The 57671-nt window shown below is 46.2% G+C and carries 58 protein-coding genes, 1 tRNA gene, 2 pseudogenes and 1 riboswitch (1 of these 62 running past the window's edge); of the genes and pseudogenes, 32 read left to right on the top strand and 29 right to left on the bottom strand.

Features of this window, described 5'->3' with window-relative positions; genetic code table 11:
* Nucleotides 1–345: the 5' portion of a Crp/Fnr family transcriptional regulator gene (locus tag DW947_RS17925; protein ID WP_034522707.1), read on the bottom strand. The gene continues 231 nt to the left of window position 1, outside the view; only the first 345 of its 576 coding nucleotides appear in the window; the start codon lies at nucleotides 343–345; the stop codon falls past the left edge of the window.
* A 53-nt stretch (nucleotides 346–398) separates the two neighbouring features.
* Nucleotides 399–1799, bottom strand: a complete 1401-nt coding sequence (locus DW947_RS17920) for an MATE family efflux transporter (protein WP_119958583.1) — start codon at nucleotides 1797–1799, stop codon at nucleotides 399–401.
* A 445-nt stretch (nucleotides 1800–2244) separates the two neighbouring features.
* On the opposite strand from DW947_RS17920, the gene dnaK reads away from it, so the two are divergent.
* Nucleotides 2245–4164: a molecular chaperone DnaK gene (gene dnaK, locus DW947_RS17915; RefSeq protein ID WP_005831748.1), complete on the top strand. Its 1920-nt coding sequence runs from the start codon at nucleotides 2245–2247 to the stop codon at nucleotides 4162–4164.
* A gap of 160 nt (nucleotides 4165–4324) precedes the next feature.
* Here the strand turns inward: dnaK and DW947_RS17905 are convergent, their stop codons facing one another.
* From DW947_RS17905 to DW947_RS17875, 6 genes are all read right to left on the bottom strand, one after another.
* Nucleotides 4325–4417, bottom strand: a complete 93-nt coding sequence (locus tag DW947_RS17905; RefSeq protein WP_080782291.1) for a DnaB-like helicase C-terminal domain-containing protein — start codon at nucleotides 4415–4417, stop codon at nucleotides 4325–4327.
* A gap of 170 nt (nucleotides 4418–4587) precedes the next feature.
* Nucleotides 4588–5154 (bottom strand): metallophosphoesterase, encoded by a 567-nt coding sequence (locus DW947_RS17900; RefSeq protein WP_016272794.1) that lies wholly within the window; start codon nucleotides 5152–5154, stop codon nucleotides 4588–4590.
* Nucleotides 5151–5942, bottom strand: a complete 792-nt coding sequence (locus tag DW947_RS17895; RefSeq protein ID WP_133303613.1) for a DNA-processing protein DprA — start codon at nucleotides 5940–5942, stop codon at nucleotides 5151–5153. Before DW947_RS17895 ends, DW947_RS17900 begins: the two co-directional genes overlap by 4 nt.
* Before the next feature lie 6 nt (nucleotides 5943–5948).
* Nucleotides 5949–7673 carry a GNAT family N-acetyltransferase gene (locus DW947_RS17890; protein WP_165859475.1) on the bottom strand — a complete coding sequence of 575 codons (1725 nt, stop codon included), beginning with the start codon at nucleotides 7671–7673 and terminating at the stop codon, nucleotides 5949–5951.
* 136 nt (nucleotides 7674–7809) lie between these two features.
* Nucleotides 7810–9540, bottom strand: a complete 1731-nt coding sequence (locus tag DW947_RS17885; RefSeq protein ID WP_119958578.1) for a YqiA/YcfP family alpha/beta fold hydrolase — start codon at nucleotides 9538–9540, stop codon at nucleotides 7810–7812.
* A gap of 844 nt (nucleotides 9541–10384) precedes the next feature.
* Nucleotides 10385–11617, bottom strand: coding sequence for a Cof-type HAD-IIB family hydrolase (locus DW947_RS17875; protein ID WP_016272790.1), 1233 nt, complete (start codon nucleotides 11615–11617; stop codon nucleotides 10385–10387).
* A 100-nt stretch (nucleotides 11618–11717) separates the two neighbouring features.
* Nucleotides 11718–11917: riboswitch (cobalamin riboswitch) on the top strand.
* A gap of 59 nt (nucleotides 11918–11976) precedes the next feature.
* Here DW947_RS17875 and DW947_RS17870 point away from each other — a divergent pair.
* The 10 genes from DW947_RS17870 (at nucleotide 11977) to DW947_RS17825 (ending at nucleotide 23886) form a co-directional block, all read left to right on the top strand.
* Complete coding sequence (locus DW947_RS17870) at nucleotides 11977–13992, top strand: TonB-dependent receptor plug domain-containing protein (protein WP_044468853.1); 2016 nt, start codon at nucleotides 11977–11979, stop codon at nucleotides 13990–13992.
* Between the two features lie 53 nt (nucleotides 13993–14045).
* Nucleotides 14046–15164: a YncE family protein gene (locus tag DW947_RS17865; protein WP_016272788.1), complete on the top strand. Its 1119-nt coding sequence runs from the start codon at nucleotides 14046–14048 to the stop codon at nucleotides 15162–15164.
* Between the two features lie 5 nt (nucleotides 15165–15169).
* Nucleotides 15170–16303 (top strand): ABC transporter substrate-binding protein, encoded by a 1134-nt coding sequence (locus DW947_RS17860; protein ID WP_117963593.1) that lies wholly within the window; start codon nucleotides 15170–15172, stop codon nucleotides 16301–16303.
* Nucleotides 16304–16384: 81 nt separating this feature from the next.
* Nucleotides 16385–17413, top strand: coding sequence for an iron ABC transporter permease (locus tag DW947_RS17855; protein WP_008665021.1), 1029 nt, complete (start codon nucleotides 16385–16387; stop codon nucleotides 17411–17413).
* A 233-nt stretch (nucleotides 17414–17646) separates the two neighbouring features.
* Nucleotides 17647–18909, top strand: a complete 1263-nt coding sequence (locus DW947_RS17850; protein WP_009038151.1) for a carboxypeptidase-like regulatory domain-containing protein — start codon at nucleotides 17647–17649, stop codon at nucleotides 18907–18909.
* A gap of 51 nt (nucleotides 18910–18960) precedes the next feature.
* Entirely contained in the window at nucleotides 18961–19512 is a 552-nt protein-coding gene (locus DW947_RS17845; protein WP_005831734.1) for an RNA polymerase sigma-70 factor, read from the top strand.
* On the top strand, nucleotides 19509–20369 hold the full coding sequence (locus DW947_RS17840; RefSeq protein ID WP_009038153.1) for a FecR family protein: 861 nt from the start codon (nucleotides 19509–19511) through the stop codon (nucleotides 20367–20369). Before DW947_RS17845 ends, DW947_RS17840 begins: the two co-directional genes overlap by 4 nt.
* Nucleotides 20366–21919 (top strand): carboxypeptidase-like regulatory domain-containing protein, encoded by a 1554-nt coding sequence (locus tag DW947_RS17835; RefSeq protein ID WP_005831730.1) that lies wholly within the window; start codon nucleotides 20366–20368, stop codon nucleotides 21917–21919. Before DW947_RS17840 ends, DW947_RS17835 begins: the two co-directional genes overlap by 4 nt.
* Before the next feature lie 119 nt (nucleotides 21920–22038).
* On the top strand, nucleotides 22039–22215 hold the full coding sequence (locus DW947_RS17830; protein ID WP_005832662.1) for a DUF4250 domain-containing protein: 177 nt from the start codon (nucleotides 22039–22041) through the stop codon (nucleotides 22213–22215).
* Between the two features lie 72 nt (nucleotides 22216–22287).
* On the top strand, nucleotides 22288–23886 hold the full coding sequence (locus DW947_RS17825; RefSeq protein WP_005831727.1) for a ClC family H(+)/Cl(-) exchange transporter: 1599 nt from the start codon (nucleotides 22288–22290) through the stop codon (nucleotides 23884–23886).
* On the opposite strand, the gene DW947_RS17820 is transcribed toward DW947_RS17825, so the two are convergent.
* Complete coding sequence (locus DW947_RS17820) at nucleotides 23883–25250, bottom strand: TrpB-like pyridoxal phosphate-dependent enzyme (RefSeq protein WP_005831725.1); 1368 nt, start codon at nucleotides 25248–25250, stop codon at nucleotides 23883–23885. The genes DW947_RS17825 and DW947_RS17820 overlap by 4 nt on opposite strands.
* Nucleotides 25251–25383: 133 nt before the next feature.
* On the opposite strand from DW947_RS17820, the gene DW947_RS17815 reads away from it, so the two are divergent.
* Nucleotides 25384–27213 carry a TrkH family potassium uptake protein gene (locus DW947_RS17815; RefSeq protein ID WP_005831722.1) on the top strand — a complete coding sequence of 610 codons (1830 nt, stop codon included), beginning with the start codon at nucleotides 25384–25386 and terminating at the stop codon, nucleotides 27211–27213.
* Nucleotides 27214–27218: 5 nt separating this feature from the next.
* A complete protein-coding gene (locus DW947_RS17810) occupies nucleotides 27219–27905 on the top strand; it encodes a potassium channel family protein (RefSeq protein WP_005831720.1) in 687 nt (228 codons plus the stop codon).
* A 51-nt stretch (nucleotides 27906–27956) separates the two neighbouring features.
* On the opposite strand, the gene DW947_RS17805 is transcribed toward DW947_RS17810, so the two are convergent.
* On the bottom strand, nucleotides 27957–29465 hold the full coding sequence (locus DW947_RS17805) for a DUF3843 family protein (protein WP_229095576.1): 1509 nt from the start codon (nucleotides 29463–29465) through the stop codon (nucleotides 27957–27959).
* 293 nt (nucleotides 29466–29758) lie between these two features.
* Between DW947_RS17805 and DW947_RS17800 the strand changes: the two genes are divergently transcribed.
* The 12 genes and pseudogenes from DW947_RS17800 (at nucleotide 29759) to DW947_RS17745 (ending at nucleotide 36436) form a co-directional block, all read left to right on the top strand.
* The gene (locus tag DW947_RS17800; RefSeq protein ID WP_057255663.1) at nucleotides 29759–30379 is read left to right on the top strand and encodes a DsbA family protein; all 621 of its coding nucleotides are present in this window, start codon (nucleotides 29759–29761) and stop codon (nucleotides 30377–30379) included.
* A gap of 304 nt (nucleotides 30380–30683) precedes the next feature.
* Complete coding sequence (locus tag DW947_RS21650) at nucleotides 30684–30839, top strand: hypothetical protein (RefSeq protein WP_165853744.1); 156 nt, start codon at nucleotides 30684–30686, stop codon at nucleotides 30837–30839.
* Between the two features lie 26 nt (nucleotides 30840–30865).
* Nucleotides 30866–30946 (top strand): annotated as a pseudogene (locus tag DW947_RS22125) (hypothetical protein); the annotation flags it as partial.
* Entirely contained in the window at nucleotides 30921–31106 is a 186-nt protein-coding gene (locus tag DW947_RS17785) for a hypothetical protein (protein ID WP_005831708.1), read from the top strand. The pseudogene DW947_RS22125 and the gene DW947_RS17785, both read left to right, overlap by 26 nt.
* A gap of 215 nt (nucleotides 31107–31321) precedes the next feature.
* Nucleotides 31322–31801, top strand: coding sequence for an HU family DNA-binding protein (locus tag DW947_RS17780; RefSeq protein ID WP_005831707.1), 480 nt, complete (start codon nucleotides 31322–31324; stop codon nucleotides 31799–31801).
* A gap of 126 nt (nucleotides 31802–31927) precedes the next feature.
* Nucleotides 31928–32155 carry a DUF4248 domain-containing protein gene (locus tag DW947_RS17775; RefSeq protein WP_005831704.1) on the top strand — a complete coding sequence of 76 codons (228 nt, stop codon included), beginning with the start codon at nucleotides 31928–31930 and terminating at the stop codon, nucleotides 32153–32155.
* Nucleotides 32156–32291: 136 nt separating this feature from the next.
* Entirely contained in the window at nucleotides 32292–32741 is a 450-nt protein-coding gene (locus DW947_RS17770) for a DUF4890 domain-containing protein (RefSeq protein ID WP_165859476.1), read from the top strand.
* A gap of 60 nt (nucleotides 32742–32801) precedes the next feature.
* The gene (locus tag DW947_RS17765) at nucleotides 32802–33350 is read left to right on the top strand and encodes a DUF4738 domain-containing protein (RefSeq protein ID WP_005831701.1); all 549 of its coding nucleotides are present in this window, start codon (nucleotides 32802–32804) and stop codon (nucleotides 33348–33350) included.
* A gap of 49 nt (nucleotides 33351–33399) precedes the next feature.
* A complete protein-coding gene (locus tag DW947_RS17760; protein ID WP_005831699.1) occupies nucleotides 33400–34077 on the top strand; it encodes a response regulator transcription factor in 678 nt (225 codons plus the stop codon).
* Nucleotides 34074–35363: a sensor histidine kinase gene (locus tag DW947_RS17755; RefSeq protein ID WP_005831698.1), complete on the top strand. Its 1290-nt coding sequence runs from the start codon at nucleotides 34074–34076 to the stop codon at nucleotides 35361–35363. The genes DW947_RS17760 and DW947_RS17755 overlap by 4 nt, the downstream gene beginning before the upstream one ends.
* Nucleotides 35364–35455: 92 nt before the next feature.
* A complete protein-coding gene (locus DW947_RS17750; RefSeq protein WP_005831697.1) occupies nucleotides 35456–35896 on the top strand; it encodes a PepSY-like domain-containing protein in 441 nt (146 codons plus the stop codon).
* Nucleotides 35897–35932: 36 nt separating this feature from the next.
* Nucleotides 35933–36436, top strand: coding sequence for a PepSY-like domain-containing protein (locus DW947_RS17745; protein ID WP_005831695.1), 504 nt, complete (start codon nucleotides 35933–35935; stop codon nucleotides 36434–36436).
* 103 nt (nucleotides 36437–36539) lie between these two features.
* Here the strand turns inward: DW947_RS17745 and DW947_RS17740 are convergent, their stop codons facing one another.
* Together DW947_RS17740 and DW947_RS17735 are read right to left on the bottom strand one after the other, a co-directional pair.
* Nucleotides 36540–37751, bottom strand: coding sequence for an L-serine ammonia-lyase (locus DW947_RS17740; protein ID WP_005831694.1), 1212 nt, complete (start codon nucleotides 37749–37751; stop codon nucleotides 36540–36542).
* A gap of 56 nt (nucleotides 37752–37807) precedes the next feature.
* Nucleotides 37808–40345, bottom strand: a complete 2538-nt coding sequence (locus tag DW947_RS17735; RefSeq protein ID WP_005831691.1) for an endonuclease MutS2 — start codon at nucleotides 40343–40345, stop codon at nucleotides 37808–37810.
* Between the two features lie 116 nt (nucleotides 40346–40461).
* Here DW947_RS17735 and DW947_RS17730 point away from each other — a divergent pair.
* The 7 genes from DW947_RS17730 to DW947_RS17700 all read left to right on the top strand — a co-directional run bounded on the left by DW947_RS17730 (nucleotide 40462) and on the right by DW947_RS17700 (nucleotide 44655).
* Nucleotides 40462–40546: transfer RNA gene (locus DW947_RS17730), tRNA-Ser, on the top strand.
* 275 nt (nucleotides 40547–40821) lie between these two features.
* Nucleotides 40822–42054 (top strand): site-specific integrase, encoded by a 1233-nt coding sequence (locus DW947_RS17725; protein ID WP_011107088.1) that lies wholly within the window; start codon nucleotides 40822–40824, stop codon nucleotides 42052–42054.
* A gap of 76 nt (nucleotides 42055–42130) precedes the next feature.
* Nucleotides 42131–42637, top strand: a complete 507-nt coding sequence (locus DW947_RS17720) for an ORF6N domain-containing protein (protein ID WP_011107089.1) — start codon at nucleotides 42131–42133, stop codon at nucleotides 42635–42637.
* 258 nt (nucleotides 42638–42895) lie between these two features.
* Nucleotides 42896–43348: a RadC family protein gene (locus tag DW947_RS17715; protein ID WP_011107090.1), complete on the top strand. Its 453-nt coding sequence runs from the start codon at nucleotides 42896–42898 to the stop codon at nucleotides 43346–43348.
* 298 nt (nucleotides 43349–43646) lie between these two features.
* Nucleotides 43647–44180: an antirestriction protein ArdA gene (locus DW947_RS17710; RefSeq protein ID WP_011107091.1), complete on the top strand. Its 534-nt coding sequence runs from the start codon at nucleotides 43647–43649 to the stop codon at nucleotides 44178–44180.
* Between the two features lie 43 nt (nucleotides 44181–44223).
* Nucleotides 44224–44436 (top strand): hypothetical protein, encoded by a 213-nt coding sequence (locus DW947_RS17705; protein WP_011107092.1) that lies wholly within the window; start codon nucleotides 44224–44226, stop codon nucleotides 44434–44436.
* A 24-nt stretch (nucleotides 44437–44460) separates the two neighbouring features.
* Nucleotides 44461–44655 (top strand): DUF3873 domain-containing protein, encoded by a 195-nt coding sequence (locus DW947_RS17700; RefSeq protein WP_011107093.1) that lies wholly within the window; start codon nucleotides 44461–44463, stop codon nucleotides 44653–44655.
* A gap of 97 nt (nucleotides 44656–44752) precedes the next feature.
* On the opposite strand, the gene DW947_RS17695 is transcribed toward DW947_RS17700, so the two are convergent.
* The 17 genes and pseudogenes from DW947_RS17695 to DW947_RS17615 all read right to left on the bottom strand — a co-directional run.
* On the bottom strand, nucleotides 44753–45694 hold the full coding sequence (locus DW947_RS17695; protein WP_243635101.1) for an HNH endonuclease: 942 nt from the start codon (nucleotides 45692–45694) through the stop codon (nucleotides 44753–44755).
* Between the two features lie 52 nt (nucleotides 45695–45746).
* Nucleotides 45747–46613, bottom strand: coding sequence for a hypothetical protein (locus tag DW947_RS17690; protein ID WP_011107095.1), 867 nt, complete (start codon nucleotides 46611–46613; stop codon nucleotides 45747–45749).
* 103 nt (nucleotides 46614–46716) lie between these two features.
* On the bottom strand, nucleotides 46717–47160 hold the full coding sequence (locus tag DW947_RS17685; protein ID WP_011107096.1) for a DUF3872 domain-containing protein: 444 nt from the start codon (nucleotides 47158–47160) through the stop codon (nucleotides 46717–46719).
* 21 nt (nucleotides 47161–47181) lie between these two features.
* A complete protein-coding gene (locus tag DW947_RS17680) occupies nucleotides 47182–47760 on the bottom strand; it encodes a conjugal transfer protein TraO (RefSeq protein WP_010992388.1) in 579 nt (192 codons plus the stop codon).
* Between the two features lie 2 nt (nucleotides 47761–47762).
* A complete protein-coding gene (traN, locus tag DW947_RS17675) occupies nucleotides 47763–48671 on the bottom strand; it encodes a conjugative transposon protein TraN (RefSeq protein WP_011107097.1) in 909 nt (302 codons plus the stop codon).
* Between the two features lie 33 nt (nucleotides 48672–48704).
* Complete coding sequence (gene traM / locus DW947_RS17670; protein WP_011107098.1) at nucleotides 48705–50090, bottom strand: conjugative transposon protein TraM; 1386 nt, start codon at nucleotides 50088–50090, stop codon at nucleotides 48705–48707.
* The gene (locus tag DW947_RS17665) at nucleotides 50065–50370 is read right to left on the bottom strand and encodes a TraL conjugative transposon family protein (protein ID WP_011107099.1); all 306 of its coding nucleotides are present in this window, start codon (nucleotides 50368–50370) and stop codon (nucleotides 50065–50067) included. Before DW947_RS17665 ends, traM begins: the two co-directional genes overlap by 26 nt.
* Nucleotides 50371–50373: 3 nt before the next feature.
* Entirely contained in the window at nucleotides 50374–50997 is a 624-nt protein-coding gene (traK, locus tag DW947_RS17660) for a conjugative transposon protein TraK (RefSeq protein ID WP_015532621.1), read from the bottom strand.
* Nucleotides 50998–51009: 12 nt separating this feature from the next.
* Complete coding sequence (gene traJ, locus DW947_RS17655; protein ID WP_011107101.1) at nucleotides 51010–52035, bottom strand: conjugative transposon protein TraJ; 1026 nt, start codon at nucleotides 52033–52035, stop codon at nucleotides 51010–51012.
* An 18-nt stretch (nucleotides 52036–52053) separates the two neighbouring features.
* Nucleotides 52054–52683, bottom strand: a complete 630-nt coding sequence (locus tag DW947_RS17650; RefSeq protein ID WP_011107102.1) for a DUF4141 domain-containing protein — start codon at nucleotides 52681–52683, stop codon at nucleotides 52054–52056.
* A gap of 4 nt (nucleotides 52684–52687) precedes the next feature.
* Entirely contained in the window at nucleotides 52688–53044 is a 357-nt protein-coding gene (locus tag DW947_RS17645; protein WP_011107103.1) for a DUF3876 domain-containing protein, read from the bottom strand.
* A gap of 28 nt (nucleotides 53045–53072) precedes the next feature.
* Nucleotides 53073–55577, bottom strand: coding sequence for a TraG family conjugative transposon ATPase (locus DW947_RS17640; RefSeq protein ID WP_011107104.1), 2505 nt, complete (start codon nucleotides 55575–55577; stop codon nucleotides 53073–53075).
* Nucleotides 55574–55900 carry a DUF4133 domain-containing protein gene (locus DW947_RS17635; RefSeq protein WP_011107105.1) on the bottom strand — a complete coding sequence of 109 codons (327 nt, stop codon included), beginning with the start codon at nucleotides 55898–55900 and terminating at the stop codon, nucleotides 55574–55576. The genes DW947_RS17640 and DW947_RS17635 overlap by 4 nt, the downstream gene beginning before the upstream one ends.
* A gap of 11 nt (nucleotides 55901–55911) precedes the next feature.
* Nucleotides 55912–56208, bottom strand: coding sequence for a DUF4134 domain-containing protein (locus tag DW947_RS17630; RefSeq protein WP_011107106.1), 297 nt, complete (start codon nucleotides 56206–56208; stop codon nucleotides 55912–55914).
* A 164-nt stretch (nucleotides 56209–56372) separates the two neighbouring features.
* The gene (locus DW947_RS17625) at nucleotides 56373–57053 is read right to left on the bottom strand and encodes a hypothetical protein (protein WP_011107107.1); all 681 of its coding nucleotides are present in this window, start codon (nucleotides 57051–57053) and stop codon (nucleotides 56373–56375) included.
* Between the two features lies 1 nt (nucleotide 57054).
* Nucleotides 57055–57492, bottom strand: coding sequence for a DUF3408 domain-containing protein (locus DW947_RS17620; RefSeq protein ID WP_011107108.1), 438 nt, complete (start codon nucleotides 57490–57492; stop codon nucleotides 57055–57057).
* 4 nt (nucleotides 57493–57496) lie between these two features.
* Nucleotides 57497–57619: pseudogene (locus DW947_RS17615) on the bottom strand (ParA family protein); the annotation flags it as partial.
* Between the last annotated feature and the right edge of the window lie 52 nt (nucleotides 57620–57671).

The following is a 57671-nucleotide window of genomic DNA, read 5'->3' as shown; positions in this document are numbered from 1 at the left end:
ATGCAAAAAAAGGGCTTCCAGCTCAGGCTTGCTGATACAATAGGCGATGCTTTCATTCATCGACTCGATGTTGATGGGGGAAACTTCGCCGTCCACATATCCCCACGATGAGAAAGCTGTATCGCCCGATGCGGCGAACCAAAGGGAGTTTTCCGTACCCTCTGTCAGGTGGTAGGCGCGCCAGATACCTTTCTTCAAAAGATAGAAATTGCTGTTCCTTTCCCCTTCGCTGATAATGAGTTCTCCCTTGCTGAAACGAACTTCTGCCATGTGTGACAGAAGTTCGTGCAAAGTGTTTTCCGGTAGTTTATACTTCTTGCAGAATTTCTTTATCATAGTTTCCATGCTGCAAAGATAGTGTAAACCGAAGACAGGACTTTTATGCTTGCATGAAAAAGTTATGTTGGGGTGCAGCCCATCTTGTCTAAAGATACGGATTTTTCTTTATGCTCCTTTTTCCCGGATATGTAAATCACGAGGATAAAGAGGGTTGTCAGCATTTCTGCAAGAGGAGTGGCAAGCCAGATTCCCCGGTCTCCCAATAGCAGGGGCAGTCCGAAAAAGCAGGCTGTCAGCAGGATAAAACCACGCAGCAGGGTGATAACTGTGGCATACTTGGCACGCTCCACACTCTGGAAATAGCCGATGGATACGATGTTGACGGCAAAGAACACGAAGCCGGTGGCATACAAAGGCAACCCTTTTACCGCTATGTCATAAGCCGGATAACTGCGGTCTATGAACATACCGACAATTTCAGGGCTGCAGAATATTGTGACCAGGGCAAAACATACACCGCAGCCTATGGCCGTTTTCAGTGCCAACAAGTAGGCGCGGCGGACACGTTGGCTCTCGTTCAGGCCGTAGTTATAACTGATAATCGGCTGCGCCGACTGCGCAATGGCATTATATACCATAAATATAATAGGAAAGAAATAGCAGGCAATGCTGAATGCCGCCACTCCGTCTTCCTTCAGATAATGAATGAACACCTGGTTGCCGACAAACATCATGCAGGCAATCGCCACCTCGCACAAGAAGGCGGAGGAACCCAATCGGCACATATAGCCAATGTTGCGGCGCATCAGTTGCATGCTTTTCCGGCTCATCTTAATGGGGTGGAAGCGCAGTGCGCACCGGCGGCGCATCAGATAGAATACTATCATCAATGCACCTACCGTGGTACCTATGGCACTTGCCAGTGCGGCACCGAACATTCCCCAGCCAAAGGGGAAGATGAACAGATAATCCAATAGGATGTTCAGAACGGCAGCCACCACATTGCACATCATGGCGAAGTTGGGCGAACCGTCCAGCCTCAGAAAAAACATACCCGAATTGAGCAATGCCGTGAACAGAGAGAAAGGCACAAACCAAAGCATGTATTCCACAGCCAATGGCGTGAGCCGTTCAGACCCTCCGAGCAGCTTTACCACCTGCGGGGCAAATGAACAGAATAGGGTGGAGGTGCACATCAGCAACAAGGAAGATATGACTACCGACTGCGTGATATTGATGCGTGCCACCTTGACCTTCCCGTGTGACAGATGAATGGAGGCTACCACAGAGGCGCCGACCCCGAACATAAGTCCCACCCCCGTAGAGAACAACCATAGCGGTGCCACAATGTTGACCGCCGCCAAAGCATCACTGCCGATTCCTTTTCCGACAAAGATGCCGTCGGTGATAACGAATAGTGCGGAGAAAATCATCCCCAGTACAGTAGGGAGCAATAGTTTGCGGAACAATGTCTTGATGTCCGTGTTCTTGAAGTCGATACTGTCTCTCATCTTTTCCATACTCATCTTATTTATTTCTTTAATATGTGAAAACTAATCATTTCCGTTGCTACGATTAAGCCCAATGTTAACTAATCCTTAATCGTTCCACCATGGTGGAACGATATTTCCCCCGTGGTGGAATGATATTTTCTCCACGGTGGAACAATATTTCCTCCATGGAGGAACGGTTAAAGGTATGCAAGGGAAATGATTAATGTTGTTCATGTTTTATCATCTCTGATTCGGGCGACAAAAGTAGAGCTTTTGAATGGAATGGAAATTAACAAATGGTAATTTCCGACAGAAAAAATGATTTTAATTCTGCCAAACTGACAGACAAACTGCCACAAGTATAAATCTGCGGCTGCTCTGAACAATTTGGCACAACGTTTGTCTTTTTATTGGCGTCTGCCACTGAGGCGGACGTCGAAACAGAATAATAACAAATAAAAAAATAACGATCATGGGAAAAATTATTGGTATTGACTTAGGAACAACAAACTCTTGCGTTGCAGTATTCGAAGGTAACGAACCTGTAGTAATTGCAAACAGTGAAGGTAAGCGCACCACTCCTTCAGTAGTAGCATTTGTTGATGGTGGCGAACGTAAAATCGGTGATCCTGCCAAGCGTCAGGCTATCACGAACCCCACCCGTACGGTTTTCTCCATCAAACGTTTCATGGGCGAAAACTGGGACCAGGTGCAGAAAGAAATCGGCCGCATGCCTTATAAAGTAGTAAAGGGTGACAACAATACTCCGCGTGTAGACATCGATGGACGTCTCTATACTCCGCAGGAAATCTCTGCAATGATTCTGCAGAAGATGAAAAAGACTGCCGAGGATTATCTGGGACAAGAAGTGACAGAAGCCGTAATTACCGTCCCCGCATACTTCTCAGACTCCCAACGTCAGGCTACAAAGGAAGCCGGACAGATTGCAGGTCTTGAAGTGAAGCGTATTGTGAACGAGCCGACTGCCGCAGCTCTTGCTTACGGTATTGACAAGTCTCACAAGGACATGAAGGTTGCCGTATTCGACCTTGGTGGTGGTACATTCGATATCTCTATCCTCGAATTCGGTGGCGGTGTGTTCGAAGTATTGTCAACCAACGGTGACACTCACCTGGGTGGTGACGACTTCGACCAGGTAATCATCGACTGGCTGGTTCAGGAGTTCAAGAACGACGAAGGTGCCGACCTGACTCAAGACCCGATGGCTATGCAACGTCTGAAGGAAGCTGCCGAGAAGGCTAAGATAGAGCTGTCCTCTTCTACAAGCACTGAAATCAACTTGCCGTACATCATGCCCGTAGGCGGTGTGCCCAAGCACTTGGTGAAGACGTTGACCCGTGCCAAGTTCGAGGCTCTGGCTCACAACTTGATTCAAGCTTGTTTGGAACCTTGTAAGAAGGCTATGAGCGATGCTGGTCTGAACAATGCGGACATTGATGAAGTAATCCTCGTAGGTGGTTCTTCACGTATCCCGGCTGTACAGAAGTTGGTAGAAGACTTCTTCGGTAAAGTTCCTTCCAAGGGTGTGAATCCGGATGAGGTAGTAGCCGTAGGTGCTGCCGTGCAGGGTGCCGTTTTGACGGACGAAATCAAGGGCGTTGTGTTGCTGGATGTTACTCCGCTGTCTATGGGTATCGAGACTATGGGTGGTGTGATGACGAAGCTGATTGATGCCAACACTACCATCCCCTGCAAGAAGAGCGAGACATTCTCTACTGCCGCCGACAACCAAACGGAGGTTACCATCCATGTATTGCAGGGTGAGCGTCCGATGGCTGCACAGAACAAGTCAATCGGCCAGTTCAACCTGACAGGTATTGCTCCGGCACGTCGCGGTATTCCTCAGATTGAGGTGACATTCGATATCGACGCCAACGGTATCTTGAAGGTGTCTGCCAAAGATAAGGCTACCGGTAAGGAACAGGCTATCCGTATCGAAGCTTCCAGCGGTTTGAGCAAGGAAGAAATCGAAAAGATGAAAGCCGAAGCCGAAGCCAATGCCGAAGCAGATAAGAAAGAGCGTGAGAAAGTAGACAAGCTGAACCAAGCCGACTCTATGATTTTCCAAACCGAAAATCAGTTGAAGGAACTCGGCGACAAGCTCCCTGCTGACAAGAAGGCTCCGATTGAAGCTGCTTTGCAGAAGCTGAAAGATGCCCATAAGGCTCAAGACCTGGCTACCGTAGACTCTGCCATGGCCGAACTGAATACGGCATTCCAGGCTGCAAGTGCTGAAATGTATGCCCAGAGTGGTGCTCAGGGTGGTGCACAAGCTGGTCCTGATATGAATGCAGGGCAACAAGGCGGTGCTCAGGATAATACAAAGCATGGCGATAATGTGCAGGATGCTGATTTTGAGGAAGTCAAATGATTCCGATAAGGATACAGATAATAAACAATAAGCAAAAGCGTGCAGCTCTGGTGAGTTGCACGCTTTTGTGTTTCAGGGGGAGGGTATGAGCTCGCTTGACTGCATCACAAGTAGTCCTTCTTATCAACCTTATAGTTTTCGGGAGACACAGAATAAAGTGTTAATCGTCTAAATTCTCAAATTTTGAATACTCTCCATTAAACTTCAAACGCACGATTCCCGTATCTCCATTCCTGTTTTGAGCAATAATAATTTCTGCTGTACCACGTAAGTTATTTCCTTCTGTATTCAGCTAATTTCTTTTTTAGACTTCCTATGATTGTTTCCGGTACGGAACGAGAGGAGGGAGATTAATGGCTTGTATGTGAGAATGAGTATCTCCTTTTTAATTTCAGTTCAAAAAATGTTTCCATTGTTTTTTCTTTATTGTTGTTGAAATAAGTCTTGATATAGACTTACATTATAGTATGTTGTATAATCTGTTTTCAAATACAGGTTTCCACATTCATGAGTATGTCCGAATAGGTGGACTTTTGGAGGATGCTTTGAGATGGCTTCTGCAAGAAGTGAGCAACCATGTCCATTATCTAAGTAACCTTTTGCCGCTCCATGTGTGACAAGTATATCCAAACTGTCAGGAATACTCAACGGGGTATGCAACCAAGGTCTGGCCTCAATGGAGTAGAAATTCAATCCACTAAAAGAAAATCCATTGTTCAACAAAAGTTTCACATTGTTCGGTATCTGTTTTTGAACGTCAGCAATCGGATATATGTCAAATGACAAATCATGGTTTCCGGGTACGAAGAGTCGCAGCAGTGCAGGAATGTTAGAATACCATTCCATAAATCGGGCAAAGTTGTATTCATCGGTTTCTACATCGCCTGCACAAATCAGAATATCCGTATCAGGCGGAATTTGAACTTCTTCGTGCTTCCCATGTGTGTCAGAAAATGCGAAGATATTAAAACCTTTATATCGAATCATCATATCGGCAGTGCTATTTTATTTTTCAATAGATATTCGTTCCCGGAATTGCCCTGGTTGTAATGGGTGAATTGCCCGGCATATATTTTCTTCTCATACTTCTGCGCAAACCTTACGGTGTGCATGGTTCCGCTGTGAATAGGGCATTCCGCCACAATCAACTTCTGGCATAAAGCGGCCTGTAAGCGATTACGGGCTATCAATCGTGTGGGATTGGCTTTCACGCCAATTACTTGCTCGGACAATAGAAGACCTTCATTTTGAAGAATCCTATCTTGCAGTGGCTTGTTCTCTTTGGGATGAGTAATATCCAACCCGGAAGCCACAATAGCGATAGTTTTACCATTAACAGAAAGACATCCTTGATGGGCAGCAGTGTCGCAACCTAAAGCCATACCGCTGATAACTACTTCTCCATTCTTTGCACATTCTACCGCACAATTATAGGCAATATAACAGCCTTTTTCCCCGGCTTTTCTTGCTCCTATGATTGCAACGGCTTTTCTGTCCAATAAATCCATATTTCCCAATAAATGAATGAGTAGAGGACAATCTTCTCCTATGACACGTAGGCATTGAGGAAAGTCGGGATGATGGAAGGGGAATGAACAGATACCCAACCTTTCTTGCTCTTTTATCCGTGACTTGGCCTTGTTCAATAGCTCTTCCAAATCATCCCGTTCTTTCGCTATATTATTGAAGAAATTTTCATTAGCCCGGAATATTTCAGATGCTTTTACGCCCAGCCATTGTAGACATAAAATCTGTTCTACGTTCAATCTTTTTCCCATGCCCAATCAGTATAGAGTACCTTTATATAAAGATGGCGTAGCTTTTGCATTGCCCAGGCAGCACAACGTAATATCACCGTCGTATTCACATTCAACAGTGAAGAAGCCAAGAGCATCCGGTTCGCAGGTTACTATTTCGTATTTACACACCTGTTGTCCACAATGAACAATAGAAGTACTGTTCAACTGAGAACGAATACTCACTTTGCAACCAAACTTCTCGGCTATCATGTCTTTGTTCCTTACATTTTTTTTACCGGCAACCGATTTTGATAACCATTCCTCTATGGTTACATTTGCAGGTATTTCAGCTTTTATAAATCCTTTCAAATCACAATAATAATCTGTTCCTAAATCCTCGAATTGAATGATGTTTATCCTATATTTCGCTCTTGGTACATTGAGTATATCTTCAGAGATGATTTCACCGGTAATGTTGCATTCCTCGATAATGGTTTTCAGAATGTCTATGGTAGAGATGGAAAGCGAATCCACCATTTTCAAGATACTTTCCTTTAAGGACATATTAGTAAGGTGGTCATCTATCACATCATTCACCGCCTTTGCCGAGAGGTTGGAGAACTCTTTGATGTAGCGTATCCGTCCGGGGCGACCCAACAGGTTCTCGTCGATATTCAATTCGTTAGTCGTAAGGATATACAATTTTCGTTTGCTATTATATACTCCGTCTATCATTTTCAGCAATACATCTTCCTCTTCATCAAAAGTTTTTTCCGCTTCGTCTATCAGTATGATTGCTTCGAAACACAGTGATTGAATGAACTCCAGCATACCATCCATCGGTTTGGAAATGACAATGACAGGCAGTCCGATTTTGTTGCAGAGCAACTTGGCGGCAATGGTTTTGCCCGTTCCTTTTATACCGTTGAAGATAACACCGAGATTCTTATTATTCTTGACAAACAATTCCGAAGTCCATGTTGTGATAATCCGTTTCATCACATCTTCGCATTCGAGGTCATATATCTTGAAACTGAACGCAAAGGTTTCGTCTATCTTCTCCAATCCAAGTCTTCCGGTGTTTGGTTCTTTATAGATTCGGAATACTCCATTGCCGGGTGTTGACATCAAAGAGGCATAGCCGGGTATAGGGAAAAGAATGCCGCCTTGGTTTATCCATTTCTGTTTCTCGATTATTCTTAAATCTTCTTTTTGCAATTTGTTCGTTCCCGGATATTCGTATTCTTCTTTGGTGAGCATATAAACCTCTACATCTACCAATTCATCACAGCCGGTAATGCCATGCTCCCGTTCCAATCCTTTGAAGATAAAACCACTTTTGATTGCCACCCTGCGCGAAGCGTCGTTGCGAGGGAAGACTGTTATAACGAGTGTACCTACACAGCATTCATTGAAGAGGTAGGGTAAGATAGATTTTATGGTTTCTGTCATATACCCATTCCCTCGTGCTTCTTTGTGGAGGAAATAGCAGATTTTATAGTTTGCAGAGTTTCCGTTCGTTTCTTGAAGTGAGCAAGGATATAACTCAAATACGCCAATCACCTTTTGTGCTTCTTCCTTTTTGGTAATGACAAACAGGTTACCGGTAACCAGCTCTTTCCGAATTTTCCCTTCTGCTTCGCTCGGATGGCTCATCGGGGAGAAACCGGTTTGGAGAGCGGTCTGTTCGTCACTCATCAGTTCATAGACGCCTAAAGCATCTGTTGTTTCTGCATTTCGGATGCAAAGTCTTTCTGTTGATATTTTCATACTTATCATAATTTTTGTTCTTGCATTAATAAAATTGAATCGACCATCAGAAACCGGAACTTGGGATTTCTGACGGTCGATTCAATTATATACAAGTTGAGATGAAAATTTCAGAATTGAGAAAGAAAATGCAGAATTATCTGGAGATAATCTTTTCTATATCTTCCTTGATGGCATTCAGCACCTCGCTCACTGTTGCATTTTCCTGTATTTTCTTTGATTGATACAAAAAACGGTCACCATATTTATTATAGGTACGGGTTCCATCTTTGTGCTTCCTTGCTTCTATCTTTTTATTCGCATCTATACATATGGAGGGAAATTCAACAGCCTCATCATCGAATTGGAAGAATGATTGTGGGATTTTCTCATTTTTTGTATTTTCCCAATATTCTTCGTGCGTAGCAGGCTTTTCTCTTATCCATTCTATACCGCGGCAATACCTATCTCCTTGGAGTTGCACCAGTAAGATGTATTCATTGTGAATTTTCACTTTTGCTTCCAACAAACCTTGTCCGTGAGTAAAGCCCCAGTTTGTATAGACTTTATTCGAGTTAGTTTCCTTGCCTTTTATCTCCTCTATGTTTAATCCGGAAATAGTCTCTACGTTCAATAAATCTTTTAAATGCTGATTGAGCTTGACACATAGTTGCGAGTACCATATCTTGTCTTGCAAATCCCCAATCCGTAGTTCTTTGCAATACTCTTTGTTTGTCTTCGCTAACAAGAACGTGTCTCCTTCATTTACTTTCCAACTTTGAGCAAGAGTATGCAAACTCTGTATAAATAGACAATAATCTTCAATCAAAGCCCGATGGTATGGTTCTTCCACATTATTTTTTTTGTTCTTGCTTATGGTTATGGCTTCGTACAACTGCTTGTAACTGCAAATCTTCCATTTTCCTTCTTTTTCAATATCTTTCTTGTCTGGAAACTCTGTTGCCAGCGATAATAGTATCAAGTTATCTTCCGGCGTGGGTTTTAACTTAGCTGCATATTCATCCAACTGGTTTTTACGAGGAATGCTCTTTACTTTGTTCTCCAATACAAACGGGATATGCTCACCATTACACAGCTGTACGCATAGGTCTAAATTCAACAGTTCTCTTTTTACTTTCCATGCTTTGGATTTCCATTTTACACTACATCCTAATTCCTCGAATATTGCTATGAACAGGTCAGGGTATCGTTCTCCTATCCAAGACAGGAAATTGCTATGAAACAATTCCTTGGAGGACAATGACAAATTGAATAGCGGTGATGACAGGAGTTTTTCTTTTATCTCTTCTTTCATGATTTTATGTATTAGCGGTACAACAATATCTTTTGTAATCTCAAAGTTCAGCCGATGTTCTCCCTCGAACCATCTTGTATTGTCTTTTTTGTAATGGGCAATAAATTCATCATGCCCATGTACTAAAGTGTCGTTCTTTCCGAACAAGGCGTATGTATTGTTTTGGTCAAATGGTGAGAGGTCCTCAAATTGGCATTTTTCTATTGCTTGATAGGCATCACATAATTCGGATGTGATTTCGTACTGGGTTTTGCCGTCTTGCCGGGGATTTAGAAATTCATGGACACCAATCTGGGTGCGCATGAATTCGGAAACGTGAAAAGCCGGGTTGACCAGTATTTTGCGATAACCTCTGAGCTGTCCGGCAAACATGCCGCCCATGGATGTGCCGATGATTATATTCGGATGCTCTTTTTTACACAGAGAACGTAGCATATCAAGAGCTTCGTCTGGAAGAATGGGCAAGTCGGGAGACAAGATTTCATAATTCGGGCAGAACATCCGCAAATTCTTTGCTGTTGATGATGAGCCGGAAGATGACAAACCATGTATATACAATATTTTCTGTTTCATACAAATAGTTTTTTATTCAAATATATGCGCCAGAGCTGGAAAATTTCAAAGTAGTATCACTTTAACATATCTTTAACATAATGGTTGTCTATAGTTGATTTTCCTTTTCCCTTATCTCCCGAATCTTTTCCAGTCCCGGCATTTTCTTTGATAATGCACTCTCACCAGCAGGGAAGTAGGATTTTAAACAATACAATAAACGGATAGACCGTCCCTCAGATAAGGGCAAAACCGGAAGATTGTATAGGTAGAATCCGTGTATGCCCCATGCTTTTTATCACGGAGGTTTATGTAAAACCTTGTCCCGCGCACGTGGGCTCGTCGGTTCGCGCATGTGTGCCCGTCGGTTCACGCACGTAAACCGGCGAGCCCACGTACATGGGACGAAGCTTTGTAATAAGGTTTCGGGAATTATGCATCAAGCTTCTCTGCATTACACATAGGGCATCAAGGGAAAAAGTACCCGTGTTCGGGGAGCAAAAGCCACACTTCCGGCACTGTATGCAACGGGATTTCCCCCCTAAATGCAGTATTTGCACGAGGAAAGTGAAGAATAAGCCCCAAATCGGTGTTAATAGATGTTATTTTGATATGATTGAAAATTGGGTAAAAAAGCATTGCTAAGTTCTTACTATCAGATGATTAAGGCTGTAAATGAGAAGAAAAAGTAGTGCTGGCAACCGTTTTGCCAGCACTTGCCAGCACGGTTGCCAGCACTGCTGTAATGCCGATGAACAGGGCGATACAAGCAATCAGTGCTGCGTGCTGGCAAAATTGATGATTTTCAAAAACTGATGGCTGGCTTGAGCGGGGGGATTAACATGAACTATGTACTAGCAATGTTTCACCTTTTCTTTATAACACTATTCACCACCCGTATGGAGGAAACCAATTTGTTTGTCGAAGTAAATACATCCACATTCCAGATATGGGATGAACGTCCTTTGTGCAGGATAGTACCTACTGCCCTTACAGTATCTCCCTCGTGTGCAGAGGAAATGTGGTTTCCACTGACTTGCATTCCCACGACAATTTCGTCGGGTTCGCAGATTATCATGGAACCGAGTCCTGCGACGGTTTCGGCCAAAGCGAGGGTGGCACCGCCGTGCAAGATGCCGAAAGGTTGGCGGGTACGGTGGTCTACCGGCATGGTTGCTTCTACACGTTCTTCCGAAGCGTACGTATATTGGATGCCCAAGTTTCCCATCAATGCGTGGCGTGCCCGTTCGTTCAGCAAGTCGAGGGGAATCTCTGCCGCATGTACTTCTGCCAATATTAGTTTTTCTACGGCCAGAGCCACTCCATCTTCTGCATTCGATGTGGTCACATAGTCTGCACAGACTTTTACCGAGTCTTGTGAATGTCCCATAGCTACCCCCATGCCGGCCAATTGGAGCATGGTCACATCGCATACGCCATCTCCAATGGCGATGACTTCTTCCCGTTTTACTCCCAAATGTTCTAACAGGACGCCTAAGGTATTTGCTTTATCGACCCCGCAGGGCACTACTTCTAAGAAGTAAGGCTCGGAACGGAATGTGTCCAAAGTTCCGGCCAGACGCCTTTTCCAATGTTGTTCCAGCCCGACCAAAGCTTCCTCCTTATCGCTCACCAGCATACATTTGCATGGTGCAAAATCTATGGCAGTGGAGAATTCTTCTTCTCTGATTATTCTCAAGTTGTTCAGTTGGGCTTCATGCTTTATGTGTTCATTGTCCGGACTGTCTGTTATGATGTTGTCATCATGGTAGGTAAAGATGGCAAAGCCGTTCTTGCGGGCTTTCTTTTCCAGATAAGGCAGCATTTCCGGATTGATGCGGCGTTCAAACAGTATTTCTCCGTTCTGCGCCTTTATTATCTGGCAACCATTGTAGGAGAGTACGAATCCTCCATAATTACCTAGTTCAAGTACCTTGGCCAATGGCATCAGCCCGTAAGTCGGTCTGCCGGATGCCAAGACTATACGTACTCCCATTTGCTGTACCTTCAGCAAAGCTGCTAATGTTCTTTTACTGATTTCTCTTTCATCATTGAGTAGCGTTCCGTCTACATCAAGAACCAATAATTTATATTTCATGGCAACTCAATTTTGGGGTTATTATGTTACAAAGTTAGAAAAATGACTGTTAAAACGGTAATATTCGTTTTATTGTTTACTGAATTTTCTTTTATTTATTCTATCTTTGCCTGCGTTTTGTTCCGCATTCTCTATCCGGAGAAGCGGATGAAAAGGGAATCGGGTGAAAGTCCCGAACAGTCCCGCTGCTGTGAGTTCCATGTTCGGTGTATCATACTTGTGCCACTGTCTTTCAGAAAGGATGGGAAGGCGATACACCGGGAACGAGTCAGAAGACCTGCAAGACAAAGTCGAAAAATTGTCCATTCGAGGAAAGTGGGCAGTGCGCAAATGGTTTTAAGATAATCTTCAATTATTCTATGTCAGGAAGGACTAAGGTGCAATTGGCCTGTGCCGTTTTCTTGAGTGTAAGCATGTTCCGGCTCTCTGCCCAGGAAGTGGGGGGAGATACGATTACGGGGAAAGTGCATCAGATAGAGAAAGTGACAGTGACAGCACGTCGGTCACCCAACAAAGTAACTTCTGCCGTACCCGTACAGACTATGTCACAGCAGGACATCAGCCGGTTGGGAATACAGAATATGGCAGATGCCGTGCGGCGCTTTGCCGGTGCCAATGTCAAGGACTATGGAGGTATTGGAGGATTGAAAACGGTTTCCATCCGCAATATGGGGGCGGCTCATACGGCTGTCAGTTATGATGGGGTGGCGGTGAGCAACTGTCAGGCAGGGCAGATAGACATCGGACGTTTTTCATTGGACAATGTTTCCATGCTTTCGCTCGCCATCGGGCAGTCGGAGGACTTGTTGCAGTCTGCCCGCTTGTATGCATCGGCCGGTGTGCTGGGCATAGAGACGGAAAAGCCTCATTTTGACGATGGACGTAATGCCGCTTTCCAGGCACGGGTGCGTGGCGGTTCGTTCGGAATGGTCAGCCCCTCGCTGCGTTGGTGGCAGAAGTTGGGCGGTCGTACACGCGTGGCGGTAGATGCCGGTTATATGAGGGCGGACGGGAATTATCCTTTTACGCTGGTCAATGGCAAATATGTGACGGAAGAGAAACGTAATAACTCCGGCATCTATTCATGGCAGGGCGAAGCCACCCTTTATCATACGTTCAAGGATGGCGGTGAACTGGATGTGAAAGGCTACTACTTCTATTCCCGTCGGGGACTTCCGGGGGCGGTTACACTCTATAATCCTCTTTCCGATGAGACACTTTGGGATGAGAATACTTTTGTACAGGCACGTTATAGGAAGCATTTTTCGCCCCAATGGAGTTTGCAGGCGCAGGCAAAGTATAATCATGGCTGGAACAAGTATAAGGATGAAGGCAAGGAATATACCGACGGATATTATCGGGAAAATCACCGGCAAGACGAGTATTATATCTCCGCGACCGTTCTCTACCGTCCTCTGGAAACTTTGACCCTTTCGTTGGCGCAGGACGGAGTGATGAACAAGCTACGCAACAGCTTGCCGGAATGTCCTTTCCCCACAAGATATACTTCTATCAGTGCTTTCAATGCACGCTATCGGCAAGGATGGCTCACGGCCACCGCTTCGTTGGTGCATACCGCCACGTCGGAGCATACAGAGAAGGGTACGACTCCCGACGATTTCCATCGTTTTGCCCCTTCTCTGTCGGTCAGCATGCAGCCGTGGCAGGACGAGTCACTGTATCTCCGGCTGATGTATAAGAGTACGTTCCGTCTGCCCACTTTCAATGACCTCTATTACTACCGGCTGGGCAACCGCAATCTGCGGCCCGAGAAAGCGGACGAATATAATGTCGGTATCACATGGAGCAAATCCGGATGGGCTGTGTTCGATTATATTTCCTTTACGCTCGACGGTTACTACAACGATGTGACGGATAAGATTGTGGCTTTTCCCACCACCTATGCGTGGAAGATGGCAAACTACGGCAAGGTACATGCCGCAGGTGTGGATGCCACTTTGGCCGCCACTGTACCCTTGACAAAAAAAATAAAACTGGTTATGTCGGGCGGATATACGTGGCAGAAGGCCATTGACCTGACCGATGCCGATGCCAAGAACTATAAAGACCAATTGCCTTATACCCCTCTCCATAGCGGAAATGCGTCTGCCATTGTGGAAACGCCGTGGGTGAATGTGGGCTACTCGGTGGTGGGAGTGGGAAAACGCTACTATTTGTCGCAGAACCTTCCGGAGAATGAGATTGAGGGGTATTGGGAGCATACGATGAGCCTCTCTCATGAGTTTGCTTTGGGCAGTTGCCGACTCCGGTTGCAGGCTGAGATTATAAACCTGACCGATGAACAGTATGACGTGATAAAATATTATCCTATGCCGGGCCGTTCGTGGCGGCTGACGGGGACCTTTAAGTTTTGAGTCAGCCATTTATAAACAATAAGAAATAATTATAAACAATAACAACAGTGATTATGAAAGTAAGAAGTTTATTATTCGGTATGCTCTGCATGCTTGCTTTGGGTGCCTCTTTGGTATCTTGTAGTGACGACGACGATGATTCTCTGGATGATGACGGGTCGAAGGTGACACTGCCGCAGACGCGTGTCTATATTCTGAACGAAGGCTCTCAAGGGGCCAACAATGCAGGACTTGCCTTTTATGCACCCAATAAGGATGCGGATTTTATCAGTGATATCTACAAGACCCAAAACAATGCCAAGTTGGGTGACCTTGGTCAGAGCATGATTGAGTATGAAGATGAAATATATATAGCCGTTTATGGCTCTAATTATCTGACCAAGCTGAATGCTGCAGGTGTGGAGTTGAAACGTGTTTCGTTCGTAGGCGACAACGACCTCAGTGCTGGTATTCGCTATATAGATGCTGAGGATGGGTATATCTATGCTTCCTTTTGGGGAGGAGCAGTGGCTAAAATCAATGCGACAACGTTGGAGGTAGTGGATAAATTGACCGGACTTGGTGACAATCTGGAAGGTGTGGCAATCTGTGAGGACATGCTTTATGTTTCGAATAGTTGTACTGCTGACTATACTTATCACAATGATGTTAAAGTGATAGACTTGCGAACATTCACACTAAAGGAAACATTGACAGTGGCTTCCAATCCCAATACACAAATGCTGGAAGAGGACGACAAAGTGTTCCTCATTTCTGATGATTATTCTTCTGCAGAGGGCTATGTGCTGCAGATGATTGAGCCGGCCAAAGGCAACAAGGTTACCAAGATAGGCAATGCCACTTATATGGCTGCCAATAATGATATATTGTATCTGGTGAATTCAATGACGGACTGGAGTACTAAACCGGTTACAACTGTCAACACTTTCTTTACTTACAACATCAAGACGGGACAGATGAATAATGCTTCTTTCCTGAAAGATGCTCCTGCTGAACTTGTATCGAGTACATTGCATATGTTGACAATAAACGACAATAACGGTGATATTTATATCAGTACTTCCGATTTCATTACGAACGGTACCATCTACCGTTTCAAGAAAGACGGTACGTTCATAGAAAAGTTCGATGCAGGAGGTGTCAATCCTAATTCCGCTGTTTTCTTTAATTAATGTCGATGAAAAGGAACAGCTTTCTTATCTGCATACTCGCAGTCTTGCTTCTTTTCTCCTGCGGGGGAAGGGGCAAGACTGCCTCTGCTTTGCCCGACGGTGACACCATTCCCTTACGTTATGCGGAGAACCTTACCTTAGTGTCCTATCCCGACTATACCCTTGCCACCCTGCGCAATCCCTGGGATACGTTGCACACGCTGCATACCTATATCCTGGTTCCTAAAGACCGTGAACTCCCGGCACATCTTCCGGAAGGTACCGTGGTGCGTACCCCGCTCTCCAAATCGGTCATTTACTCTTCCGTACATTGCGGGTTGATGGATAATCTGGGCGTGTTCAGTAGTATCGGCGGCGTTTGCGACCTGAAGTACATTAAGCTGCCGGCCGTGCACGAGGCCTGCCGCCGGGGCACCATCGCCGATTGTGGCGACGGTATGAATCCCGATATGGAGCGCATCATCGACCTGCATCCCGATGCCATCCTTCTGTCTCCGTTCGAGAACAGTGGCGGTTATGGCCGTATCGAGAAACTGGATATTCCCATCATCGAATGTGCCGACTACATGGAAACCTCCGCTTTGGGACGTGCCGAGTGGATGTGTTTTTACGGGCTGCTCTTCGGGGCTGCGCCACAAGCTGACAGTCTGTTTGCCGAGGTGGATAGCTGCTACCGGCGCCTCAAGATGCGTGCAAAGCTTTCCTCCACCTCACTGTCCATTGTCAGCGAGATGAAAAGTGGTTCGGCATGGTACGCTCCGGGAGGGCGTAGCACTATAGGAAGGCTTTTTCAGGATGCTTGCGGGCGTTACGCTTTTGCCGACGATACCCACAGCGGTTCTGTTCCTCTGGCTTTCGAGACCATTTTCGACAAGGCGGGCGATGCCGACGTCTGGCTGGTGAAGTACAACCGCGACCGCGACATGAGCTATGCTGATTTGGAGGCGGATTATATCGGCTACACCGGTTTTAAGGCTTTCAAGACCCGGAATGTCTATGGTTGTAATACGGCAAAAGTTCCTTTCTACGAGGAGACTCCGTTCCGTCCCGATTATTTGTTATCCGATCTGATACAGATTCTGCATCCCGAAATAGGAGATTTGGGAGGCTTGCGCTATTTTTGCAGACTGAAGGAGTGATGAACACAGAGATACGGAACTTTTGTGAAAGTAATAGAAAACTCTGTGCCTCCATGTCTCTGTGTGCTAAATAATGTAACTATGAGTAAAGGCTGGAAATATGGTATCGGGTTGGGAGTAGTAATCTTATTGCTTTTTGCGGGCAATCTGCTGGTGGGGTCGGTTTCGATTCCGCCTGCCGATGTTTTCCGTATCCTGCTCGGTGGAGAGGGGGAGAAGGCAAGCTGGAGCTTCATTCTTTGGGAATCCCGTTTGCCCCAAGCGCTGACGGCGCTGCTTTGCGGTGGCGCATTGGCTGTCTGTGGACTGATGTTGCAGACGGCTTTCAAGAATCCGCTGGCAGGACCATCCATTCTGGGCATCAACGCCGGGGCAAGTCTGGGAGTGGCCTTCGTCATGTTGCTGTTTGGCGGCAGCATCACGGCAGGGGCGTTCAGTCTGTCCGGCTTCTTCTCCGTACTGCTTGGCGCATTTATCGGAGCCATGCTGATTATGGCACTTATCCTTTTCTTTTCCACGCTGATAAAGAGCAATATCATGCTGCTGATAACGGGTATCATGATAGGCTACATCGCTTCTTCGGCCATTGCCCTGCTGAACTTCTTTGCTACGGCAGAGGGGGTGCAGTCCTATATGATATGGGGGCTGGGCAACTTCGGTGGAGTTTCCCTACAGCAGATGCCGGCCTTTGCGCTGGTCACCATTGTGGGACTGTTCGGCTCATTATTGTTGATAAAGCCCCTGAACGCCTTGTTGCTGGGAGAGCGCTATGCCGAAAATCTAGGTGTCAATATCCGCCGTGTGCGCAACTGGCTTTTGATTATCACCGGGCTCTTGACGGCTGTCACCACCGCTTTCTGTGGTCCGGTCGCCTTTATTGGCCTGGCCGTGCCGCATGTGGCCCGCATGATATTGGGGACAACCAATCACAATTCCCTATTGCCGGTCACTATCCTGAGTGGCGGTGCAGTGGCACTGCTTTGCAATCTGATTTGCGTCTTGCCCGGCGAAGCGGGTATTATTCCCTTGAATGCCGTCACGCCCATTATCGGTGCGCCGGTCATCATCTACGTTATTCTGAGCCAGCGGAAGCCCCAACAATTCAACTAAGCTATTGCCGACAGCTTGACAAGTTTTTGCCTTACTATTGGCAAGACTTTGCCACCGCGTTGGCAAACTTTTGCCATAGGCATGGCAACGTTTTGCCAAACCTATGGCAATGTCTTGGCAAAATTTCTCTCTGATTATCAACGTGCTACTTTTTTTGTATTTTTCTCTCCATTCTATAGGGTTTTATCTTCCTCACCGCTCTTATTAATAGAAACCCCTTAAAAACATGCCTTATGAAAAACTTTGTAGGATTTACACTTGGGTGTTTGTTTGCATTCTTATCTTCGGGTATCACCCCGTTGATGGCGCAGGACGCGGCAGTGAACGAGCTCGTCATCACCGGTACGGTCAAGAACAAGGACAGCAGGAAGAAACTCGAAAACGTGAACGTCTCTGTTGTCGGCAACAATATCGGAACGGTGACCAATGCCGACGGCACATTCTCCTTGAAAGTAGCGGAAGCGGAAGCTTTCCGTGGACTGGAAGTCTCCCATATCGGCTATCTCACTACACACCTCTCTCTGGAAGAACTTGAAAAAACGGGCGAGCTGACCATCTGGATGATACCGGCCCCCAATCTTTTGAGCGAGATTGTGGTCTATGGCAATAATCCCCGCGTCATAGTGGAAGAGGCCATCAAGAAAATTCCAGTAAATTATTCTGGCAATGACAACATGCTGACCGCCTTCTATCGGGAAACCGTGCAGAAGCGCCGCCGCTATATCAGCGTGTCCGAGGCAGTGATGGATGTCTATAAGACGGATTATAACTCCCGCGATGTAGACCGCGACAAGGTGCAGCTGCTGAAAGGCCGCCGCCTGCTGAGCCAAAAGCAGAGTGACACGCTGGCTGTGAAAGTGGTGGGAGGTCCCAATTTGTCCCTTTATCTGGACATTGTGAAGAATGGCGATGCGCTGTTGAGCACGGACAATCTGGACTATTATGAATTCCGTATGGAGGACCCCGTCAATTTGGATAACCGCATGCAGTATGTGGTCAGCTTCCGTCCGCGGGTCAGCCTGATGTATGCCTTGTTCATCGGGAAACTGTATATAGACTACGAACGGCTTTCCTTTACACGTGCCGAGTTTGGCCTGGACATGGCAAATCGGGTGAAGGCAGTGGAGGCCATTCTGCATAAGAAGCCCGTCGGCTTACGGTTCCGCCCGCAGGAAGTCACCTATCTGGTGACCTACAAGCAGCAGGGGGCCAAGACTTACCTGAACTATATACGGAATGTCATCCGCTTTAAATGCGACTGGAAAAAAAGGCTGTTCTCCTCCAGCTACACCGCTTTCTCTGAAATGGTGGTGACCGACAGGACGGAAAGCCCTCTCTCCGGCATCTCCAACAAGAACACCTTCAAACGGAAGCAGGTATTCTACGACCTGGTGGATGAGTACTGGAACGAAGACTTCTGGAGGAACTACAATATCATAGAACCTACGGAATCCCTGGAGAATGCAGTCAGCAAATTGCGGAAACAATCCAATTGATTATCTGATAGTTTTCCTTATATTTGGAGCAACCGAGAAAAAACACCGTGTATGCTGGACGAACTGATGATACTGGCCAGAATAAAGGAGGGCGATATAAAGGCGTTCGAAGGAATCTTCCGCCGGTATTATTCCCCTCTTTGCTGGTATGCTGCGGGCATCACGGGTGATACGGCGTCTGCCGAGGAAATTGTGGAGGAGCTGTTCTACGTGCTGTGGAAGAACCGGGAGCGGTTACAAGTATTCCAGTCCGTGAAAAGCTATCTCTACCGTTCTGTGAGGAATGAAGCCGTGCAGTTTTGTGAGCATCAGGAGGTCAAGGAGCGCTATCGGGCATCTGTCCGTACGGAGTCCGGGCCGGGCTATTCGTCCGACCCCCACGCGCATTTGGAGTACGAGGAACTACGGACTCTCATCCGGCATACGCTCGACAAGCAGCCCCGGCGCCGGCAGCAGATTTTCAGGATGCACCGCATGGAGGGGAAGAAATATGCAGAGATTGCCTTGTCGCTTTCGTTGTCCGTCAAGACGGTGGAAGCGGAAATGACCAAGGTACTCCGAACCTTACGAAATGAAATTGATAATTATATCCGGACACAATGATGGAAGTAGATAAAAAGAAGACAAGGACCGACGAGGCATGGGTACGGCTTTATGCCCGCTTCGAAACGGACTGCCTGCTGCCGGCAGATGCGGAACATGCTCCGGCAATGCACCGCAGGCTTTACCTCAAGTGGGGGAGCGTTGCGGCAGCCGTGATTGCCGGAATCGTATGTTTTGCCGCATGGTGGGCCGTACCGGAACAAGGTGGGGACAGTCGTAGCTTGCTGACGGAGGAGAACCGGGAGAAGCCCACACTGGTCAAGACCCTTGAAGACGGTTCGGTGGTATATCTGGCGCAGGAAAGCACGCTGAAGTATCCCGAACATTTTGCGGAAGACAAGCGGGAAGTGAACCTGCAGGGTGAAGCCTTCTTCGATGTGGCAAAGAAACCCGAGCAGGCTTTTACGATTGAGACGGCGAGGGTGCGTGTGGAGGTACTGGGCACGGCTTTCAATGTCAGGAGCAATGAAGGGCTCCCCTTCAGCTTGTCCGTGAAGCGCGGGAAGGTGAAGGTGCTGCTGAAACAAGAGGAACAGACGGTCTTTGTAGAGGCGGGAGAAACGGTTATCTTGCAGGGGGGCAGTCTGCTCGTCAGCGAGACGGAGAATCCGGAGCTCTTTGACCGCTACACCAGCAACATCCGTTTCAAGGACGAGTGCCTGGAGGATGTGCTGCGTGCCATCAATAAGGAGTCTGCCGGCTGGCAGATAGAAGCCGCGTCGCCAACCCTGGGCAAACGGCGGCTGACGGTCGAATTTTCGAATAACTCCCCGGAGTCTGTGGCCGAGCTGATATGCTGGACGTTCGACTTGAAGTGTACACGTCAGGGCAATAGACTGATATTGTCGGAACAATGAATTCAATGAAATGCTTCATTCTCCATTTGCCACTCTTCATTTTCTTCCTGGCAGGCAGTGCAAGAGCGGACGGAGGCGATGTGCTGGACCGCATCGTCCGGCTGCCTGGAATGAAGGGAACGGTTTATGCGCTGTTGGGGAAAGTCTCGGAGCAGTCCGGCTATCTGTTTATCTATGATAGTAAGGTCATCCATAACGACTCAGTGGTGAGGGTCAGGAAGCAGGAGTGTTCCGTGAGGCAGGCCATTCATAGGATAACCGGCAGCCGGAACCTCGAATTGAAGGTATTAGGCAACCATATATTGATAACACGGGCGGCAGAAAGGAAGAGTATGGAAGAAACGGTACCCCTGCCGCCCCGACCGGCATATTCCACCATTGCCGGAATCCTGCTGGACAAGGAGACGGGAGAGCCCGTCGTCAGTGCGTCGGTCATCGCACAAGGAACCTCACTGGGTAACATTACCAACCAGAACGGTGAATTCCGGCTCAACCTGCCCGACTCGTTGAGGCGCTGCATGCTCTCCTTCTCCCATCTGGGTTATGTGGGGCAAACGGTGGAAGCCTCTGCTTTGGAAGGACGCAGCAATGTCCTGAGCCTTGAGCCGAAAGTCATTTCCTTGCAAGAAGTGCTTATCCGCTTGGTGGAGCCTAAAAAGCTGCTTCGCGAGATGATAGAGCACCGGGATAGGAACTGCTCCACTTCTCCGGTCTATCTGACCACCTTCTACCGGGAAGGTGTACAACTGAAGAACAAGTTCCAGAGCCTGACGGAGGCCGTTTTCAAGGTCTACAAATCACCGACGATGGAACCCGGGCAGAAAGACCAGGTGAAACTGCTCAAGATGAGCAAGATAGATAACCGGGAGCAGACGGACAGTGTGCTTGCCAAAATCAGCTCCGGGGTGGAGGCATGTCTGCAGTTGGACATCATGAAGAATCTTCCAGACTTCCTCTTGCTGGAATCCGGCGAGGAACTTTATACCTATACTTCGGGCGACATCGTATCGGTGGACGACCGTACTGCCAACGTCGTCTATTTTGAGCAGAAACGTGGGGTAAAGGAGCCTTTGTTCTGCGGAGAACTCTATATAGACTCGGAGAACAGCGCCTTGCTGCGTGCCCGCTTCGAAATTCATCCCCGGTATGTGAAGGCCGCCACACGGCTTTTCGTGATACGCCAGGCTCCGAAAATCAGGCTGACAACGGAGAAACTTGTCTATACCGTCTCATACAAACCCTGGAACGGTACCTATTATGTCCACCACATCCGTGGCGACCTTTACTTCAAGATGAAGAGAAAACGCATGCTCTTCAGTAATCCCACTCTGTATACCTGGTTCGAGATGGTGACCTGCCGGATTGACGGGGAGAACGTGACGCGCTTCCCGCGTGCGGAACGGTTGCCGGTGCATACCGTCTTCTCTGAAACCGACTTCAAGTATGACGCCGATTTCTGGGGCGACTTCAATGTGATTCCGCTGGAAGAGGAGCTTGGAAAGATTATCGAGAAGGTCTCCCTGAAGATAGAGCAGACGGAAGCTCCGTAAACATGGCCCTCAATCGTTTGCGGTGGGTAGGTTGTATATTCTACACTAAAATTATCTCTATTTTGTTTTTTTATTGTAATTTTGTCCCCGGTATTAGTTTAAATTTAAAGATTGTAACTATGAGATTACCTGAGGACCCGGTGATGCTGTACAGCTTCATCAACATGAAACTGCGTGATTTCTATCCTTCGCTGGACGCGCTCTGCGAGGATATGAACGTAGAGAAAGAGGACATTGTACGAAAATTGAAGCTCGTGGGATTTGAGTATAATCCTGCAAAGAACAGATTTTGGTAAATAATGTTTCTGTATAAAACAACTCCCGTTGCTTGTTGTTGTAAAGCGCAAGTTAACGGGAGTTGTTTTGTTATGGAACTATGGGATAAGGCAGAACGTCTTTGGACGAGGGTCAAGAACTGGAAAACAGTACGCGGCTGGCACATCTGGAAGTTGAAGCTGGTGGATGCCCGGTTGTATTTCGTCAGCATGTTCGTCGGTTTGCTGACGGGACTGGTCGCTGTGCCCTATCACTATCTTCTCTATTATCTGTTCCACCTCCGCAGTGTTTTTTTCGCTTCGCATCCGGCCTGGTACTGGCACATTCCACTCTTTCTGTTTTCTTGGGGCATTCTCGTCTTCGTCATGTGGCTCGTGGGGAAAATGCCGCTTATCGGCGGGGGAGGTATTCCGCAGACACGCGGCGTGATTAACGGGCGCATCACTTACCGGCATCCTTTCATCGAGATGGTATCCAAGTTCGTAGGGGGCATTTTGTCCTTCTCGGCGGGGCTGTCTTTGGGGCGCGAAGGGCCTTCCGTGCAGATAGGCTCCTATGTGGGTAGCCTGGTATCCCGCTGGACCCATATCCTGAAAGGCGAACAGAAACAGTTGCTGGCAGCCGGAGCGGGAGCGGGGCTCGCTGCGGCTTTTGCAGCGCCACTGGCTTCCTCGCTCATTGTAATAGAATCCATTGAACGCTTCGATGCCCCTAAGACGGCCATCACTACCTTGCTGGCGGGTGTTGTGGCAGGAGCCGTGGCAAGCATGGTCTTTCCCGTGAATCCTTACCATCTGATAGAGGTAACGGAACCGGTTTTCGCCTTCTTTGTCCAGGTGAAGTATTTCTTGATATTGGCGGTGATTGTCTCCGTATGCGGGAAGTTCTACTCCTCCACCATGAATGCTTTCAGGCATGTGTATGCCAAAGTCAATTCTCCGGCGTATGTCAAGATGTTATATCTGGTGCTGGTGGCCTACATCATTTCGCTGATGCAGGTCAATCTGACCGGAGGCGGGGAGCAGTTTCTGCTGGCCCAGGCACAGAATGGCAGTACGCAGATTATGTGGGTGACGGCCGTCATGTTGTTGCATTTTGTCTTTTCAGTTTTCTCTGTCTCTTCCGGATTGCCGGGCGGCAGTTTCATTCCGACGCTGGTTACGGGAGGGTTGTTGGGGCAGATTGTCGGTCTGGTAGGAGTGAGGTACGGTGTCATCGGGCAAGAGAATGTCAGTTATATCATGCTTGTTTCCATGTCGGCTTTTCTGGTGGCCGTGGTCCGTACACCGCTCACGGCCATTGTGCTGATTACGGAGATTACGGGGCATTTTGAGGTCTTTTACCCTTCGGTGGTTGTTGGTGGGTTGACCTACTATTTTACGGAACTTCTGCAAATGAAGCCTTCCAACGTCTCCCTCTATGAAGATATGATTCATGCTCCCGATTTTAAAGAAGAGAAACGCTATACGCTTTCAGTGGAGATTATGACGGATTCTTATCTGGACGGGAAACTGGTGGACGAACTGTCCCTGCCGGAGCGTTGCGTCATTATCAATGTACATCGGGATGGAAAAAATCTGGTCCCCGCAGGAACTCGTTTGATTCCGGGGGACCAGGTACAGATTGAGATGGACTCGCAGGACATAGAGAAACTCTATGAACCGCTTGTCAGTATGGCGAATATCTATTAAGCCAGATTGCCTATCTCGTCCAGATTCTTCTGGATGTCGGCATCCGTCAGCTCGTAATTCACTAAATCGCCGGACAAATACTTGTCGTAGGATGCCATGTCGATAAGTCCGTGACCGGAAAGGTTGAACAGAATCACCTTCTCTTCACCCGTTTCCTTGCATTTGTTTGCTTCGCGGATGGTGGCGGCAATGGCATGGCAGGACTCGGGGGCGGGGATGATGCCCTCTGCTTGCGCAAACAGACAACCGGCGTCGAATGATTCGAGCTGCTTGATGTCCACCGCTTCCATATAACCGTCTTTCAGCAGTTGTGATACGATGACACCTGCACCGTGATAGCGTAGGCCGCCGGCATGGATATTGGCAGGGGCAAAGTTGTGTCCCAGTGTAAACATGGGCAGCAACGGAGTGTATCCGGCCTCGTCTCCGAAGTCGTATTGGAATTTGCCGCGTGTCAGCTTCGGACATGAAGCAGGTTCGGCGGCGACAAAGCGTGTTTTCTTTCCTTCGAGGATGTTGTGGCGCATGAAGGGGAAGGCGATACCGCCAAAGTTGGAACCTCCTCCGAAGCAGGCGATGACGGTGTCGGGATATTCACCCGCCATTTCCATCTGCTTTTCGGCTTCCAGTCCGATGACGGTCTGGTGCAGGGCCACGTGGCTCAATACGGAGCCGAGGGTATATTTGCAGTTGGGAGTGGTCTGTGCCAGCTCTATGGCTTCGGAAATGGCTGTTCCCAGCGAGCCCTGATAGTTGGGATGGGCGGTCAGTATATCTTTTCCGGCGCGGGTAGACATGGAGGGAGACGGGGTAACCTGCGCACCGAATGTCTGCATGATGCTGCGGCGGTAGGGCTTTTGCTCGTAACTGATTTTTACCTGATAGACAGCGGCTTCCAGTCCGAAGAGGCGGGCGGCATATGCCAGGGAAGCTCCCCATTGTCCGGCACCGGTTTCGGTGGTCACGTTAGTCACTCCCTCCTGCTTGCAATAGTATGCCTGCGGGATGGCGGAGTTCAGCTTGTGCGAGCCCATCGGGCTGACGCTCTCGTTCTTGAAGTAGATATGTGCCGGTGTGCCGAGCGCTTTCTCCAATCCATAAGCGCGCACCAGCGGAGTGCTGCGGTAGTATTTGTACATTTCGCGGACCTCTTCGGGGATTTCAATCCACGTGTCGGTCTGATTCAGTTCCTGGCGGCAGAGTTCCTCGGCAAAGATAGGATACAAGTCTTCTGCTTTCAGCGGTTGCTTGGTGCCGGGGTGAAGCGGTGGCATGGGCTTGTTCACCATATCGGCTTGTATGTTATACCAGTACTGTGGGATTTCCTCTTCCGGGAGAATGAATCTTTTCTTTTTGTTGCTCATAGTGGTTAAAATTATTAATAATTCAATGCCCAAATGTAGCTATTATTTTTGAACCAATTTCTTTTTCCTTTTGTTTTTTGTATATCAAGGTATATTTGTCTAAGTTTGCCGCGTTTCATTAATCGATGCATTTATGAAGATTTATCATAAATTCCTTTTGTATCAAAATAAATGGATTCACCCTTACGTACGGATGACAGTGGGAGTAATGACTTCCATCACTTATTTGGCCTCCATCCTGCTGATTGTCGGCGTGGTCTATGAGCATGGCTTTACGATTTCAGAGGTCGAGGCGCATCAGCTCCAACGCTTGTACCATGGGGTGTGGATTGTTTTTCTGGTAGATGTCACCCTTCGCATTTTGCTGGAATACAAGGATACCCGGCGCACGTTCAGTAAGCTCACCTGGATACTGACCATTCTGCTCTATCTGACCCTTATTCCGGTCATTTTCCATCGTCCGGAGGAGGAGGGCGCCATCTTGCAGTTCTGGGAATTTCTGCATGGCAAGGCCTATCATCTTGTCCTGCTGCTGGTGTTTTCCTTTTTCAGCCTTTCCAACGGGCTGGTACGGTTGTTGGGGCGGCGTACGAACCCTTCGCTTATTCTGGCTGCAAGTTTCCTGATAATCATAATGATAGGCACGGGGCTGTTGATGTTGCCGCGCTGCACGATGAACGGCATATCGTGGGTCGACTCGCTGTTCATATCCACCAGTGCGGTGTGCGTCACGGGGCTGACGTCTGTCGATGTGGCGTCCACTTTTACCCCGACCGGTTTTGTGGTAATCATTCTGCTGATTCAGATAGGCGGTCTGGGAGTGATGACACTGACGAGCTTCTTTGCCATGTTCTTCATGGGTAATACCTCGTTGTACAATCAGTTGGTGGTGCGCGACATGGTGAGTTCCAATTCCTTGAATTCCTTGCTCTCCACCCTGGTCTATATTCTGGCCTTTACGCTGGTGATTGAAGGAATAGGGATGCTTGCTATCTGGGGAGACATCCACGGGACGATGGGGATGGACCTTCAGGAAGAGCTGGCCTTTTCCGCTTTTCATGCCATTTCCGCTTTCTGCAATGCGGGATTCTCCACGTTGCCCGGAAATCTGGGTAATCCGTTGGTGATGACGGGGCACAATCCGTTCTTCATCTATATATCTCTGCTGATTATTTTGGGGGGTATCGGTTTCCCCATACTGGTGAATTTCAAGGATATTATTCTTTACCATCTGCGTCGTCTGTGGCACTTTCTGCGTACGTGGCATTGGGACGGCAAGCGTTTTTACCATCTGTACAACCTGAATACAAAGATTGTACTGATAGTCACCTTCCTGCTACTGGTACTGGGCACGGTGGGCATTGCTGTCTTTGAGTGGAATGCCTCCTTCGCCGGCATGTCGGTGGCAGACAAGTGGACGCAGGCGTTTTTCAATGCCACGTGTCCCCGTACGGCAGGCTTTACCAGTGTGGACTTGGCAGGCTTGGGGGTACAGACATTGCTTATATATCTGTTTCTGATGTGGGTGGGAGGCGGTTCACAGTCTACGGCAGGCGGTATCAAGGTAAATGCCTTTGCGGTAGTGGTGCTGAATCTGGTGGCTGTGTTGCGCGGCACGGAACGGGTAGAGGTGTTTGGCCGTGAGCTGTCACACGATTCTATCCGTCGTTCCAATGCCACGGTGGTGATGTCGTTCGGCGTCTTGTTGCTGTTTATTTTCATCATCAGCATTCTGGAGCCGGGTACGTCGCTTTTGGCCATTACCTTCGAGTGTGTGTCGGCATTGAGCACGGTGGGGTCCAGTTTGAACCTTACCCCGCGGTTGGGAGACGACAGCAAGCTGCTGGTGGCACTGCTGATGTTTGTGGGGCGTGTGGGACTAATTACGCTGATGCTTGGCATCATCAAGCAGAAGAAGCATACGAAGTATCAGTATCCGAGTGGTCAGATTATAATCAATTAAATAAGATGAAGTATATTATTATCGGTTTAGGGAATTATGGTCACGTGCTGGCAGAAGAGCTTTCTGCACTGGGGCACGAAGTGATAGGTGCGGACGTGAGCGTCGGCCGGGTGGATAGTCTGAAGGAAAAGATTGCCACAGCCTTTGTCATCGACGCTACGGACGAGCAGGCCTTGTCCGTATTGCCGCTGAACAGTGTGGATGTGGTGATTGTTGCCATCGGCGAGAATTTCGGTGCATCCATCCGTGTAGTGGCTTTGCTGAAGCAGAAGAAGGTGCAGCATATCTATGCCCGCGCCATTGACGCTGTCCACCGTTCCGTGCTCGAGGCCTTTGAGCTGGAACGCATTCTTACTCCCGAGGAGGATGCCGCACGCGGACTGGTACAGTTGCTGGAATTCGGTGCCGATATGGAGACCTTCCGCGTGGCACCGGATTATTATGTAGTCAAGTTCACCGTTCCGGACAAGTTCATTGGCTATTATGCCAATGAATTGAATCTCGATAAGGAGTTTGGCCTGAAGATGCTCGCCTTGAAACGTGCCGAGACTTTGAAGAATTGCCTGGGCGTCTCGTATGTGGAACACAATGTACTGAACGAACTGCCGGAAAATGACCAGATACAAGCCGGCGACCAGTTAGTGTGCTACGGACGGTATAAGGATTTCCAGAAGTTCTGGAAAGCACTATGATAATTGGTAGTTGGAAATGTGTCAAAAGTGGTATTCACCCCCCATTTTCAACTAATCAAAGTCTTTCTCCCGACACCGATAATGGAAATAATCAGTCAGGAAGTGTGCATTCTTGCGTATGAACTCTTGCCCGTATTCTTTTCTTTGCAAACTGTTCAGATAAGCATCCGGAAGCATGCCTTCGTCTTGCAGGATGCAACTCAATTGGTAGGGGATAATGTCTGGGTTGACGATGAACATAATGGCGTTTTTCTCTGCTTCCTCCTTATTATAATTGGGGTTGTCCGGAGATTTGATGCATTCGCACAGCTTGAATTGGATATGTAGGCCGGTGTGCGGGTTGGCCATCAGCATGGCTCCGTTTTCCGTATTTATGCGTGGTATGTCCAGGCCTTCTTTCAAATTGTAGTCCATCTTGTTCAGCAGAAAATCAGAAATCTCCTCTTGCGATTGGCAGAATACAAAAGATTTCCCGCCGGATGCTTTTATGAAATCATGGAATGCAGCCTTTTCATTCGTCTTTTCTTTCTGTTTCGTCAAGTCGTCCACATATTCCGCCATTTTCTGGTTGTACTTGTTCTCGAGAAGCATGCCGCACTGCCACCATGCGTTGCCAAAATAAATCAGTTCGCAGATAAGGGTGCTTTTCCCTGCCTCTCGGCTACGGATGGCCGAAAGGTTCAAGGACTTCTTGGTTATCTTGAATTCGCCTTCGTCCTCACTGCACAAATCTTTGACGTACAGAAATTCATCGTCTTCTTTCTCCAGCAGATAGCAACTGTTTTCCCGTGCCTTCACCTTGCCCCAAAGCTGATGTTCGGGATGGGCTTTTCCGATGAGAGCCAGCCATTCCGGTGAGGTCAGCGACAGCAGGTTGCGGCGGCCTTTGAACGTCAGTGAGGTGCGTGTGGCATATATGAGGGTCTCTGCCATTTCGGGAGTAATCTTTTCATCATCCAGCAACCGTTCAGCTTCGTCCCGGCATTGGGCGACATTTTCGATGTTGAAGTAGCATTGGTAGTGAAACCAATCCAGTATCTCCCGGTAGCGGAAGAAGTCTTCTTCTCCCATGGCAGAGTGGTATAGAAATTCCTGCATCCTTTCATTTTCGGGAGCGGTTTCGTATTCCTCTGCAAGCAGTCCGTATATCTCTTGTGCAGTCTGCTCTATTCCGGGATTCTCGGGGTTGATGGCGCTTATTCCCCGGCACAGATATTGTATATGGTGCCAAAGCAGAAAGCGTATGTCCTCCAGATTGATTTCATCCGGAAAATAATCGCCTTTGATGGGGTAGAAGGGCAGATAGGCTCCGTATCGCTTCCGGCACTCGGCAGTGAATGCCTGCCAGATGCCGGTCTGGGAGATGACGTCCTCAAACCATGCGGCGAGGCAGAGGCTTGTATAGCGTATGTTTTCCTCTTCTTCGAAGGCGTCGGCTATCGTTGAAGAGTAAAGTCTTTTGTGGATTTCGTTTGCAATGCCGACGTAGTACTGGTCAACGCTGTTTGTCTGCTTGTACGGATGCAGTTCCAACCATTTTTTGGGATATATTTTCTTCATGACTCTAAAGTGAGTTTGGTGTGTATTTTTTATATGTTTCATTTCCAGCGTAAAGATATGTTTTTTATGGGAATTTTCTTGTTTTTCCTCCTTTCGATTAGTATATTTGTATGCTACTATTAAATCGTTCCATCGTGTGGAAAAAATCGTTCTACCATGGTGGAACGATTTTTCTTCCGTGGTGGAATGATATTTTCTCCATGGTGGAATGATTAAAGAATAGCATTTCTTCTCCTTAATGCCGTGGAAGAAGAAATGACGGAATTGCAGGACCATTTAAAAACAGAATATATATGAGTGCGTATTACGACCTTTTCGAGAAACCCGACGTCCGCCAGACCGGCGAGCAACAATCCCTTTATGCCCGCTTTGTCCCCAAGGGCACCATCGACCGCAAGGAATTTATAGAGCGTGTACATCTTTTCACCGGTCTCAGCCGCAGCCTGCTGGAAGGAGCGATGGCAGGCTTTATGGATGAGTTGCGCGACTGCCTTGCCAATGGCTGGACGGTGGAGCTGGGCGAACTGGGTTACTTCACCCCCTCTTTGAGTTGTACCCGCCAGGCGACGGACAAGAAAGAGCTTCGTGCTGCCTCCATCGCTTTGCGCGGGTTGAATTTCCGTCTGGGCAGGGAGTTCTATAAGGATTTGAAAGGTAAGATGCAGTTGGAGCGTTGTCCGCAATCGGCATCGGTGCCTGCTTCGTCTGCCGATGAGGCGTTGGGCGTGGAGCAGCGCTGGCAGTTGCTGGATGAGTATTTGCAGCAGTATCCCTGCATCAATCGCTCCCAGTATGCACGGCTGGCAGGACGTAGTTATAAGCAGGCTGTTGTCGATTTGAATAGGTTTATAGAAGAAGGGGTGCTGATGAGGCATGGGATGGGGCCGAGTGTGGTGTATGCCAGAAAGAGGTAAAATTCAAGATGTGTATTTGTATCCGAATCGAAATGCAAAGGACATATCCCGTGAGCTCAATATGGATAAAGGGCTGTTATTCCGCATATTGAAAAAGCTGGAGGCAAATCATTCTCGACACCCCCAAGAATACGGACAGAGCACATCTGTTTTATGAGAAAGCCGGATTCAAGAAAATAGAGAAAGAAGAACTCCCCATCGAATACGATTATCCGTATGATGACAGTGACTTCTTCTGCCTGACCTTGAACGGATACCAATAAATTTACGGTTATTAGAAATTTAATCGGATAAATTAAGATTTATGGAGATACATAAAGTCCATTCTGTTTTTTTCAGTGCTACATTTACTACCAAAGCCATCGTGCAGGGTATCGTCAAGCAGCTGCACGCCGATAATATCCAACATGACATTACGAGTAATGTTTTAATCCCCCGGTTTGAGATTGGGACGCAATGAATTGTTGGTCGTAGGCGTGTCGTCCTATTCAGGAAGAGTGCCCGACACGTGCCATTGCGTCGGAGAACCCCATAAAGACAGATGAAAGTCAATGTATTTCATGTGGAAGGTGCATTGCCCTATGTCCTGTCGGCTCACGAAACTACCACTATCCATTTTTCGGAAAAAAGAGTTTGGAGTTTGCAAGCGCAAATTCAGAGAGAAAAGAACCTGAACTTTTTTACGCTGTCAATTAAAGATGCCGTAAAGGATAAAAACAATGTATGATTAAGGAATAAAATTTCTTAGTCATTGTCTATCAGTTCCTTTCTTTTTCTCCAATATCCTTTTTTATCCTACGAAAACCTCCTTAAACCTCCGTTAAAGCACCACCCCGTTTTCTGCCCGTTGTATCTTTGCATCGTGGTCACAAAGAAACTGGTTTTGCAGACTGACGAGCGAACAAGACCGACTTTTATTAATCAACTTAAAATTAAAAAACTATGGCTTTGAATTATGAAGTAAAAAAGAGAGTATTCGGTTTTGACGAGACAAAAACGGAAAAGTACGTGGCGCAGATGAAAACTTTGGGTGTGGTAGGTTTTAAGGATTTATGCGACGAGGTTTCCAAGATAGGCATGGCGCCTCGCGGTGTGGTGAAGTTGGTGCTGGACGGATTGATCGACACCTTGAATATGGATATCAACAAGGGATTTTCAGTACAGCTGGGTGAGTTCGGCTGTTTCCGTCCCGGCATCAATGCCAAGAGCCAGGACAAACTGGAAGACGTGACGGCAAGCACGATTTATCGCCGCAAGATTATCTTCACCCCGGGCTTCTACTTTAGGGACATGCTGACCCGCGCCAGCGTAGAGAAGATGGATTGGTCGGGCAACGGCACCGTTTCTGGCGGGGGTAGCTCCAAACCAAATCCGGATGGCGGCGGTTCCGATGGCGACCAGGGAGAAAATCCGTTAGGATAAACATTCTGTAAATAAGGAGAATATGAACTTTCTCAGAAAAAGGTTCATATTCTCCTTGAAATACTTGACTTCGCCTTTTGAATATCGTATCTTTACATCAATCATTTAAAAATCAGACAAACTGCTATGGAAACAGAAAATGGCTTTCGTATCACGACTTATAAAAAGAAAGATTTGGCATGCCTCTATTGCCCCAATGCTACTGCACGTTGCGCCATCCGCACCCTGACGCGGTGGATAAAACGGAATCATGAACTGTATGAAGCCTTGGCGCATACCGGGTACAATGTAAGGACACGGACATTCATGCCGAAGCAGGTGAGTCTTATCGTACAGTATCTGGACGAACCTTAATATTCTTTTCAACCTCATTTATTATGTTAAAGCGGGAAGTTGCGGTTAAACTTCCCGCTTTTGTTTTTGTCATAGATACGTTGCAACACAATAGGTATAACTAACATAAGGTATTAATTAAAAAAAGAGAAAAATGATGAAAAGAATAGTTCTGATATGGATGGCCGCCTTCCTGATGGGTGGCATGGCAATGGCACAACATGCCCGCCACAGTGATAAAATGCCCGAACCGAAAGTCCGTGCCGAGCGCATGACGGAACGGATGGTGAAAGAGTACTCCTTGAACGATACGCAGAAACAACAACTGCTGGAGGCAAATCTGGCATTGGTTGAGAAAATGGGAGATATGCCGATACATCGTGCCAAAGCACACAAGCATCATAAGAGAGATGGCAAGCGCCATCAATTGACGGATGAGCAACGCGCGCAGAAAAAAGCGGAGATGGAAAAGAAGCGTGAAGAGATGAAGACTGCCCGTATTGCTTATGATTCACAACTCCGGAAGATTATGACGGAAGAACAATATGCTGCATACAGCAAGAAAGTGCAGGATAGAAAAGCAAAAATGGAATCTAAAAGAAAATAAATTTTCTATTGCATTCAATTTGTACTATTTTTGTCCGGTCAACTACTAAAAAACAGAACGATGAAGAATATAGTCTATATTTTAGTGTGTGCATCGGTCATCTTCTTCACTGCTTGTTCGTCTCAAGACAAGAATAAGAAAGACGGTACGCAGGTATTGATGCAGGATAGTACAGAAATTGCCGGCCCACAGCGCATGCAGGTGTCTGATGTAAAAACATCCTTTACGTATAAGGGAAAAGAGTATCAGTCTTCTGTAGTGCGCCGGCCGGATGAATCTCTGCCGATAGTGAAAAACGAGCAGGGGGAGAAATTTGTGGATAACCGTATCACCTTGCGCATCACGTGCGGCGGGAAGCAGGTGGTGGATAAAGTGTTCACCAAAGATAATTTTGCTTCGTTGGTGGATGCCAAGTTCATGAAGTACTCTATTCTTGAGGGGCTGGTCTATGACAAGACCACTCCGCAAGGAATCATATACGCGGCCAGCGTCTGCTATCCGCAATCCGACCTTTATGTTCCCATCAGACTGACCATTACGGCTGACGGGAAAATCTCCATGGCAAAAGAAGAACTGATGGAGGACTATCAGACAGACAGCATTGATTAGTGGATAGTTTTCCAGATTGTTTCCAGTTTTATAGACCATCTTTGCCGGTATGAAAATCCTGATTGTAGAAGATGAGCAAGATTTGCGGGAAACCATCCGCACTTCGCTCTTGAAAGAAAAGTTTGTTGTAGAGACCGCTGCCGACTATTTTTCGGCATTGGATAAAATCAATGACTACGATTACGACTGCATTCTGCTGGATATCATGTTGCCTGGCGGGAGCGGTCTGGACTTGCTGCGTGAGCTGAAACAGCTGCACCGCAGTGACAGTGTGCTTATTATCTCGGCCAAAGACTCGCTGGACGACAAGGTGGACGGGCTGGAACTGGGAGCCGACGATTACCTTACAAAGCCTTTCCATCTGGCAGAACTCAATGCACGTGTCAAGTCATTGATACGTCGGCGGCAGGCGAAGGGAGATGTGACCGTCACCCTTGGAAATCTTTTGCTCTACCCCGACAAACGGCAGGTAGAGATAAACGGAAAGCCCTTGCAGCTGAACCGCAAGGAGTTCGACCTGCTTTATTATTTTGTAGTCAACCCCGGCCGGGTCATCAATAAAATGAGCCTTGCCGAGTCGGTGTGGGGAGACAATATAGACCAGGCGGATTCGTTGGATTTTATCTACTCGCAAGTGAAGAATCTGCGTAAGAAATTGAAACAAGCTGAGGCTACCATAGAATTAAAGGCTGTCTATGGATTCGGCTACAAACTCTCCGAACGATGAAGCTGCTGAGCTACACCTACCGCAAACTTGCATTGCTGCTGTTTCTGTTGATGGCAGTGTGGGGTGTGCTGTTCTATTACGCAATCATTGACGAGGTGGTGGATGAGACGGACGATACGTTGGAGAATTACGGTGAGATATTGATGGAGAGTGCGCTTCACGACCCCTCGATACTCGAAACGGAAGGCTCGTTGATGTCTTTCTATAAGTTCACCCCTATATCCGAAGAGGAAGGGCGGCATTACAGACAAGTGTTCTATGATGCTACGGTTTATATCGAACTGGAGGATGAAGACGAACCGGTGCGTGTCATGTGTACCGCTTTCCGTATGCCCGACGGGCAATATTATGAGTTGAAACTGATGATTTCCATTTTGGAGCGGGATGACATGGTGGAGGCTATGCTTTGGTATCTGGGAGCGCTGTTCCTGTTGTTTCTCATCTGTACTTCCATCGGCATCCAGTTGGTGCTGAAGGGAGTGTTCCGTCCGTTACATAGGTTGCTTGACTGGCTGCACTGCATTCAGCCCGGCAAGGAGGTGCCTCCATTGGACAACCCGACGAAGATACGGGAGTTCCGCCAGTTGAGCGATGCTGCATTGGATATGGGCAACCGCAGCTACAAGGCATACGAGGAGCAGAAGCAGTTCATCGAGAATGCCTCGCATGAGTTGCAGACACCGCTTGCCATCGTGAGGGGAAAAGTGGAACTGCTGGCTGAGAGTGAAGGGATGACGGAACAGCAAATGGAGCAGCTGGACGAGATATATGCCACGCTGGGGCGTGCCGTAAAACTGAACAAGTCCCTGCTGTTGCTTTCCCGTATAGAGAACGGGCAGTATACCGAGATGGAAGATGTTTCGGTGGATGAGATATTGGATGAACTCTTGCCCGACCTGATGGATATCTATGAACATAAGCAGGTGAGACTGATACGAAAACGGGAGGAGCAGCCTTTTATCATCCGTTGCAACCATTCGCTGGCGCAAATACTGGTTTCCAATCTGGTGAAGAACTCGTTGCTGCACAATAGGGAAGGGGGAGAGTTGCAGGTGTTTACTACTCCCGCTTCTCTGGTCATCAGGAATACGGGGGATGCCCCTTTGGATGGAGAGAAGTTGTTCCGGCGTTTCTATCATGGCATGGATGGCAAGAAGGACTCCACCGGACTGGGGCTTGCCATAGCGCGTTCCATTGCGTTGTCGTCTTCATTGAAGCTCACGTATGAATGGCAGGACGGTATGCATACTTTCCGTCTGGTTAAAGAAAGTAAAATTTACTGTTAACTGCGGTTATTCCCAAATCTTTCCTAATTCTCTACCGTTATTTGCAGTGTGAATAATATGAAATTTATTAGTAACATTAAAAAATAACGATTATGAAGAAAGTATTGTCTATTCTTGTGTTGGCTCTTGTAGCTGTTCAGTTTGCCTTTGCCGGTGATGTCATCACTCAGGATACCAAGCAGCTTCCGCTGACGGCACGCAATTTTATCAACCAGTATTTCTCGAAACCGCACATTTCACACATCAAGATTGAAAGTGAAATATTGCAGACTAAAAAATATGAAGTGCTGTTGACAGACCGTACGGAAATAGACTTCGACAAGAAAGGAAATTGGTTGGAAGTGGATTGCAAGAAGTCCGCTGTTCCCGAAGCATTGATTCCGGTTCCGGTAAAGGAGTATGTGAAGGCTAACTTCCCGAGAGAGATTATTACTAAAATCGAACGCGGACGTACCGGTGTGGAAATTGAATTGGGTAATGACTACTCTTTGAAGTTCAACAAAAAGGGAAAGTTCGTCAGCATGGACGATTGATTCTCCAGTAACTATTAACCTAAACTTTATAGAGAAATGATGAGAATGAAGATTCAAATGTTGGCGATGATGTTCATCGCCGCCTTGGCACTTGGTGCATGCAGTGATGATGACGACAAGGATGATGTCAAAGTGCCCGAAGCAATGTCACAAGCATTGAAGTCCAAATACCCTTCCGCAATCCATGTGGAATGGGAACAGAAAGGGGGCTATTTCGTTGCAGATTGTAAAGTGGATGGGCAGGAAAAGGATGTATGGTTCAATAATCAGGCGGAATGGCAACTGACGGAAACCGAATTGCTTTGGAATAATCTTCCGGGAACAGTACAGACCTCTTTCAGCGCCAGTGAGTATGCCGGTTGGAAGATAGAGGAGATTGTTCTTTTGGAGTATCCGGTAGTGCCTATGCAGTTTGTCATTGAAGTTGAAAAGGGAAATGCAGAGTATCAATTGTTCTATTCGGAAGAAGGCGGCTTGCTACAGACAAAAGATGTGAGCGGTAATAGGGATGATACGCATTGGCCGGTAAAACTTGATTAGGGATGAGGGGTTAGGGATTACGGATTAAGGATGAAGGATTAAGGTTCAATATGATTGCACACCCCTAATCCTTCATCCTTAATCCGTAATCCGTAATCTCTAACTACATCGGCTTATAATCCTTCGCCAGTCCTCCTTCGCTGGTTTCTTTGTAGAGGGAGGGCAGGTCGTTTCCGGTTTCTTTCATGACTTCCACCACCTTGTCGAATGATACGCGGTGCATGCCATCGGTGAAGGAGGAGTAAAGGTTGGCATCCAGGGCACGTGCGGCGGCGTAGGCATTACGTTCGATGCACGGGATTTGTACCAACCCACAAACCGGGTCGCAGGTCATTCCCAAATGATGCTCCAATCCCATTTCAGCGGCATATTCTATTTGTGCCGGACTGCCTCCAAACAATTGGTTGGCTGCGGCTGATGCCATGGAACATGCTACGCCTACCTCTGCCTGGCATCCGGCTTCCGCTCCCGAAATGGAAGCGTTGGTCTTCACGATGTTTCCTATCAGTCCGGCTGTGGCAAGGGCACGGAGTATGCGTGTGTCGCTGAACTCCCGGCTTTTTTGCAGATGATAGAGCACTGCCGGTACAATGCCACACGAACCGCAGGTAGGTGCAGTGACAATGACCCCACCTGACGCATTTTCTTCACTTACTGCCAAGGCATAGGCAAATACTAGTCCGCGCGACTGGAGGGAAGCCTTGTAGCCACTGGCACGTATATAATAGGTAGAAGCCTTTCGGCGCAGATTCAGAGGGCCAGGCAAGACTCCTTCACTATCCAATCCCCGTTTTACGGCAGCCTGCATGGTTTTCCATACCTCCTGCAGGTAATCCCAAATGTCGCTTTCCTCGCATTCCTTGACGTACTCCCAGTAACTTTTTCCGGTACGTTCACACCATTGTAGTATTTCGGTCATACTGTTCATTTCGTATACATCCGGGGTGTTTACGGATGATGCTCCGTCATTCTCTTCTGCCAGGGCACCGCCGCCGACACTGAATACAGTCCATTGGTCGGTCTCCTTGCCTTCGCTGTCCAAAGAAACGAATTTCATGCCGTTGGGATGGAAGGGCAGGAATATTTTGGGTTCCCAGATTATTTCTACCGGTGCTGCGGGTTGCAGTGTCTCGGTGATGGCAACATTGGTCATGTGTCCCTTGCCGGTAGCGGCGAGGCTTCCGTATAGGGTTACTTGGAATGCGGCTGCTTCGGGATGCCTTTCCAGGAATATCTGAGCTGCCTTGCGCGGTCCCATGGTGTGGCTGCTGGATGGACCGGTACCGATACGGTAGAGTTCTTTGATTGATTTCATATATTTCAGATTTATGATTTAGCTTTAACTATCAATTATCAACTGTCAATTATCCATTAACTCAAGTCCACAACGGTGATGCCTGCTCCGCCGAACTGTATATGTTCGTCGGCAAAGTGGCGCACTCCGGGGACAGTTTCCAGATATTGACGGATAAGCATGCGCAGGATGCCTGTTCCCGTTCCGTGAAGGATACGCACGCGTGACATGCCGACAAGGATGGCGTCATCAATGAAATAGGTAACGGCTTGCAAGGCTTCGTCGCCACGCATGCCGCGGACATCAATGTCTTGTTTGAAATGCAGTTTCTTCTCGTACATGCTGTCCTGGGTCTGGGCGCTGATGAAAGTGCTTTTGGTGGACACATCAGCTTGTTTAGGCTGCGCGTTGGTACGTTCCAGCCTGTCCAGCTTTACGGTAGTCTTGATGCTGCCGAACGCGATGACCGCATTCTTGCCATTCACTTCCATTACTTCGCCCACAGAGGTTTGGCCCTTTATTCTGACGTTGCAGCCGGGGGTGATGGCTGCAAGGCGTTCTGCCTCTTTCCGCGCCTGCTGTTCTGCCAAAGCCTGGGCAGACAGTCCGTTCTCTTTTCCTTTGCCCGCTTTCTTTTCCTTTTTCCGGTTCTGCTTCTCTTTCAGCTTTTCCATTTTGCGGGCGATTTTTTCTTCCAGTTCCTTGTTGGCAAGCGCTTCCATTGATTCACGGAAGTTCGTCAACTCCTGGCGGGCCTGGCGTGTTTTTTCTTTTTCTGCTTGGGCTTCTTTGATGGAGCGTATGGTGTTCTCGATGCGTGCATTGGCTTCCTGCATCAGTTGCTCCACTTCTTCCTTCGCTTTGCGCAGAATCTCCTTCCGGGATTTCTGCAAATCTTCGATTTCGGTTTGATAGCGCTCGATAGTCTCTTCCATGTGCTTTTCACGCTGGCGTATTGTCTGGCGTTTGCCTTCCCAATAGCGTTTGTCGCGCACAATGTCTTGCAGGTACTTATCGGCATTGATGTATTCACTGCCCACAATTTCCGAGGCATCGGCGATGACATCTTCCGGCAGACCTATTTTGCGGGCAATCTCTACAGCGAACGAACTGCCCGGATTGCCTATCTGCAACTGGAACAGTGCTTGCATCAGATGGCGGTCATAGAGCATGGCGCCGTTTACTACACCTTCATGGTCTTCGGCAAAATGCTTCAGGTTCTGATAGTGTGTGGTGATGACACCGAACGTCTGTTTTTGGTTGAAGCGTTTCAATACGGCTTCGGCGATGGCGCCTCCTATCTGGGGCTCCGTTCCACCACCGAATTCATCAATCAGGATGAGGCTCCGTTCATTGCAGCTTTTCATCATGATTTTCATGTTCATAAGGTGGGAGGAGTAGGTACTCAAATCATCTTCAATGGACTGCTCGTCACCGATGTCGATGAATATACTGCTGAATATTCCGGCATGACTGCGTTCGTGCATCGGGATGAGTAGTCCGGATTGCAGCATGTATTGTAATAAGCCTACTGTCTTTAGGCAGACGGACTTGCCGCCTGCGTTCGGACCGGAGATAATGAGGATACGTTGCTTTTCATTCAGTTCGATGTCAAGCGGTACGACTTTTTTGCCATGTTTGGCGAGAGAAAGTTGCAAGAGTGGGTGTACCGCCATTGTCCAGTCCAGTAGTTGCTTGTTTTCGAGAGCCGGTTTGAGTCCGGATATTTGCTCGGCAAACAATGCTTTGGCACGTATGAAGTCTATTTCGGCAAGGAACTCGTATGATAGCAGTACGTCGGAGATGGAGGGGCGCAGCTGGTTGGAGAAGTCCGTCAGGATGCGGATAATTTCTCTGCGTTCGTCACCTTCAAGTTCTCGTATGCGATTGTTGGCTTCCACTACTTCGGCAGGCTCGATGAATACGGTTTTACCACTGGCCGACTCGTCGTGTACAATACCGCGTATTTTCCGTTTCAGTGCCGGTGCAACGGGAATGACCAGACGGCCGTCACGCATGGTGGGCGTTACGTCTTTGTCCACAACGCCCTCGGACTGGGCATTTCGTAGAATACTGTTCAGTGAGCGGGAGATACTTCCCATAGTACTTGCCAGTTCCCGGCGGATGCGTGCCAACTCTGTAGAGGCATTGTCCTTGATTTTTCCGTAAGGAGAGAGGATGCCGTTTATTTTTGCTATGAGCTGTGGGAAAACGGTGATGTCTCCTGCCAGTCTTTTCAGACAAGGGTAGGGGGAAGCGCCCTCTTCCTCATCATCGTCGCTTTTCTGTAGGAAGCGTACAATATCACGTATGGTTTCTAGTGAACGGCGTAGGTCAAAGAGTTCTTGTTCATCTAGATACATGCCTTCCACACGTATGCGTTTCAGTGACGGGCGTACATCAAAAAAGTATTGTGCCGGGAAGTTGTCTTCTTCTTGGAGTATGCGTACAAATTCAGTGACTTGGTCCAAACGCTCCTCTACCTCTCCAAAGTGGTCGGAGAATGCCATGTCCATCACCCGTTCTTCGCCAAGTGTACTGAGGCATTTTTCTTTCAGCAATTGGCGTATTTGGTCGAAACCTATTTTCTGTTCAAAGTTCTGCGGATATATCATGGTGCAAAAGTACTATTAATTCATGAAAAAAGAGAAAGGAAGTTTGCAGAATTAAAAATGATTTGTACCTTTGCACCGCTTTAAAGAGGAAAGCACTTCCCGAAAAGGAAGTTTTAGGAGAGGTGGCAGAGTGGTCGATTGCGGCGGTCTTGAAAACCGTTGTGCTGCGAGGCACCCGGGGTTCGAATCCCTGTCTCTCCGCAGAACCTACTGGACAAAACAGGACAGTAAGTGGACAAAAACCTACAAATCAGCGATTTGTAGGTTTTTTTTATTGCCTATAAGTCTTGTTTCCAAGACAACAAAAGGACTATAAAAGACATAGTTTCGTTACTAAATCGTTACCTATTCCCTACCGGACAAAAACGGTAACGATTTGTCCCGAAATGACCGCAGAAAGTCTGAATTTGTCCACCGTCTATCTATCTCACATTTAACAAGTTATTAGTAGTTTTGCAACTTAAAAATGTGAGGTTATGAAGAGTACATTTAAAGTCCTTTTCTATTTAAAGAAAGGCTCTGAAAAAAAGAACGGTGAAGTTATGATTATGGCAAGAATTACCATTGACGGTAAACTTTGCCAGTTCAGCACAAAACAAAGCATTTTGCCTGATAGCTGGAATATCGCAGCAGGAAAAGCCAAAGGTAAGGATGCAGGTAAAATCAATGCTTTATTAGATGATATAAAAGCATCCCTGAACAATATCTACCACGAACAACAACGGCGTGACAATTATGTAACAGCCGAAAAGGTGAAGAATGAATTTTTGGGACACAGTGAGAAACACGAAACCGTCCTTACCCTTTTCAAAAAGCACAATGATGATGTTAAGCAGTTGGTCGGCATATCTAAAACGATTGCTACCTACCGTAAATATGAAGTGACCCGCCGCCATCTTGCCGAGTTCATCCAAAGCAAATATAATGTATCGGATTTTGCGATAAATGAAATAACACCGATGTTCATTACAGACTTCGAGTTATATTTGCGTACTACCTGTAAATGTGGTTATAACACGACCGCCAAGTTCATGCAGTTTTTCAAACGTATCATCCTGATTGCCCGTAATAATGGCATTTTGATAGGCGACCCATTCGCCAGTTATAAAATACGTTTGGAAAAAGTGGATAGGGGTTACTTGTCAGAGGATGAAATAAAAATCATCCTTAAAAAGAAGATGGTTTCTGAACGGTTGGAAAACGTCAGGGACTTGTTTATCTTTTCCTGCTTCACTGGTTTGGCTTACATAGATGTTGCCAATCTTACGCAAGATAATATTCGTAAATCCTTTGACGGTAATTTATGGATAATCACCAAACGTCAAAAAACTAACACGGACGTAAATGTTCCTTTGCTGGATATTCCCAAAATGATATTGAAGAAGTATAAAGGTAATTTGCCTGATGGTAAGATACTTCCTGTAATCAGCAATCAGAAATTAAATGCGTATTTGAAAGAAATTGCGGATGTTTGCGGGATTAAAAAGAACTTGACATTTCACCTTGCAAGGCATACTTTTGCAACGACAACTACTCTTGCAAAAGGTGTACCGGTTGAAACTGTTAGTAAGATGCTGGGACACACCAACATAGAAACCACACAGATATACGCCCGCATTACCAATAACAAGATAAGTAACGATATGCAGGGACTTGACAAGAAATTTGTCGGCATTGAAAAAATCTACAAAGAAGTATCTATGAAATAGGTATATAGGGGAACTTATCACAATTTGTGATAAGTCCCTTTATGCTTCCAATTACTCACCATTAAATAATAACATTATGGACTTACAAATCATCCAAAACAAAATCTTTGAGGTCAGAGGTTGCCGGGTCATGCTCGATTTCCATTTGGCAGAACTTTATCAAGTTGAAACAAGAGCTTTGAAACAGGCAGTTAAAAGAAACTTATCCCGTTTTCCCAGTGACTTTGCTTTTCAGCTAACAAAGGATGAATGGCAGGGACTTATCACAAATTGTGATAAGTTCCCTGAAAATATCCGGCACACACCGACCCCGCCTCTCGCATTTTTGGAGCAGGGTGTCGCCATGCTTAGTAGTGTCTTACGCAGTCAGACTGCCATAGACGTGAATATTTCCATCATGCGTGCTTTCGTCCTCATGCGGCAAATGTCAATCGGTTACGAGGAACTTCTTAAACGCATCGAAGAACTGGAACAGAGTACGGATGCACAATTCAGCGAGGTTTACCAAGCACTTACCCAATTACTAAGTAAACCTGACCCAAAGCCACGCAAACCGATAGGATATAGAACCTATGATGAATAACGGTTTAAGGTATTCGGTTGTCTAAGGGGTGTCATCAGTGATACCCCTTTTTCAGTTCCCTAAAGTAATGTATCTCAATCACAAATTTTAGCAAAGTTACAGCCCGGCAGGGACAAATACCAAATCCGAGCCGTTCCGGTTTTCTAAAAAATCTCCACACCTACGGGTCGTATTTTTTGAAAAGATTAGGTTGAAGTCCCCGCCAAACTGTGGGTGTCCGGCAAAATTTCTTATTGTTTAATTTAAAATTCAAGTGTTATGAAAACAACAGAATTTACCATGCCGGAAATCACTATCTCTTATAAAGACAATGTAAAAGCATCCGAAAGAGTGAAAATACTCTCATCCGAAACGTCCTATACTTATCTGAAACCGTTCTATGCGGAATGTATGGAACACCACGAAGAAAGTTATGTAATGTTCCTCAATCGGGCAAACAAGGCTTTAGGCATTTCCCTTATCTCTAAAGGCGGCATGGCTGAAACAGTAATGGACGTGAAAATCATCCTGCAAACCGCCTTAAAAGTCCATGCTTCGGGGATAGTCCTTTCACATAACCACCCATCGGGCAATCTACGTCCGAGCGAACCGGATAAAAAAATAACTACCAAAATAAATGAAGCCTGCAAGGTCTTGGATTTACACCTGTTAGACCATATCATCTTAACAGAAGAAAGCTATTACAGTTTTGCAGACGAAGGGCTTTTATAAGCCCTTTTTTTACTCTCTCATTACCCAATACAAAAAGCCTGATGGCTTTTACTTCTATCCTCTTAAACAAGAGAAAAATTTTCCCTAAAACTGATTGGAACATTGTCAAAGGTATATCCGTGCCTGTTACTGTTCAAATTATTTTTTAGAAATCTCCACACCTACGGGTAGTATTTCATAAATAATAATTTGCCCTGTACCATTCCCGAACCTTTGAAAAGACAATGTTCCCATTCAGTTAAAGGAAAAATTTATGTGGTGGGCGACAAGCGATGTAAACAATTAAAATTCAAAAGTCATGGAAACAGTAACTTTATCAGAAGCAAGAGTTTATGTAGGTACTTACAACAAGTATAACAGTGGTTCACTTTTCGGCAAGTGGTTAGACCTTTCCGATTATTCGGACAAGGACGAATTTATGGAAGCGTGCCGGGAACTGCACAAGGACGACCAAGACCCGGAATTTATGTTTCAGGATTACGAGAATATCCCGGAAGCCCTGATTTCCGAAAGTTGGCTTTCCGATAAGTTCTTTGAGCTTCGGGATGCCATCGAAAAACTAAGTGAAACCCAGCAGGAAGCGTTTTTCGTATGGTGCGACCACCACAACAACGATATAAGCGAAGAAGATGCGGACGACCTTATTTCTTCTTTTGAGGATGAATATCAGGGAGAATATAAAGACGAGGAAGATTACGCCTATGAAATTGTAGAGGAATGTTACGACCTGCCGGAGTTCGCAAAGACCTACTTTGATTATTCGGCTTTTGCCCGTGACCTGTTTATGACTGATTACTGGATGGATAATGGTTTTGTTTTCCGTTGCGCCTGATTACTAACCGGGTGGAGCAATCCACCCACAACACACCAAGACAATGAAAGTATATAATAAGATAACGACTTTTTTACGGTGGTTCATACTTGCTTTTATCATCTATCAGGCAGCCACCAGCACCACCGGAATATGGATAGCCCTAATTATAGGCTTTTTTATTATCCGGTTCGTTCTCCGGCTGTTTATCTCTGCCGTTTACCTGCTTTGTATGGCGTTTATTTTCATTGTGCTGCTTTCACTTCTGATTATCTGATAACTCATTGTAAATTATAGTAGTATGGAAACTTTAAACAAAAACGGGGTAAGCATTACTCAAACACCGGGAGAAGAAAAATATGTAAAATGCTGTTTAGGCGCATTTAGGGGGCAAATCTATTATCAATATGATTACTGCCATTTCAATGATAACCTATTTTCTATATTAGGTAAATATTATCGACTACAGAATGATTGGTTGAAAACTCAAAAGTAAAAAGAAAATCCGGCAGGAGAAATCTAGCCAGACTTCTTTCTTTTGTGAGCCAAAGCGGAAAAGAAAGTAGTAAAGAAGCCTTATCCAGTAAGTAATATTAAACAGGAGAACCTAAACTCCAATTAACCAGCCATTTATTTAATGCCTTTATATTATCTATATTTTGAAAATAATCTATACCATCAGACCCCATCATATATATAGGTATACCTGCCTTGTATTCTCTAAAGTAATACGCTATGGCTTCAAAATACACTTGTGGTGTAGGAATACAAATACAAAAATGGTGTGTTCTAAGTTTAGTCAATGAATAAATTATAAAAAAACCTCTGTACACATTGCTATTTGAAAAGTAGATACCATCTTTTACGCTAATAGAAGTTTGTTTTGTCCACAGACTTTCAGGAATAATATGCTTTGCTGGATTTAATATTTGTTCTCTTATCCTATCATAGAAGCTATTTAAAAGAAAAGAATATCCAAAACGAGCAAAAAGTATAATATACGCATTCTTTAAAATTGCCGTAGATACTTTTTTCATGTCAATTTTCAGAGGATGGTTCTGTATATCTATAATACCTCCTACTGTTAATTTAGAAAGATGATTTGTTAAAGCTTTAGGGTTGTTTATCTTATTAGGAATAATCATCTTTAATTCTTTAGTATTTCCAACTTCTAAATTTGCATTTATAGTAGTTTCATCATCGAAGATTTTAACTCGTCTATTAGAACCCGGAAGAAACTCTTGTTCTTCTAAATAGGTAATAAAATTCACAAGATGAATATCTGTTTCATGTCCACAAGTGTTATTGCATTTTTTACACGTTATAGCAATTTTCTTTCCACCTAAAGATGCTTGAGGTGCATCTTCCATCGATAGTTTATTTAATTGTTCTTTATTAAAACTATTTAAGCAAATAGGACAAATGTATTCACCCGTTCTTTCAATTAGTCCATTTTGGCGTAATAACTCCAATTGACCTGCATATATACTAAATACATTATCAATGTTTGGCATAACTGTATTTTTGAGTTTCACACTGGAGACATCATATAAAACAAGATTGATAATGTCAGCCTTGTTTTATTGTTTATAAGTTAAAAAGTGAATCTATTTCTGAATCATCTATTGACTGCATAAGAAATTGGTTCTCTATATTTTGAATAAAATCAGAAACTTTCTGAGCCAATATTGAAACATCATCCTTGCTAATATCACGAAGATTTCCATTTTTATCCTTGCCATTTCGATGAACTATATCATGGCGAATACTAATGCATTTCATTAATTCAGACACATCACCTAAATCAACGCTTAAAGTTGTTTTATAGATGTTCTTAACACGAGGAAGATTATGATATATAATATCACGTAATGTCTTTTTTATATAGGAATCCAAATTTTCCATTTGCTTAAAAATATCTGAGATAGATATTTTAGAGTCGTTGAAGTCCTTAAAGTTTTCTACAAATAGCCGTTTATTATCTTCTGAAGACAATACTTTTTGAATAAGTCTATCACTCAAATATGCTTCCATACTACTGATAACATTAGCATATAAAGTACGGTACAATAATTTACGTGAAATCTCGTCTAAGGCATCTATTTTATCTAAAACATCAATTGTTTCTACAACATGTTCATCAAAGAACGATGATTTAAATTCTTCATAGTAATCATCCTCTGGAAACTCCTCTTCTACCGAAACATCATCTACGTCTGATATTTCCCCATCGCCTCCATATATTCCATTATTTATTGTTATGTCAAATATATGTCCACAATTTGAACATTCATGTTCATACTCATCATAATTGCAACTATCTCGATGATTTTCTGCTGCAAAATCAGGCGTAGGAACAGAAAGTGCATCTGTTTCATTTTCAGTACCACATTCAGGACACTTGAATTTTAGTACCACATAATCCGCTATTGGGTTGAAATCAAAAGAAGCCATATATAATTCATTTTTAATACTTAAACTTTTATACAAAAGTAGATAAAAAGAAACACTCAACAATATATTGCTGAATGTTTCTTAACACATTTACACAAAAAGGTTATTCCTCCTCTTTACTGCTATCATTATTGAACGAAAATGTAAGCTGCTGCAACTGCCCGAAGCTGTCCTGAAAATACACATCTACCGTTTGCTGGTCGGTGGATGCAGAGGTATAGTAAAGCCGGAATGTTTCACCCGGAAGCGGGTACAGGTCATTCGGCAGTAAAACCGTCCCATCGGACATTTTCAGCGTTCCCGCCCCGTCCGGCTGGAAATAGCGGATGAAATACTTTGTTTCCTCAAACCGCCCGTCCCGGTGAAGCTGACACCTGATTTCGGCGGTTTCACCCACTTTTAATTTTTTCGGCACTGGCATCGTTTCGATACTAAACGGGTAAGACTGCTGTATATCCACATCGTCATTACACGCACCCACCAATAACAAGGCGGCCATTACATAGCAGCCTATCAAAATGCGGCTTATAATCTTTCTCATATACATTATATATAATAGATTAGTTTATCACATTATTATCTTTAGACCGATACCAAACTGTGTATGGAACTTTCCGACTGAAGAACCGAACAGGCATCTTTCCCTTGCGTTAATCAGGAACACCACCCGGTCGGTAATGTAACTTTCCAGTTCCAGCGTCAGCGCACCGCCATAGACAAAACCGTCCTTATCGGTCAGGGTCGAGCCATCGGGCAGCAATTTATCGCCCCAGTTGCTTGTTTCATACCCGGCAAGTGCGGACAATCCCAGTGAAAGAAAAAAGGTTTTCTTCCGGTCTGAAAGGAAATTCAGATAGTAACCGCCCTCGCCTGTAAACTGGCTGACTGGTATTTGCAAATCCTTATAGGGGTAATGCTTTTCGAGGTATTCCCCGCCGATAACCCACCTGTTCCCGTTTTTGGTATAGGTACTCATGGCAGCCCCGAAGTAATAGGCGAAATCGCTTTTACTGTTCCAGTGAACACCGTCCGCCATGCCGCCCGTAACCTGCAAGCCTTTCATTCCCGGCAGACATCTTTGTGCGTGTGCCTGGTTGAAAGTCAGGCACAGCACAAAAAGGGATATAATACAACATATCCTTTTCATGTTCATTTGATTTTAAGTTCGTTAATCACTTTGGCAGCCACTACATCCGAATTTTCCACCCGGATAGTTTGGTGTCTGCCCCCGTTCTTTTCCACCAGTTCGATGACTAATATCTTATCGTCAGGGATAGTGAACTGCGGAACGGTGTACACGGTGCGGACGGTACTTTTGCCGCCGATAACCAGTATCTCGTTATAGCTCCGCACCGGGTCGATAACGGTTTCCTGAATAGCCGTTCTTTTGGCTACTTTCTTATCCACAATCTTGAAACGGATAAAGTCGGTATCAAACGGCACGTTTGAACTGTTCTTTGTTTGTGTGTGGAAGTAGAACAGCCCGTTATGCGAATAAATCCCCTTTACCAAGAACTGCACCCCGAACCGTTTGCATCCCAAATGCTTTATTTCCCGGTCATTGTTCTTGTAGATGGACTGCATAATCAGCTTTACCAAAAGCGGGCTTTCGTTACCCAGTTCACGGAAATAGATGTTCATCCGGGTATGGCTGAAATCCGTTGTGTCCTCATTCTCCAAGAAGTCTTTCATTTCGATGTTCAGCATTTCCGGTTCGTGTGCGTATTTTGCGTTAAAACTGTAAAAGCTGCCATCCTCACAGATAACGGAAAAATTGGTTTCACCGGGAAAGCCCTCTGTCGTAGCCTTGACCCTGACAACATTTTCCGCCCCGTCCGCTTTTCCGGCAATAATGTAGTTACTGCCTAAGTCCACGTACTTAACGGCAGACGGGAAAATGATATGTACCGTTTTGGCGAACGTCACCTGTACGCCGTAAGGTGTCACCATTTGGCGGTAAGGCAGCTTTTTAGTAATGCCCTGATACAAATCGTTACTTTGTGCTTTCATTGAAACCACGCCCAAGAGTAGGGCGAACATGATAATTAACTTTTTCATTTTGGATTGAAATTTTTATGGTTGATAAATAAATTACTGTTGTTTGGCGTAAAGCATCACCTGATAGTTCGCTTTCAGGTGTACTTTTACCGTTCTGAACTTCTTGGCAAGGTATTGCGAACCGCCTTGCATCAAGCCCCTTGTAATATCCATTGCGACCTGCTGCCCGGCACTTTGCGCAAATGAAATGCTCGTACCCAGTCCCGCACCGATGTTCGCCATCGCTTCCTTTGCCGCTTCCTGTTCCAGTGACGAGGGAACGGAAAGCCCCTTTTGCCCGTCACTGTCGTAAACGGCAAGTTCCACCGGAATGATGTTACCCGCATATTCGAGCGAGGACACCAGTATGTCGAGCCGTTCCCCCTGCACTTTGGCACTTCCTGAAACAAGGCTGTTTTTCGGGACAATCACGTTCCCCGCCTGTAACGGTTCTAACAGCCGGAGCTTGACGGTCTGCCCGTCCATAAGTGTTTGGTCGTTATGAACACACGCCCGGATAGTGTTTTTTCCTATCGAATAACCACTGCCGACCGCCGTATTAAACCCGTAATTGCGTGGCTTGCTGTATTCGGCGACAAATTCGGCGTTGCTCATGGGCTGCTGCAATCCTGAAACCGTCCTGTCCGATACCGATTTTACAGGTGTGGCATTTCCTTTGCCCTGAACAGGTGCGGACGGTGCGACCTGTGCAATCTGTCCCGGTTGCGGTGGTACGCTTTGCCCGTTCTGTCCGTTCATATACTTTGCCGCCAGTTCGTAGGACTTTTCCATAAGTGCAACCTGTTCATCCATGTTGCCCGCACCGCTTTCTTTCGCATCGAGCCGGGCAGTGAGTTCTTCCACCTGACGTTTCAGTTCCTCTTTTTCCTTGTCCTCTTTCGGCGTTTCGTAGAAACTGCCTAACTGACGGTTCATGTCCCAGTAAGCTGCCGCCGAAGATTGGATAGAGGAACGGCTATTGTTCGGCGCACCCGCCCCGAAGTCTATTACATTGGTTTTCGGTTTTTCTGCCGGAGCATCATCTATCAGGGTCAAATCTTCCCCGTTCCCGTTTTCCTCTCCGAGCGAAAAGGCAAAATCCTGTAAGGAGCGCATCTTGTCCGCCTGTTTGTTCTCCATTTGTTCCTGTTCGTAGGCGGTCTTTTTATCGCTGATTATCCCGTCCCCTTTGGGTTGCGGAATATCGGCGTTAAATCCGCCCACGTTTTCCACCTTTGCTTCGTCCTTATCGGACGGTGCAAAAATCAGGTATATAGACCCTAAGAAAACCAGTCCCATAAGCGGGTAAACCAGCATCTTTTTTCGTTGCTGTATCTGCTGTGGGGTCAGTTCCTTTTTTTCCTTTCCCTGTTTTTCAGGTTCTTTTCCCTTTGCCGTTTCCGGTGTGGGAACTTCATTCTTCACTTCTTTTTCTTCCATTGTCTGACTGATTAAAAATGTTCGTACTGTCTTTACTTTGTAACTGCAACTGCCTGATGTGTTCTATCCGTATGGTTTCGCCATCCTCTTTTCCTATCCGGTAAATGGATGATACCGTAAAGTAGATGGATAGCCCGCCGAAGAACAGGAGCATAAGCAGGATTACCGCCAGCCTTATTTCCGGTGTCATGCGCCCGCACAGGCGGCGGAGTTTTTCATCCGCCCAGTCCTGCACATGGGTAATTGCCTGATTCACCGGAGAGAGAATTTTCCGTATCATGGCTTACCGCTTTATGGTGTTCAAGTCCTTGTTTTCCGTTATCTCGAAACTTTCCATCATAAAGCCGTGCGGGTTATTATCACTTCTTACGGCGTTTAATAACCGGCAACGGGTGACAAGGCTTCTTTCCGTCACGCTGCTTTCACGGATAATCATTTGGCGGGCATAGGTAGCCACCGCATACGGGTACACATCGAAATTGCATGAAACGCTGTCTATCTGTATGGTCTGGCTGATATTGCCCGAAATGATACGGTTGTAATATCCCTTTTCCGAGAGGTCACGGTAATAGTTAAATGCGCTCTTGTCGGCGAGGAACAGCGACCGTTTGATATTGCTTTCGATAGCGTTCTTATCCGGTGAGAGCGTGAAAAAGAGTTCGTGAAAACGCTTCACGTGTTCCCTTGCTTCGACCGGACGGTTTTGTGTCAGGTCTTGCGAAAGCGCAAGCATCAACGATTTGCCACCGTCCAGCACATAAATCTTTTGCCGTTGCGCTTCGGCAAACGTGTAGGAGTTCCAAACGGCATACCCCGTTATCAGGGTACACATAACGACAAACACAATCCCGAAAAGACGTATCTGTTTGAAACTGGTTTCAATGTTCTTTAAACTTTTAAATTCCATCTTGATTTTTAATTATTGATTACCTTTGATTAGTTTACCGCCGACCCTGCCGCCAGCGTTCCCGGTGGCTGCTCCGGCTACCGCACCAACGCCACTGCCCGTTTTATTGGCTGCACTGTTTATATTCCGGCTCATGTTGCCCATTCCGCCCGCCTGAATAATCCAGTTCGATACGGTGGGGATGGTGAAGTAACCGATGATACCGATTATCATAAAGATTATGTACACTGAATTGCTGCTATCGGGTACAAAATTGGGGTCTGATAGCTCCTGAATATCCTTTTGGAGCATAAGCACCTGTATTCGGGCAAGAATGGAACTGAACAGGTCTGAAACGGGTAGCCACAGGTAAACGGAAATGTACCTTGTTATCCATTGGGTCAGTGTCGCCTGAAAGCCATCATATACACTGATGGCAAAGGCTATCGGACCCAGTATGGCAAGGACAATCAAGAAAAAGGTTCGGATAGTGTCTATCACGAGGGCTGCCGATTGAAAGAGCAGTTCCAACAATTCCCTGAACCAGTCCCGGACGGATTGCTTGATATTGTGGGCTGCCCTATCCATGTACATACCGCCCATTGTGGCAATATCTTTGGCAGACCATCCCAATTCGTCAATCTGTTTATCAAACGCTTCATCCGAAACAAGGTAAGCCGTTTCCGGATTACGCACCATCGCTTCATATTCCAGTTTGTCCTTTTGTTCCCGGTAGGCGTTCATATCGAAAGTTTGCGTTTCGAGCATATTGTTACACCCCTTGACTACTGGCGACATCACGCTGTTAATCGTACCCAGTACGAATGTGGGGAAGAACATAATACAGAAACCAATCACAAAAGGACGGAGCAAAGGGTAAACGTCTATCGGTTCGGCACTGGCGAGCGACTGCCATACTTTGGCAGCCACATAGAACAAAGCCCCCAGTCCCGCTATTCCTTTGGCTACCCCCGCCATGTTCCCGCATAACGGCATCATATCCGTGTATAAACTACGGAGTATCTGATGCAGGTTATCAAATTCGATTGCTAATAACATACTACTTATTTTTAGAAGTTACCAGTAACGTTCATCCGCCGAACCGTACAAAGCCATTACCCGGTCAGTGTCCTTTTTCTTTTTCGCCCGCAGGTAGGAAACGGAAATATTTTTGCGGGTATAATAACTCACCAAATCCCGGTAGTTCCTGATGGCGTTATACGTCCGGTCGATAACGTCCATCCGTTCTTTATCCGACATGGAAAGCCCGTTGATGTTCACCACACTTTTCATTTCTTCCAGCACATCGGAACTTTCCTGCAACAGTTGGGTATAGCCATAGGCAATGGCGGAAAGTTCGTCCGGCGTGTAGTTTTCATCCGAAAGCATCTTCTGAAAACTGTTCACATAGATGTCGGAAATCTCACCGATAAGCAGGATAGACTTTTGTACTTTCCGGGCATCTTTGACAAGGTTATGCACTGATTTTAAGGCATCATAATAATCTTTTCCCTGTTGATAAATCTTTACCGTTTCCTGAAAATTCTTTATCATATTCTGTGCGGTCGAAGAAGTCTGAATGATGTTCTTTGACGCATTGATAATCCCTTGCGCCAAGTTGCCGGGGTCACTCACCACCCACTGTGCGTTTACCTTTCCGACAAACAGGCTGCATACTACGAGCAGCATTATAATCTTTGTTTTCATACGCTTACTTCTTTATTGGTTGGTTACTCCGTTTATATTCTCCGCCGGGAGAAAGCAGAATCCGGTCATTCTCTTTGTCATAAGTCAGCAGGACGGACAACCCCGTTTCGATGAACAGGTTTCCGTCTTGTTCTGAAATCTGATAGGTTTCCGTTTGGATAGTCCCCCGGTAGGTCTTTCGATAGGTCGTTACCCGGTAATGCCCGTTTTCCTCAAAGAGAGTAAACGCCGGACGGTTTTTCACGCTTTCCCAGTCGCCACGCATCGCCCTAAGACGGTCGGCGTTCGTTTCCTTACAGGAAGAAAGCCCCAGTAACAAGGTGCATAACAGCACCGGAAACAAGAATTTTAAATGTTTCATACTGAATGAATTTTAAATTGTTAATTGATTATTTTTCGGGATTGCGCTTGCTTTCGGCAAGCCGTTTGATAGCAAGTTCGAGATTACCGCCCAACTTTTCGGACAAGGCGAATAGTTCCATCTTTTCCGTTTCTTCGGTGGTGTATGTAAAATATTCTTCCAAACTCACTTCGGTAGCATATACGGCTGATTGTGTACCGCCTAAGCCTATCCAAACTTCCTTGTATTTCCGGTTCGGATGATTGGCAAGGTTGATGGAAAGCATCTGTGAACGTTCCTTATCGGTCAGTCCCAAAAGGTTCTGTATGCTATCGAATTTATTAAGGTATTTCCTTTGGTCGAGCAGTATCTTACAATCAGAATTGTTTATAATACTCTCTTTTACAATGGGCGAGGAAATAATATCTTCGACCTCTTGGGTAACTACAATCGCTTCGCCGAAATACTTTCTAACGGTTTTGTATAAATATTTTATGTAATCCGCCATATTCGCCGATGCAATCGCTTTCCACGCTTCTTCTATCAATATTAATTTCCTGATACCCTTTAGTTTACGCATTTTGGAAATAAATACTTCCATGATGATAATCGTAGTAATCGGGAATAAAATTTTGTGGTCTTTGATATTATCCAACTCAAAGACAATGAAGCGTTTATGCAGCAAATCAAGCTCCTTGTCGGAGTTCAGCAGGTAATCATATTCGCCCCCTTTGTAGTAAGGTTCTAATACATTCAGGAAGTTGTCTATATCGAAATCCTTTTCCCGGACGTTCTTTTCTTGCAGGTGCGCCCGGTAGTCATTTTTCACATATTCATAGAATGTATTGAAGCAGGGAGTAACCGAACTATCCTTAGTAATCAGTTCGATATAGGAACTTACGGCGTTTGACAAAGCCACTTCTTCCGCCCGTGTGGGTGCTTCATCGTCCCTTTTCCAAAGGGTCAGGATAAGCGTTTTGATACTCTCTTTCTTTTCAATATCGAATACCCCATCTTCCACATAGAAAGGATTAAACGCTATCGGGTTTTCAGTAGTATAGGTAAAATAAATCCCATCTTCCCCGTGCGTTTTCCGGTTTATCATTTCACACAATCCTAAGTAACTGTTTCCGGTATCAACCAGCAGGACGTGCGCATTTTGTTCGTAATACTGGCGCACCATGTGATTGGTGAAGAATGATTTGCCGCTACCACTCGGCCCAAGTATGAACTTGTTGCGATTGGTAATGATACCTTTTTTCATTGGCAGGTCTGAAATATCAATGTGCAACGGCTTTCCTGTGACCCTATCCACCATCTTGATACCAAAGGGAGAAAGCGAACTTTTGTAGTTCGTTTCTTCGGTGAATAGGCAAAGAGCCTGTTCAATAAAGGTGTAGAAACTTTCTTCCGCCGGGAAGTCCGCCTGATTGCCGGGTATGCCCGCCCAAAACAAGGTCGGTGTGTCGGTGGTGTTATGACGTGGCTTGCACTCCATAAGTGCGAGCTGTGACCCCACATCATTTTTAATGTGTTTGAGTTCGTCCCGGTCGTCACTCCATGCCATGATATTACAATGGCATCGCACGGAGATAAGCCCCTGTGAATGTGCTTCGTTCAAATATTCCTCTATCCAAGACTTGTTAATCTGATTGGCACGGCTGTATTTGGAAAGGGAGTGCATATTGCGAGCCATCTTTTCAAACTGTTTCAGGTTCTCCGTATGGTCGTCAATGAAGATGTACTGGTTATAGATATGGTTACAGGAGAGCAACACGCCCACCGGAGAAGCAAAAGATAATCTGCAATCGCTCCGGTCGGTGGATAGCTTTTCATAGCGGGTATCAGTTCCCACCTTGCCCGGCATATCTTCCGCATCCGAAAGAGTATGCAAACAAAGAATATCGTCACCTATACGCATATCTCCGGCGTTCAGTTGAATATCTTTCAATGTGGTAGTGTCTGTTTGTGAGAGTGAAAAGTATTTTTCCACGATACCCGCCGTTTCCTTTGTCCCGGTGATTTCGTCCGAAGTCAGGCGGGTAAGGGTAATGAAACCGCTATCATTCATAATGCTTTCAAACTGCCCCACCGCTTCGAGGAACTTTGTAACCGTTTCCTTGTCCTTTATCTCTTTGGGGACAAGGAAGCCCCGGCAAAGAGTAGAAAAATTACTCTGCATCCGGCTACGTTCCTTTGTCGTTTTCGTCAGAAACAAATAGCAGGTATGGTTTAAGAACGGTCTTTCATTAAAATGCCGTTCAAAGGAACGGGAAAGGAAACTCAAATCATCCTTTTGGATGTCAGGCGCATAGTTTTCTTTGATGAACCAGTCCTGTTTATGAACGATGCTGTAATCGGGCAGCACCTTTACCGCCTTGTTCCAAGCGGAATGTATCGCTTCGTATTCGGCTGCCGTGACGGTGAACAGTTCCGGCAGTTCCACCCGGAACGCCACCGTTATGTCGGCGTCTTTGGAAACGATGCACCCGTTTTCCACCGTGAACAGTGGAAACTTGTTTTCCAGCGTAGTAGCTTTTAATATATTTCTCATTTCGATGCTTGTTTTAAATGGAATAATCGGGATATGGCTTTTCGGTTGATGATATGGAAAGGGTGGCTTTTGCGTGCGGACAATTTCATTAACCCGTGTGTCCCGTACTTTTCGTTTAACCGGAATGTGAGCCATACAAGCAACGTTGCCGAAGTAACGCCGAAGATGATGCACACCCACTGGTTAATGCCTACCATGTACATGATGATGAAAAGCACGAACAGGGCTAACAGCCCGCCCGCAAAAATGAAAAGATACTGACTTTTCAACCCTTTAAACTCAACTGGCTTGCCTATCCCCTTGTTAATCGGATAGTCTGCCATAGTCCATTTCTTTAGAGGAAGAATGAACGTAGGATAGTGGCAGCGACAATCAAAAAGATACAAGCACCGAACCACGAAGCCGCCGTTTTACTGGTGTCAGGGTCGCCCGAAGAAAACTTGCCATATACTTTCACGCCGCCAATCAAGCCCACCACCGCACCGATGGCGTAAATTAATTTTGTTGCCGGGTCGAAATAGGACGTTACCATGTTGGTAGCTTCTGTAATCCCCGCCATGCCGTTACCTTGTGCAAACGTAGCGGATGCAGCCAATAGAGCGACTGCCGAAAAGAGAACTTTCTTTTTCATTATAAATACATTGATTTTTAAATTGCCGGACGGTTGGATAGTCCGCCCGGCGGAGTGATTAATAATTGATATTTTTGTGGTTGTGGGGAATGTTCCCCATGTTCGGAAAGGTTTGTTTAACCGTAATCTTTTTGTTTCATCATCTTATTATTTAAAGTTTACCATTAAAGAAAATCGTTCATGTCAAAATCTGCCATTTCATTACTTCCGGCAACCGGGACGGTGGCGGGCACGGGTATCTCATGCTTTTGTAAAAGTTCCGCTACCCGTGACCTGCCCCCGTTTATCTGCTCCACCAGCGAATGAAACAGGTTTGTTTCCGTCCGGCAGATGGTTTGAACGGCTTGCCGTTCCTCTGTGTCGGACGCTTGTTTTATTTGAATGACCTGTACCATTTGCGCCAGCTCACCCAACGTGATACCCTGTGCCATTTCCGGTTCACCGTCACCCATGTAGCAGGCGATTTCTTCCGCTTCGATTTCATCCGCCGAAACGTCCGTTTCTTCCGCATCTTCCGTTTCAAATTCCATTTCAAATTCGGTTTCAATCGCTTGCGCAGCAGGTGTTTCAGTTACCGTTTCATCGCTTTGCGGGACAAATATAGAAGCATTATCAACCCCTTTTGAAAGGTGTCCTGATATGTCCCCGTTTGTCCTCATTTGTCCTATACGGTAACGGCTTGCACCTACAAGACAATCACCGTTTCCGGCTTTCACGGTCGGTTTGTTTTTGGGCTGTTCCGGCTCTCTTTTCCCACCCGTGAACCATGTTCCCAAGCTATCCCTGTATCGCCATAAGAGAACGGCGTAATACAGGAGTGTTCCGATAATAAACCATTTCAACATATCAAAACGGCTTTTCAAATTTGCTTTCGTACAGTTCGTTTATCTCGTCCTGAAACTGGTCGAAATGACGGAGCAGGATATTTTCTACATAGCTGCTGACGGTTGCCTTGCGTCCGCCAATAACAGTTACTATCTTCATTAGCTTTTCGTGGGTGGTACGGCTGACATATAACGGTTGTCGGTCGGTCAAGTCCACCCGCATGAAATAGGTTTCCCGGTAATCGCCCGGAGTGTTCTTTTTCCGGCGGGCAGGTTCTTTCACCGCCTTTTCTTCCTTAGGTTCTGCCTTGATTTCTTCCTTATTCACTGTTTCCGGCTTATCCGGTGTTTCCACTGTTACCAATGGTGTTTCCTGTTTTTTCACGGGCAAGCCCTGTGAAATAATCTCTTTCATAAAATCCTCGTCAATTTGCGGTTTCCCGCCGCTTTGCTTTGCCATATCGTTACAGTTTTATAAGGTATGCGATTTCGGTTATCAGTTCTTCTATGTTACTGCCTTTTACCAGCCGTTTGTCCGCCGGGAACAGCGTAGAACGGAACACGGTTTTACGTTGTGCGTCCAGTTCTGTAGCTAACACTTGAAAAGGGACCCGGAACAACATTTAAAAAGTGCCCCAC

It is taken from the genome of Bacteroides sp. AM44-19 (assembly GCF_003603395.1).
Lineage (GTDB): Bacteria > Bacteroidota > Bacteroidia > Bacteroidales > Bacteroidaceae > Bacteroides > Bacteroides uniformis.
Note: the sequence above shows the minus strand (reverse complement) of the source record. Positions and strands in the feature narration are given on the sequence as shown.

Bases quoted from the DNA above. Each gene is read 5' to 3' on its own strand.
- DW947_RS17920 (WP_119958583.1), bottom strand. From the start codon at position 1,799: ATGGAAAAGATGAGAGACAGTATCGACTTCAAGAACACGGACATCAAG.
- dnaK (WP_005831748.1), top strand. From the start codon at position 2,245: ATGGGAAAAATTATTGGTATTGACTTAGGAACAACAAACTCTTGCGTT.
- DW947_RS17900 (WP_016272794.1), bottom strand. From the start codon at position 5,154: ATGATGATTCGATATAAAGGTTTTAATATCTTCGCATTTTCTGACACA.
- DW947_RS17895 (WP_133303613.1), bottom strand. From the start codon at position 5,942: ATGGGAAAAAGATTGAACGTAGAACAGATTTTATGTCTACAATGGCTG.
- DW947_RS17890 (WP_165859475.1), bottom strand. From the start codon at position 7,673: ATGAAAATATCAACAGAAAGACTTTGCATCCGAAATGCAGAAACAACA.
- DW947_RS17885 (WP_119958578.1), bottom strand. From the start codon at position 9,540: ATGAAACAGAAAATATTGTATATACATGGTTTGTCATCTTCCGGCTCA.
- DW947_RS17875 (WP_016272790.1), bottom strand. From the start codon at position 11,617: ATGAAATATAAATTATTGGTTCTTGATGTAGACGGAACGCTACTCAAT.
- DW947_RS17870 (WP_044468853.1), top strand. From the start codon at position 11,977: ATGTCAGGAAGGACTAAGGTGCAATTGGCCTGTGCCGTTTTCTTGAGT.
- DW947_RS17865 (WP_016272788.1), top strand. From the start codon at position 14,046: ATGAAAGTAAGAAGTTTATTATTCGGTATGCTCTGCATGCTTGCTTTG.
- DW947_RS17860 (WP_117963593.1), top strand. From the start codon at position 15,170: ATGAAAAGGAACAGCTTTCTTATCTGCATACTCGCAGTCTTGCTTCTT.
- DW947_RS17855 (WP_008665021.1), top strand. From the start codon at position 16,385: ATGAGTAAAGGCTGGAAATATGGTATCGGGTTGGGAGTAGTAATCTTA.
- DW947_RS17850 (WP_009038151.1), top strand. From the start codon at position 17,647: ATGAAAAACTTTGTAGGATTTACACTTGGGTGTTTGTTTGCATTCTTA.
- DW947_RS17845 (WP_005831734.1), top strand. From the start codon at position 18,961: ATGCTGGACGAACTGATGATACTGGCCAGAATAAAGGAGGGCGATATA.
- DW947_RS17840 (WP_009038153.1), top strand. From the start codon at position 19,509: ATGATGGAAGTAGATAAAAAGAAGACAAGGACCGACGAGGCATGGGTA.
- DW947_RS17835 (WP_005831730.1), top strand. From the start codon at position 20,366: ATGAATTCAATGAAATGCTTCATTCTCCATTTGCCACTCTTCATTTTC.
- DW947_RS17830 (WP_005832662.1), top strand. From the start codon at position 22,039: ATGAGATTACCTGAGGACCCGGTGATGCTGTACAGCTTCATCAACATG.
- DW947_RS17825 (WP_005831727.1), top strand. From the start codon at position 22,288: ATGGAACTATGGGATAAGGCAGAACGTCTTTGGACGAGGGTCAAGAAC.
- DW947_RS17820 (WP_005831725.1), bottom strand. From the start codon at position 25,250: ATGAGCAACAAAAAGAAAAGATTCATTCTCCCGGAAGAGGAAATCCCA.
- DW947_RS17815 (WP_005831722.1), top strand. From the start codon at position 25,384: ATGAAGATTTATCATAAATTCCTTTTGTATCAAAATAAATGGATTCAC.
- DW947_RS17810 (WP_005831720.1), top strand. From the start codon at position 27,219: ATGAAGTATATTATTATCGGTTTAGGGAATTATGGTCACGTGCTGGCA.
- DW947_RS17805 (WP_229095576.1), bottom strand. From the start codon at position 29,465: ATGAAGAAAATATATCCCAAAAAATGGTTGGAACTGCATCCGTACAAG.
- DW947_RS17800 (WP_057255663.1), top strand. From the start codon at position 29,759: ATGAGTGCGTATTACGACCTTTTCGAGAAACCCGACGTCCGCCAGACC.
- DW947_RS21650 (WP_165853744.1), top strand. From the start codon at position 30,684: ATGGAGATACATAAAGTCCATTCTGTTTTTTTCAGTGCTACATTTACT.
- DW947_RS17785 (WP_005831708.1), top strand. From the start codon at position 30,921: ATGAAAGTCAATGTATTTCATGTGGAAGGTGCATTGCCCTATGTCCTG.
- DW947_RS17780 (WP_005831707.1), top strand. From the start codon at position 31,322: ATGGCTTTGAATTATGAAGTAAAAAAGAGAGTATTCGGTTTTGACGAG.
- DW947_RS17775 (WP_005831704.1), top strand. From the start codon at position 31,928: ATGGAAACAGAAAATGGCTTTCGTATCACGACTTATAAAAAGAAAGAT.
- DW947_RS17770 (WP_165859476.1), top strand. From the start codon at position 32,292: ATGAAAAGAATAGTTCTGATATGGATGGCCGCCTTCCTGATGGGTGGC.
- DW947_RS17765 (WP_005831701.1), top strand. From the start codon at position 32,802: ATGAAGAATATAGTCTATATTTTAGTGTGTGCATCGGTCATCTTCTTC.
- DW947_RS17760 (WP_005831699.1), top strand. From the start codon at position 33,400: ATGAAAATCCTGATTGTAGAAGATGAGCAAGATTTGCGGGAAACCATC.
- DW947_RS17755 (WP_005831698.1), top strand. From the start codon at position 34,074: ATGAAGCTGCTGAGCTACACCTACCGCAAACTTGCATTGCTGCTGTTT.
- DW947_RS17750 (WP_005831697.1), top strand. From the start codon at position 35,456: ATGAAGAAAGTATTGTCTATTCTTGTGTTGGCTCTTGTAGCTGTTCAG.
- DW947_RS17745 (WP_005831695.1), top strand. From the start codon at position 35,933: ATGATGAGAATGAAGATTCAAATGTTGGCGATGATGTTCATCGCCGCC.
- DW947_RS17740 (WP_005831694.1), bottom strand. From the start codon at position 37,751: ATGAAATCAATCAAAGAACTCTACCGTATCGGTACCGGTCCATCCAGC.
- DW947_RS17735 (WP_005831691.1), bottom strand. From the start codon at position 40,345: ATGATATATCCGCAGAACTTTGAACAGAAAATAGGTTTCGACCAAATA.
- DW947_RS17725 (WP_011107088.1), top strand. From the start codon at position 40,822: ATGAAGAGTACATTTAAAGTCCTTTTCTATTTAAAGAAAGGCTCTGAA.
- DW947_RS17720 (WP_011107089.1), top strand. From the start codon at position 42,131: ATGGACTTACAAATCATCCAAAACAAAATCTTTGAGGTCAGAGGTTGC.
- DW947_RS17715 (WP_011107090.1), top strand. From the start codon at position 42,896: ATGAAAACAACAGAATTTACCATGCCGGAAATCACTATCTCTTATAAA.
- DW947_RS17710 (WP_011107091.1), top strand. From the start codon at position 43,647: ATGGAAACAGTAACTTTATCAGAAGCAAGAGTTTATGTAGGTACTTAC.
- DW947_RS17705 (WP_011107092.1), top strand. From the start codon at position 44,224: ATGAAAGTATATAATAAGATAACGACTTTTTTACGGTGGTTCATACTT.
- DW947_RS17700 (WP_011107093.1), top strand. From the start codon at position 44,461: ATGGAAACTTTAAACAAAAACGGGGTAAGCATTACTCAAACACCGGGA.
- DW947_RS17690 (WP_011107095.1), bottom strand. From the start codon at position 46,613: ATGGCTTCTTTTGATTTCAACCCAATAGCGGATTATGTGGTACTAAAA.
- DW947_RS17685 (WP_011107096.1), bottom strand. From the start codon at position 47,160: ATGTATATGAGAAAGATTATAAGCCGCATTTTGATAGGCTGCTATGTA.
- DW947_RS17680 (WP_010992388.1), bottom strand. From the start codon at position 47,760: ATGAAAAGGATATGTTGTATTATATCCCTTTTTGTGCTGTGCCTGACT.
- traN (WP_011107097.1), bottom strand. From the start codon at position 48,671: ATGAAAAAGTTAATTATCATGTTCGCCCTACTCTTGGGCGTGGTTTCA.
- traM (WP_011107098.1), bottom strand. From the start codon at position 50,090: ATGGAAGAAAAAGAAGTGAAGAATGAAGTTCCCACACCGGAAACGGCA.
- DW947_RS17665 (WP_011107099.1), bottom strand. From the start codon at position 50,370: ATGATACGGAAAATTCTCTCTCCGGTGAATCAGGCAATTACCCATGTG.
- traK (WP_015532621.1), bottom strand. From the start codon at position 50,997: ATGGAATTTAAAAGTTTAAAGAACATTGAAACCAGTTTCAAACAGATA.
- traJ (WP_011107101.1), bottom strand. From the start codon at position 52,035: ATGTTATTAGCAATCGAATTTGATAACCTGCATCAGATACTCCGTAGT.
- DW947_RS17650 (WP_011107102.1), bottom strand. From the start codon at position 52,683: ATGAAAACAAAGATTATAATGCTGCTCGTAGTATGCAGCCTGTTTGTC.
- DW947_RS17645 (WP_011107103.1), bottom strand. From the start codon at position 53,044: ATGAAACATTTAAAATTCTTGTTTCCGGTGCTGTTATGCACCTTGTTA.
- DW947_RS17640 (WP_011107104.1), bottom strand. From the start codon at position 55,577: ATGAGAAATATATTAAAAGCTACTACGCTGGAAAACAAGTTTCCACTG.
- DW947_RS17635 (WP_011107105.1), bottom strand. From the start codon at position 55,900: ATGGCAGACTATCCGATTAACAAGGGGATAGGCAAGCCAGTTGAGTTT.
- DW947_RS17630 (WP_011107106.1), bottom strand. From the start codon at position 56,208: ATGAAAAAGAAAGTTCTCTTTTCGGCAGTCGCTCTATTGGCTGCATCC.
- DW947_RS17625 (WP_011107107.1), bottom strand. From the start codon at position 57,053: ATGTTGAAATGGTTTATTATCGGAACACTCCTGTATTACGCCGTTCTC.
- DW947_RS17620 (WP_011107108.1), bottom strand. From the start codon at position 57,492: ATGGCAAAGCAAAGCGGCGGGAAACCGCAAATTGACGAGGATTTTATG.